Annotated in this window: 43 protein-coding genes and 1 tRNA gene (1 of these 44 only partly in view); 17 read left to right on the top strand and 27 right to left on the bottom strand. The window is 63.0% G+C overall.

Annotation, left to right across the window (positions count from 1 at the left end):
- Positions 1-226, top strand: a 226-nt coding sequence (locus DQ230_RS17250; protein ID WP_203228054.1) for a hypothetical protein, incomplete at its 5' end; no start/stop codon positions are given.
- 178 nt (positions 227-404) lie between these two features.
- Here DQ230_RS17250 and DQ230_RS11025 read toward each other — a convergent pair.
- A tRNA-Leu gene (locus DQ230_RS11025) sits at positions 405-488 on the bottom strand.
- 178 nt (positions 489-666) lie between these two features.
- On the opposite strand from DQ230_RS11025, the gene DQ230_RS11020 reads away from it, so the two are divergent.
- Both DQ230_RS11020 and DQ230_RS11015 read left to right on the top strand, forming a co-directional pair.
- A complete protein-coding gene (locus tag DQ230_RS11020) occupies positions 667-1,245 on the top strand; it encodes a YqaA family protein (protein WP_113912657.1) in 579 nt (192 codons plus the stop codon).
- 1 nt (position 1,246) lies between these two features.
- Positions 1,247-1,699: a disulfide bond formation protein B gene (locus DQ230_RS11015; protein ID WP_113912642.1), complete on the top strand. Its 453-nt coding sequence runs from the start codon at positions 1,247-1,249 to the stop codon at positions 1,697-1,699.
- A gap of 7 nt (positions 1,700-1,706) precedes the next feature.
- Here the strand turns inward: DQ230_RS11015 and DQ230_RS11010 are convergent, their stop codons facing one another.
- On the bottom strand, positions 1,707-2,135 hold the full coding sequence (locus DQ230_RS11010) for an Lrp/AsnC family transcriptional regulator (RefSeq protein ID WP_113912656.1): 429 nt from the start codon (positions 2,133-2,135) through the stop codon (positions 1,707-1,709).
- 113 nt (positions 2,136-2,248) lie between these two features.
- Here DQ230_RS11010 and rocF point away from each other — a divergent pair, with 113 nt between their 5' ends.
- The 3 genes from rocF to DQ230_RS10995 are packed head-to-tail and all read left to right on the top strand — an operon-like array spanning position 2,249 to position 5,168.
- Positions 2,249-3,178, top strand: a complete 930-nt coding sequence (rocF, locus tag DQ230_RS11005) for an arginase (protein WP_113912641.1) — start codon at positions 2,249-2,251, stop codon at positions 3,176-3,178.
- Positions 3,175-4,116 carry a citrulline utilization hydrolase CtlX gene (gene ctlX / locus DQ230_RS11000; RefSeq protein ID WP_113912640.1) on the top strand — a complete coding sequence of 314 codons (942 nt, stop codon included), beginning with the start codon at positions 3,175-3,177 and terminating at the stop codon, positions 4,114-4,116. The genes rocF and ctlX overlap by 4 nt, the downstream gene beginning before the upstream one ends.
- On the top strand, positions 4,113-5,168 hold the full coding sequence (locus DQ230_RS10995) for an ornithine cyclodeaminase (RefSeq protein ID WP_203228053.1): 1,056 nt from the start codon (positions 4,113-4,115) through the stop codon (positions 5,166-5,168). The genes ctlX and DQ230_RS10995 overlap by 4 nt, the downstream gene beginning before the upstream one ends.
- Before the next feature lie 239 nt (positions 5,169-5,407).
- On the opposite strand, the gene DQ230_RS10990 is transcribed toward DQ230_RS10995, so the two are convergent.
- Positions 5,408-5,656 carry an EF-hand domain-containing protein gene (locus DQ230_RS10990; protein ID WP_113912639.1) on the bottom strand — a complete coding sequence of 83 codons (249 nt, stop codon included), beginning with the start codon at positions 5,654-5,656 and terminating at the stop codon, positions 5,408-5,410.
- Positions 5,657-5,921: 265 nt separating this feature from the next.
- Between DQ230_RS10990 and DQ230_RS10985 the strand changes: the two genes are divergently transcribed.
- Entirely contained in the window at positions 5,922-6,446 is a 525-nt protein-coding gene (locus DQ230_RS10985) for an RNA polymerase sigma factor (protein WP_113912638.1), read from the top strand.
- Positions 6,447-6,449: 3 nt separating this feature from the next.
- Here the strand turns inward: DQ230_RS10985 and DQ230_RS10980 are convergent, their stop codons facing one another.
- The 3 genes from DQ230_RS10980 to DQ230_RS10970 all read right to left on the bottom strand — a co-directional run bounded on the left by DQ230_RS10980 (position 6,450) and on the right by DQ230_RS10970 (position 10,638).
- Positions 6,450-8,504 (bottom strand): ABC transporter permease, encoded by a 2,055-nt coding sequence (locus DQ230_RS10980; RefSeq protein WP_113912637.1) that lies wholly within the window; start codon positions 8,502-8,504, stop codon positions 6,450-6,452.
- Positions 8,504-9,568, bottom strand: a complete 1,065-nt coding sequence (locus DQ230_RS10975) for a quaternary amine ABC transporter ATP-binding protein (protein WP_113912654.1) — start codon at positions 9,566-9,568, stop codon at positions 8,504-8,506. The genes DQ230_RS10980 and DQ230_RS10975 overlap by 1 nt, the downstream gene beginning before the upstream one ends.
- Positions 9,569-9,672: 104 nt before the next feature.
- Positions 9,673-10,638 carry an ABC transporter substrate-binding protein gene (locus DQ230_RS10970; protein ID WP_113912636.1) on the bottom strand — a complete coding sequence of 322 codons (966 nt, stop codon included), beginning with the start codon at positions 10,636-10,638 and terminating at the stop codon, positions 9,673-9,675.
- Positions 10,639-10,888: 250 nt separating this feature from the next.
- On the opposite strand from DQ230_RS10970, the gene DQ230_RS10965 reads away from it, so the two are divergent.
- From DQ230_RS10965 to DQ230_RS10945, 5 genes are all read left to right on the top strand, one after another.
- Positions 10,889-11,287, top strand: a complete 399-nt coding sequence (locus tag DQ230_RS10965; RefSeq protein ID WP_113912635.1) for a c-type cytochrome — start codon at positions 10,889-10,891, stop codon at positions 11,285-11,287.
- A 314-nt stretch (positions 11,288-11,601) separates the two neighbouring features.
- A complete protein-coding gene (locus tag DQ230_RS10960; protein ID WP_113912634.1) occupies positions 11,602-12,582 on the top strand; it encodes a TAXI family TRAP transporter solute-binding subunit in 981 nt (326 codons plus the stop codon).
- Between the two features lie 82 nt (positions 12,583-12,664).
- A complete protein-coding gene (locus tag DQ230_RS10955; protein WP_113912633.1) occupies positions 12,665-14,905 on the top strand; it encodes a TRAP transporter permease in 2,241 nt (746 codons plus the stop codon).
- Between the two features lie 39 nt (positions 14,906-14,944).
- Positions 14,945-15,859 carry an AEC family transporter gene (locus tag DQ230_RS10950; protein ID WP_113912632.1) on the top strand — a complete coding sequence of 305 codons (915 nt, stop codon included), beginning with the start codon at positions 14,945-14,947 and terminating at the stop codon, positions 15,857-15,859.
- A gap of 76 nt (positions 15,860-15,935) precedes the next feature.
- Positions 15,936-16,238: an SH3 domain-containing protein gene (locus DQ230_RS10945; RefSeq protein WP_113912631.1), complete on the top strand. Its 303-nt coding sequence runs from the start codon at positions 15,936-15,938 to the stop codon at positions 16,236-16,238.
- A 31-nt stretch (positions 16,239-16,269) separates the two neighbouring features.
- On the opposite strand, the gene DQ230_RS17110 is transcribed toward DQ230_RS10945, so the two are convergent.
- From DQ230_RS17110 to DQ230_RS10910, 8 genes are all read right to left on the bottom strand, one after another.
- Positions 16,270-16,446, bottom strand: a complete 177-nt coding sequence (locus DQ230_RS17110; RefSeq protein ID WP_162497424.1) for a hypothetical protein — start codon at positions 16,444-16,446, stop codon at positions 16,270-16,272.
- A 1-nt stretch (position 16,447) separates the two neighbouring features.
- The gene (locus DQ230_RS10940; RefSeq protein WP_113912630.1) at positions 16,448-17,632 is read right to left on the bottom strand and encodes a formate dehydrogenase subunit gamma; all 1,185 of its coding nucleotides are present in this window, start codon (positions 17,630-17,632) and stop codon (positions 16,448-16,450) included.
- Positions 17,633-17,673: 41 nt separating this feature from the next.
- Positions 17,674-18,294 (bottom strand): formate dehydrogenase FDH3 subunit beta, encoded by a 621-nt coding sequence (gene fdh3B, locus DQ230_RS10935; protein WP_113912629.1) that lies wholly within the window; start codon positions 18,292-18,294, stop codon positions 17,674-17,676.
- A gap of 11 nt (positions 18,295-18,305) precedes the next feature.
- Positions 18,306-21,308: a formate dehydrogenase subunit alpha gene (locus tag DQ230_RS10930; protein ID WP_113912628.1), complete on the bottom strand. Its 3,003-nt coding sequence runs from the start codon at positions 21,306-21,308 to the stop codon at positions 18,306-18,308.
- Positions 21,309-21,409: 101 nt separating this feature from the next.
- Positions 21,410-21,601, bottom strand: a complete 192-nt coding sequence (locus DQ230_RS10925; protein WP_113912653.1) for a twin-arginine translocation pathway signal protein — start codon at positions 21,599-21,601, stop codon at positions 21,410-21,412.
- A 65-nt stretch (positions 21,602-21,666) separates the two neighbouring features.
- Entirely contained in the window at positions 21,667-22,275 is a 609-nt protein-coding gene (locus tag DQ230_RS10920) for a TorD/DmsD family molecular chaperone (RefSeq protein WP_113912627.1), read from the bottom strand.
- Positions 22,272-22,862 carry a DUF3306 domain-containing protein gene (locus DQ230_RS10915; protein WP_113912626.1) on the bottom strand — a complete coding sequence of 197 codons (591 nt, stop codon included), beginning with the start codon at positions 22,860-22,862 and terminating at the stop codon, positions 22,272-22,274. The genes DQ230_RS10920 and DQ230_RS10915 overlap by 4 nt, the downstream gene beginning before the upstream one ends.
- Positions 22,859-23,452 (bottom strand): DUF3305 domain-containing protein, encoded by a 594-nt coding sequence (locus DQ230_RS10910; RefSeq protein WP_113912652.1) that lies wholly within the window; start codon positions 23,450-23,452, stop codon positions 22,859-22,861. Before DQ230_RS10910 ends, DQ230_RS10915 begins: the two co-directional genes overlap by 4 nt.
- 173 nt (positions 23,453-23,625) lie before the next feature.
- On the opposite strand from DQ230_RS10910, the gene DQ230_RS10905 reads away from it, so the two are divergent.
- The 5 genes from DQ230_RS10905 to DQ230_RS10885 are packed head-to-tail and all read left to right on the top strand — an operon-like array spanning position 23,626 to position 28,049.
- Entirely contained in the window at positions 23,626-25,578 is a 1,953-nt protein-coding gene (locus DQ230_RS10905; RefSeq protein WP_113912625.1) for a 4Fe-4S binding protein, read from the top strand.
- A gap of 21 nt (positions 25,579-25,599) precedes the next feature.
- Positions 25,600-25,788: a DUF6494 family protein gene (locus tag DQ230_RS10900; RefSeq protein WP_113912624.1), complete on the top strand. Its 189-nt coding sequence runs from the start codon at positions 25,600-25,602 to the stop codon at positions 25,786-25,788.
- Between the two features lie 7 nt (positions 25,789-25,795).
- On the top strand, positions 25,796-26,863 hold the full coding sequence (locus tag DQ230_RS10895; protein WP_113912623.1) for an Mrp/NBP35 family ATP-binding protein: 1,068 nt from the start codon (positions 25,796-25,798) through the stop codon (positions 26,861-26,863).
- Positions 26,860-27,564 (top strand): biotin/lipoate--protein ligase family protein, encoded by a 705-nt coding sequence (locus DQ230_RS10890; protein WP_113912622.1) that lies wholly within the window; start codon positions 26,860-26,862, stop codon positions 27,562-27,564. The genes DQ230_RS10895 and DQ230_RS10890 overlap by 4 nt, the downstream gene beginning before the upstream one ends.
- On the top strand, positions 27,561-28,049 hold the full coding sequence (locus DQ230_RS10885) for a DUF6505 family protein (protein WP_113912621.1): 489 nt from the start codon (positions 27,561-27,563) through the stop codon (positions 28,047-28,049). The genes DQ230_RS10890 and DQ230_RS10885 overlap by 4 nt, the downstream gene beginning before the upstream one ends.
- 112 nt (positions 28,050-28,161) lie before the next feature.
- Here DQ230_RS10885 and DQ230_RS10880 read toward each other — a convergent pair whose 3' ends face one another.
- The 13 genes from DQ230_RS10880 to nuoH form a co-directional block, all read right to left on the bottom strand.
- Entirely contained in the window at positions 28,162-29,616 is a 1,455-nt protein-coding gene (locus DQ230_RS10880; protein WP_113912620.1) for a catalase, read from the bottom strand.
- 343 nt (positions 29,617-29,959) lie between these two features.
- Positions 29,960-31,627, bottom strand: a complete 1,668-nt coding sequence (locus DQ230_RS10875) for a ribonuclease J (RefSeq protein ID WP_113912619.1) — start codon at positions 31,625-31,627, stop codon at positions 29,960-29,962.
- Between the two features lie 6 nt (positions 31,628-31,633).
- Positions 31,634-32,404 carry a type III pantothenate kinase gene (locus DQ230_RS10870; protein ID WP_113912618.1) on the bottom strand — a complete coding sequence of 257 codons (771 nt, stop codon included), beginning with the start codon at positions 32,402-32,404 and terminating at the stop codon, positions 31,634-31,636.
- Positions 32,404-33,162: a biotin--[acetyl-CoA-carboxylase] ligase gene (locus DQ230_RS10865; RefSeq protein ID WP_113912617.1), complete on the bottom strand. Its 759-nt coding sequence runs from the start codon at positions 33,160-33,162 to the stop codon at positions 32,404-32,406. The genes DQ230_RS10870 and DQ230_RS10865 overlap by 1 nt, the downstream gene beginning before the upstream one ends.
- A gap of 109 nt (positions 33,163-33,271) precedes the next feature.
- Positions 33,272-34,717, bottom strand: a complete 1,446-nt coding sequence (gene nuoN, locus DQ230_RS10860; RefSeq protein WP_113912616.1) for an NADH-quinone oxidoreductase subunit NuoN — start codon at positions 34,715-34,717, stop codon at positions 33,272-33,274.
- Positions 34,718-34,727: 10 nt separating this feature from the next.
- A complete protein-coding gene (locus DQ230_RS10855; RefSeq protein ID WP_203228052.1) occupies positions 34,728-36,275 on the bottom strand; it encodes an NADH-quinone oxidoreductase subunit M in 1,548 nt (515 codons plus the stop codon).
- Complete coding sequence (gene nuoL / locus DQ230_RS10850; protein ID WP_113912614.1) at positions 36,275-38,434, bottom strand: NADH-quinone oxidoreductase subunit L; 2,160 nt, start codon at positions 38,432-38,434, stop codon at positions 36,275-36,277. The genes DQ230_RS10855 and nuoL overlap by 1 nt, the downstream gene beginning before the upstream one ends.
- A 4-nt stretch (positions 38,435-38,438) precedes the next feature.
- Positions 38,439-38,744 (bottom strand): NADH-quinone oxidoreductase subunit NuoK, encoded by a 306-nt coding sequence (nuoK, locus tag DQ230_RS10845; protein WP_113912613.1) that lies wholly within the window; start codon positions 38,742-38,744, stop codon positions 38,439-38,441.
- Positions 38,745-38,965: 221 nt separating this feature from the next.
- A complete protein-coding gene (locus tag DQ230_RS10840) occupies positions 38,966-39,574 on the bottom strand; it encodes an NADH-quinone oxidoreductase subunit J (RefSeq protein ID WP_113912612.1) in 609 nt (202 codons plus the stop codon).
- Positions 39,571-39,996: a carboxymuconolactone decarboxylase family protein gene (locus DQ230_RS10835; RefSeq protein WP_113912611.1), complete on the bottom strand. Its 426-nt coding sequence runs from the start codon at positions 39,994-39,996 to the stop codon at positions 39,571-39,573. Before DQ230_RS10835 ends, DQ230_RS10840 begins: the two co-directional genes overlap by 4 nt.
- Entirely contained in the window at positions 39,993-40,487 is a 495-nt protein-coding gene (gene nuoI / locus DQ230_RS10830; protein ID WP_113912610.1) for an NADH-quinone oxidoreductase subunit NuoI, read from the bottom strand. Before nuoI ends, DQ230_RS10835 begins: the two co-directional genes overlap by 4 nt.
- A gap of 4 nt (positions 40,488-40,491) precedes the next feature.
- Positions 40,492-41,358: a methyltransferase domain-containing protein gene (locus DQ230_RS10825; RefSeq protein ID WP_113912609.1), complete on the bottom strand. Its 867-nt coding sequence runs from the start codon at positions 41,356-41,358 to the stop codon at positions 40,492-40,494.
- 4 nt (positions 41,359-41,362) lie between these two features.
- Positions 41,363-42,176, bottom strand: partial view of an NADH-quinone oxidoreductase subunit NuoH gene (gene nuoH / locus DQ230_RS10820; RefSeq protein ID WP_113912651.1) — the 3' portion only. 224 nt of this gene lie beyond the right edge of the window; the window shows 814 of its 1,038 coding nt (coding positions 225-1,038); the start codon falls outside the window, past its right edge; its stop codon occupies positions 41,363-41,365.

Genomic DNA, 42,176 nt, shown 5'->3' with positions numbered 1-42,176 from the left:
TCAAAAATCCCATGTCTATCACTCCATGCGCCCCCAGCTGATTCAAGCCGCGGCAAGGTTGCACATGGGTCAATTCTCAATGACAATTTCTGCTGGTGCCGGGTCAGTTCTCAATGACAATCAACAGACGATGACGCAAAACGCTACAGTCTTCATGGGCTCAGAAAACGGGCGTGCGTTGAGCTTGCTGAAGCCGGTTGCTCCGATGCGGAAATCCAAGCAGTGACGGGTCAAAGCCCCGAAACGGTTGCCAAGTATCGCAAAGAAGCGAGTCGTAGAGCTCTTTCCCGCACCGCGCAGTTACGACGGGCCGAATCTTGATGTGGGAGTCTGGTGTGGGAGTCTGGGCACATTCCCCAGACGTCCCCAACATGAATATCGCGGAAAACCCTGCAAAAACAAGGTGGTACCCAAGGCCGGACTCGAACCGGCACGCCTTGCGGCGGGGGATTTTGAATCCCCTGCGTCTACCATTCCGCCACTTGGGCGCACTGCGCAAACATCTAGCGAAGGGCGCGGCGCGCGTCCAGCCCTGCCGCGCGGGTTTTTTAGCTGCGGATGTGGCGGCGCGCGCATTTGCGTGATGCGCGGCGCTGGGGCTTGACCGGCACCGCCGCACATGGTCTGAGCCGCTGCAACCCGCCAGATACGGAGCGCGCGCCGCCGATGATACGACGCCTATATGATCGCACCATCGCCATGGCCGAACACCCGCGCGCAATGTGGGTGCTGGCCGCTGTCGCCTTCATCGAAAGCTCGGTCTTTCCGATCCCGCCGGACGTTTTGATGATCCCGATGATCCTGGCCCGCCCGCACCGCGCCTGGGCCATCGCCGGACTGGCGATGCTGGCCTCCGTGCTGGGCGGGCTGGCCGGCTACGCGATCGGATCGCTCGCGTTCGAGCAGCTGGGCCGCCCGATACTGGAATCGCTGGGCAAGGCGGATGCGATGGCCGAATTCAGCACGCGCTTCAACGATATGGGGTTCTGGGCCGTGCTGGCCGCAGGCGTCACGCCGTTTCCCTATAAGGTGATTACGATCATGTCCGGCTGGACCGGCATGGCGCTGAGCACGTTCATCCTGACCTCGCTACTGGCGCGCGGCCTGCGGTTTTTCGTTGTTGCGGCGCTGCTGTGGAAATACGGCGCGCCGATCCGCGACTTTGTCGAGCGGCGTCTGGGACTTATGTTCGTCCTGTTCTTTGCCGCGCTTGTCGGAGGCTTCCTGTTGGTAAAGGTGTTGTAATATGACCCGTAACGCATGGATCGCCCTGGCCGCGCTTGGATCGCTGGGGCTTTTGCTGACGGCGCTGGGGTTTCAGCATCTGGGCGGGCTGGCGCCCTGCCAGATGTGCCTGTGGCAGCGCTGGCCGCATGCCACTGCCGCGCTGATCGGCCTGTTTGCGCTGGCGCTGGGGCGCTGGTCGCACGGGCGCGTCATGCCGTGGCTGGGGATGCTCGCCGTGCTGATTTCGGCCGGCATCGGCGCCTATCACACCGGGGTCGAGCGGGGCTGGTGGGCCGGTCCATCCTCCTGCTCGGGCGGGGGTGGCGGCGATCTGCTGCGCCTTGACGGCCCGCTGAACATGGTGAAATGCGACGCGGTTGTCTGGCAAATGCTGGGCCTGTCGATGGCCAGCTGGAACATGCTGGCATCGCTGGCGCTGGCGGTGATGTGGGGCATGGCGGCCCGACGCTGACCGGTCGCTAACCTGCCGATTTGCGCGTGCTCAGCAGCAGGCTGGTTTCGCTGCTGACGATCCCGTCCATGCGGCGGATCTGGCTCAGGACGCGGTCCAGCTCTTCCAGTGTCGGCGCGCCGATTTCGACGATGATATCCCAGCGCCCGTTGGTGGTATGGCTGGCCCGCACGGCGCTGAGGCCGTTCAGCTGGCGCAGGATACGGTCCGTGCCGCGCCCCTCGATCCCCAGCATCATCAGTCCGCGCACCGGATCGCGCGCCGCGTCCCCCTTCAGCACCACCGAAAACCCGACAATCTCGCCGCTGCGCTGCAAACGCTCGATGCGCGAGCGTATGGTTGTGCGCGACACGCCCAGCGCCCCGGCCAGATCGGACAGCGACGCACGCGCATCGTGCCTGAGGGCCGAGATCAACGCCTGATCGGTTTCGTCCATATCGCCACCCTTGCCTTCCGTTTCGCACAATCTTGTTCCCATTTGTGCAAATTGTCCACTTCCATCCGCCCCGTTTGCGCAACACATTGCCTCAAACGCAATAGGAGAGCGACATGACCGGCAAGACCTGCATTCTGATCGGCGCGCCCATGGACAGCGGCAAGCGGCGCCAGGGCTGCCTGATGGGCCCCGACGCCTACCGTGTGGCGGGCATTGGCCCGGCGCTGGCGGATCTGGGCCATGACGTGATCGACATCGGCAATGTCGTCCCCGACCCGGCCGAGGCGCACCCGGACCTGCCGGATCATCTTTACGCCCCCGCCGAGATGATCGGCTGGACCTCTGCCCTTGCCCGCGCTGCCGCCGAGGCGCTGCCGCGCGGCCTGCCCATCTTCCTTGGCGGCGATCATGGGCTTGCGCTTGGCTCGGTCTTGGGCGCGGCAAACCATGCCGCCGCAATGGGCCGGCCGCTGTTTGTGCTGTGGCTGGATGCGCATACCGATTACCACACACCGCAAAGCACGGCATCGGGCAATCTGCACGGCGCGCCGCTGGGCTATGTCACCGGGCGCGCGGGGTTTCACGGCTTCCCCGAGGTTGCCAACCCTGTGCCGCATGAAAATATCTGCCTGCTGGGCCTGCGATCGGTCGATCCGGACGAACGCGAGGCGATGCAGGCGACCGACGTGCGCTATCACGACATGCGCAGCATTGACGAAAACGGCATCGCGCGCCCCCTTGCCGCGTTCCTGAAGGATGTGGAGGCGGCGGGCGGCATGTTGCATGTGTCGCTGGATGTGGATTTCCTCGATCCCAGTTTCGCGCCTGCCGTCGGCACCACCGTTCCCGGCGGCGCCACCATGCGCGAGGCGCATCTGGCGATGGAGATGATCTGTGACGCGGGGCTGATGACATCGCTCGATCTGGTTGAGCTGAACCCGTTTCTGGATGATCGCGGCCGCACCGCGCAGGTGATGGTTGATCTGGCGGCATCGGCGCTGGGACGGCGGGTGTTCGACCGACCCACAAGGGCCTTCTCATGACGGTTCAGGCCCCCGCAAACGTGGTGATGATCCGGCCCAACCGGTTTCATCCAAACCCCGAAACCGCCGCAGACAACCGGTTTCAATCGCTGTTGTCCATGACCGATGACGAGGTTGCCGCGAACGCGTGGCGCGAATTCGACGGCGCCGTGCAGCGGTTGGGCGATGAGGGCGTCGGCGTGCACGTCTTTCAGGACGAACGCGACGACACGCCCGATGCGGTGTTTTCCAATAACTGGTTTTCCACGCATCCCGGCGGCCATGTCGCGATCTATCCGATGTTCGTCCCCTCCCGCCGCCGCGAGCGGCGCGAGGATGTGATCGAAATGCTGAAACGCGATTACCGCGTGCAGGTTGTCACCGATTACTCGGGGCTGGAGCAGGACGGCATGGCGCTGGAGGGGACCGGTGCGATGGTGATCGACCATATCGGGCGCATCGCCTATGTCGCCCGCTCGCACCGCGCCGATCCCATATTGCTGGAGCGGTTCTGCACCAATTTCGGCTACGAGCCGATGGTGTTCGACGCCGTGGACGAGGACGGCGCGCCTGTTTATCATACCAACGTTATCATGACGATCGGTACGCATTTCGCGATGGTCAGCCTCGACATGATCAAAAACACCGCCCGCCGCGCCGAAATCGCCGAACGTCTGGCCGAGCCGGGCCGCGATGTGATTGATCTGACCCATACGCAGATCGCGCAGTTCGCCGGCAACGCGATTGAGCTGAGCACCCCCACCGGGCTGATGACGGCGATGTCGTCGCGCGCGCTGGCCGCACTGGACAAGGGCCAGATCGCGATGATCGAACGGTCCACCCGCATCGTGCCGCTGGACATACCCACCATCGAATCCGCCGGCGGATCGGTCCGCTGCATGATCGCCGGACTGCATTTGGCAAAACGTAACACATCCTCAGAAAAGGCCGCAAAATGAGTATCCTTCCCCCCTCCGACAAGGCCTATGTGCCGTTTGTCAGCGTCGACAACATGATGAAGCTGGTCCACCATATCGGGGTCGAGCAGATGCTGATCGGCCTTGCCGATTACATCGAAGAGGATTTCAAACGCTGGGAGCTGTTCGACAAGACCCCCCGCGTTGCCAGCCACTCCGCCGAAGGCGTGATCGAATTGATGCCCACCTCGGATGGAGAGGTGTACGGCTTCAAATACGTGAACGGCCACCCCAGCAATACCAAGCAGGGGCTGCAAACCGTCACCGCCTTTGGCCTGCTGGCCGATGTCGGCAACGGATACCCGGTGCTGCTGAGCGAGATGACCATTCTGACCGCGCTGCGCACGGCCGCCACATCCGCGCTCGTGGCCAAATACCTTGCGCCCAAGGGCGCCGATACCATGGCAATGATCGGCAACGGCGCGCAGTCCGAATTCCAGAGCCTTGCGATGAAGGCCATCGTGGGCATCAAGAACGTGCGCCTCTACGATATTGACAAGGCAGCGACGAAAAAGGCCGCAAAGAACCTCGCCGGTCTGGGCCTGAACGTGGTCGAGTGCGACAGCGCCGAGGCCAGCATGGAAGGCGCGCAGATCATCACGACCTGCACCGCCGACAAGCAATATGCGACCATCCTGACCGATAACATGATCGGCGCGGGCGTGCATATCAACGCCATCGGCGGCGATTGCCCCGGCAAGACCGAGCTGGCCCCCGCCATTCTGGACCGGGCCGATATCTTCGTCGAATTCCCGCCCCAGACCCGCATCGAGGGCGAGATCCAGCAGATGGCCGAAGATCATCCCGTGACCGAGCTGTGGCAGGTGATGACCGGCGCCGCCAAGGGCCGCACCAGCGACGCGCAGATTACGCTGTTCGATTCCGTCGGCTTTGCGACCGAAGATTTCAGCGCCCTGCGCTACGTGCGCAAACATATCGAAGGCACAGAGTTCTTTTTGGATCTGGACATGCTGGCCGACCCGGACGATCCGCGCGACCTGTTCGGAATGGTGCGGCGCGCGGCACCAAAATAGCATACTTCGCGCGGGGTGAGCTTCACTCTGCGCGGGGTCTTCGGGATCGGGTGCAGCACCGTCCGTTGCCTGCCAACCCGTTGCGTGCTGAAACAAAGTGGCGCCGCAAGGCGCGCCCCTACGGGCAAGCCCTGCGACCACCTTTTCCGCGCGTCAATTATCTTTTGGAGAAGAAACCAGGACGCGGGGAAAACCAAGGCGTCCGGCGGCGCGGGACACGCGCCGCCGGGCTATCTGGTTCAGCCTTCGTTGGCGGGGATCAGGCCAGCGTCCTGCGCGGCTGTCAGCTCGGCGTCGTCAAGGGCGCCGTCGGCGTTTGCGTCTGCTTCGCTGAACTGCTCGGCGGTCATTTCGGGATATGCGGCCTGAACCTCTTCGACGGTCAGCAGGCCATCGCCATTGGTGTCCATGTCGGCCAGCGTGCCAGCTGCGAATGCTGTTGTTGCCAGTGCGCCTGCGGCCAGGATGGAAGCGATAAACTTGGTCATTGTGTCTCTCCTATAGTCGTGTGCTTTAGGAAGGGGCTGCATTGCCCGCTTCATATCACAAGACGCACCAGCCGTGATTTGCGTCCCATGTCAGACACTTATTTTGATTTTTGGCGATAGCCCGCCGATTTGGACGGGCCAGGCCGGCGCCGCTCCGCGCAAAAAGGCGCTGATCGGGGCATCGGCGGAAATTCTCTGGATTGCAGCGGCGCGCAAGACATCCAACATGCACGGCAGAGCAACGAACGCCTGAAAGGCCGAATCCATGCCCCTGCCCTGCATTGTGGCGAATTCCCACTCCCTCCCCCAGATTTTAGCGGGGCTGCACCCCGATTTGATGCGCCTTGCCCGGCGGCTGGCCGATAGCGAAACCGAAGCGCAGGATCTGGCGCAGGAAACGCTGCTGCGCCTTTGGCGCCGCCGCGCCGAAGTGGCCGCCGTCGAGGATCTGCGCGCCTATGCGCGCGCCGCGTTGCGCAACCTTTACCGTCAGGGCCTGCGCCGCACACCGCATCTGCCGCTGGACGAGGCCGAGGAAGGGCCCAGCGTCGACCCCGAGGTGTTCGGCACGCTGGCGCTGGCCGATCTGCGCGGCGCCATCCGCCGCCTGCCCGCCGATCAGGCCCGGCTGATCACGCTGGTGATGTCGGGGGAGACGAGCCCTGCCGCGCTGGCCCGGCAGATCGGCTGCGGCGTGAACACGGTGATGTCTCGGCTGGCCCGTGCGCGTGCGCAGCTGCGCCGCGACATGGATCTGGCCCCCGGCGCCCCGGTGGCCAGCCTGCTTTAGCGATCACAGGCCGAGCGCGCGTCGCCGCTCGGCCGCGAAGCCCTGCACCAGCCGATCCGCGACCAGCGCAAGAATCGCCATTGCCGCGCCGGATGTGATGCCCAGCCCCACATCCGCCTGCCCCAGCGCCACAAAGATGGACTGCCCCAGTCCCGTCGTGCCGATCAGCGCCGCGATCACAAGCATGGCAAAGGCATAAAGGATCGTCTGGTTCAGTCCCAGCAGGATCGTCGGCGCCGCATAGGGCGCGCGCACCTCGCGCATGGTCTGCCACGTGGTCGCGCCCGACGATACCGCCGCCTCGATCAGGTCGGGCGGCGTGCTGACCAGCCCGTGCCGCGTGTAGCGGATCATCGGCACGATGGCGTAAAGGATGATGGCAAGGAAGGCCGAGAATTCGCCGATCTGGAAAAACATCAGCACCGGGATCAGGAACACGAAGAGCGGGATGGTTTGCAGCATGTCGCAAACCGGCTGCACCACGCGCCACGCCAGCGGGCTAAGCGCGCAGATCAGCCCGATGGCCCCGCCAAGGATGGCACAGGTCAGCACGGCAGCGCCCGAGAGGTACAGCGACCAAAGCGCCTTTTCCCACAAGCCCGACAGCAGGACCGCCGCCAGCATCAGCACCGCAAACAGCGCCAGACGGCGCCCGCCCGCGACCCAGCCGACAGCGCCCGCGCCGATCAGCACGAAGGGCCATGGCAGCTCGGCAATGCCCGTCTCGACCATCCCCGCCAGAATGGGGACCAGCAGCCCCGCCGCCACCCGGCCCTGAAACGCGATCACGCCGCCAATGGCGGCAGAGGCGGCAAGGAGCGCGGCGCTCATCCAGCCGGTCCACTGGAATCCCCACGTGAAGGGCAGCACCGCGCCGTCAAGCCCGATGCGCAGCGGCAAAAGGCCGTAAAACATCGCCGTATTCTTGATCGAATCCAGCGCCGCGCCATTGGCGCGTACAAACACCGTCAGCCGCCCGTCCACCCAATCGGCCACCGGCACCAGCAGCTTCAGCTGGCCCGCAGCGGGCAGATAGAGCCACGCCAGCACGGCGACAAAGGCGCCCACCGCGATGATCGCCAGCGTAATCCGGCGCGAATGGCGCGCCTGCTGGCGTGCCATGCCGGCGCTGTTGCGGTCGATCACGATGGCGAAGGCCACGATGACCAGCCCGGCCAGCAGCGCATCGCCAAACTGCGCCTTGCGCATGGTCAGCAGCACCTCCCAACCGATATCGTTGAACCCGCCGATCACGGCGGCGATGATGACCATCGACAGCGCGGCCATCAGCGATTGATTGACGCCCACCATGATCTGCGTCGCAGCGGACGGGATTTCGATCAGGAACAGTTGCTGCATCCGGTTGCCGCCCGACATGATCGCGGCCTCCTTGATATCTGTCTCGATCCGCTCCAGCCCCAGCATGACGTTGCGCGCCATGGGCGGCGCGGCATAAATCGCCGAGGCGATCAGGCCCACCACCGGGCCAAAGCCGAACAGCAGCAAAAGCGGCGTCAGATAGGCGAATGTCGGCACTGTCTGCATCACGTCCATAACCGTCTGCACCGACGATTTCACGCGCGGCACCTCATTGGCCAGAATGCCCGTCGCGCCCCCCAGCAACAGCGCCAGCGGCACGGATACGGCGACCAGCGACAGCGTGTTCATGCTCTCGACCCAGTAGCCGGAGGCGACGACAAAGCTGAACCCGGCAAAGCCCAGCAGCGCCAGACGCATCCCCCCGACATACCAACCCAGCGCCGTGACCAGCGCCACCAGCAGCGGCCAGGGGGTGTGCAGCAACAGCGCCTTGGTCCAGCCCATCGGATAGGCCAGCGCCGCAGACAGCAGGCGCGCGCCGGGTTTGATCAGGTTCAAGAACCACGTCAGCCAGGTGTCGATCCACGCCGACATCGGCAGCGTCCAGGCGTCCGGAAACTGGCCCAGCCACGGCAGATGCGGCACCAGCGCCATGCACAGCGCGCCAGTGGCCAGCACCACCAGCGCGGCGATTGTGCCGGCGCCCGGCCGCCTGCCAGTGCTGCCACCCACGCGCATTACGGATCAACCTGCAAGGCGTTCGCCAGATCGGCCGGATCAATCATGCCGACGATCTGACCATCCCGGCCCCGCACCGGCACCGGCTGATAGAGCAGCATGCAGGCGTTCAGCGCCTCATCCAGCGTCATGTCCACGGTCAGGCCCGGATCGTCCGGCGCGGGCGGCGCATCGGGGTCCACCGGGCGCAGGACCGAAGACAGCCGCGCATGGCGCCCCTTGGCCACGTCGCGGGTGAAATCGCGCACATAGTCATCCGCCGGCTCCAGCACGATCTGGCTGGGCGTGCCGATCTGCACGATCTGGCCGTCGCGCATGATGGCAATGCGGTCGGCGATTTTCAGCGCCTCGGCGATGTCATGAGTGATGAACACAATAGATTTGCGCAGCCGCGCCTGGATGTCGATGAATTCGTCCTGCAACTGGCGCCGGATCAGCGGATCGAGCGCGCTGAACGGCTCGTCCAGAAACCACACGTCCGGGTTCACCGCCAGACTGCGGGCAATGCCGACGCGCTGGCGCTGGCCGCCGGACAGCTGGCGCGGATACGCGCCCTCGCGGCCCTTGAGGCCGACCAGATCAATCACTTCCTGCGCGCGCCGCAGGCGCTCTGCCCGGCCCTGCCGCTGCATTTTCAGCGGAAAAGCGACGTTTTGCAGAACGCTCATATGCGGGAACAGGCCGAAATGCTGGAAGACCATGCCCAGTTTGCGGCGGCGCAGCTGCGTCATGCGCGCCTTGGAGGCGGTCAGAATATCCTCGCCGTCGATTTCGATCTGGCCGGCCGTCACGTCGATCAGGCGCGAGATGCAGCGCAGGATCGTCGATTTGCCCGATCCCGACAGGCCCATGATCACAAACAGCTCGCCGCGCTTGACGTCAAAGCTGACATTCTGAACCGCCGGAACCAGACCGTCATCGCGCAGGATCTGCGCGGCCTGCCGCACGTCGCCGCCCGCGCGATCCAGCGCATCGGGCAGGCATTTGGCCGCCCCGGTGCCAAAGACCTGCCAGACATCGCGGCAGCGGATCGCAGGCTGATCCGGGGGGGCAGTATCGGTCATCAACGTCTCCGGATCGTTCGGGGGCCGGCGGCGCAGTGTGCGCATCCAATCACCAGCTTTCCTGTCTGCACCGCTCTGGCAGCCGCCGCAATGGCGCGCCGGGTTTACTCGGTCGCCGCATCGACAACGGGCTGCCACTTGTCCGGATTGGCCTGCATCCAGGCATCAACCGTTTCCTCCACCGATTGCCCGTCCACATCGACCTGCCCCATCAGCGGCTGCTGGTCTTCGACGCTGAGCTGCATATTGCTCAGGATCTCGCCCGCGGCGGGCCATTTGTCGGCCAGACCGGACCATGCCGCCTTGAACACGCGGGTCGGGGTGAAATCGCAGTCATAAGTCGCGTTAGGGTTCGGTCCCCAGCTGGGATCGTCAAAGCACGCCTGCTCGCCCTCGGGCAGTTCCACGAATTTGACGTCATAGGCCGACATCGCCCAATGTGGCTGCCAGAAGGTGATCAGCAGGGGTGATTTCTTCTCGGTCGCGGCGCGCAATTCGGTGATCAGCGCCCCTTCCGATCCGGCCGGAACCGCCTTGAACGGCAGATCAAACCCGCTGACGCGGTCCGCGCCGGGCGTGCCCCAATCCGCGGGATAATCCACCAGACGGCCCGCAGGCAGGGTTTCGGCGGTGGCAAACTGGCCCGCGCAATCCTTCAGCGCCTCCCAGGCCGGCAGGCCGGGGCAAATCTCGGCGACATGGGCGGGATAGGCGATGCCCTCCTTGGCGGTCAGGCCCAGATCGCCCAGGTCGACAACGCCGCCGGCCTCGACCTGCTTGGCATAGTCGTCCGAGACGTTGGACGACCAGATTTCGACCGCCGCGTCGATTTCACCGTCTGCCAGCGCGCGATACATGTTCATGTAACCGGCGGTGACATATTCAACCTTGTAACCGGCCGCCTCCAGCATCTCGCCCGCGATGCGGGTCGTGACATGCTGTCCGGTCCATTCATTCACCGCCAGTTTGATCGGCTCGTCAACGGCGCCCATTTCAGCGGCCATGCCGGCGCCCGCAGTGGCCGCCAGAATCGCGCCAACGCGCAGAGTGGTTCTTGTCACGGATTTCATTCACGCTCTCCCTGTTTTGTGTGCAGTATTGACCGACTTGGGCACAGTGTCACCTTCTAATCTGTCTGGATCGGACGCGGGCCAAGGCGTGTCCCGGCCGGCGGTTGCAGAGTCAGGCCATCGGATGCCGTCCAACAAATGACGCTCAGCGCACATCGATGCCACGGCAAAACGCAGCGCGGATTGATCCCGATCAACGCAAACAAAGCCGCCGTTGGTCAATATGCCATGACGCATCAGGGAGGGTTCCATGAAGGGTCTACAAACAGCAATCTTGGCCGCGATGATCATCGCCGCGCCCGCCACGTCTCAGGACATCGCAGAAGGGGAGCGTGTATTTCAACACAGATGCGCAAGCTGTCACGGGCTGGATGCCGACGGCAACGGGCCGATGGCGCCGGTGCTGCTGTTGCAGCCAACGGATTTGACGCAGTTGCAACGTGGGAATGGCGATGACTTTCCGCTCAAGAAAGTGGTCTGGCGCATCGACGGGCGTGATCCACTGGTCAGTCACGGATCGCCAATGCCGGTCTATGGCGATTTCTTTGAAGGCAGCGACGTCACGTTGCAAACGGCATCCGGCGAGGCCATCATGACCAGCCAGCCGATTGCCGATCTGATTGCCTGGATCCAGTCAATACAGAAATAGCCGGGCCGCAGCTGTGTCTGCCAGGGGCGGGCCCTGCCCCATTGGCCCGACCGGCCATTCCGCCCCACCACCTGCCAAGAGAAGGCGGCGCCGCATATTCTGAGCGGCGCGGCTGCCATTCGCGTGGCAAAGCTGCATGAACCGCCGCAGCCCATACTAAAATTCCCCCGGATTCGACCCACTTCGCCAGGATGCGGCCATTTTTACCTTGTCATGCGGCGGCATAGAACCTCTATTTGGATGTATGTGCATCGCAGCGGCCACAAGGGCATGTCCATGCCGTTCGCGCCATGCGACCAATAAGGGAGAAAAACATGAAATTCACAGCAATACTTGCGGCCAGCACCATTCTTGCGGGCGCCGCCGTGGCGCAGGACGTCGATAAATCGGACTGGCCCAGCAGCTTTACCGTTGGAACCGCCAGCCAGGGCGGCACGTATTTCGCCTATGGCTCGGGTTGGGCGAACCTTGTGGCCAAGGAGCTGGGCCTGACGGGCGGCGGCGAAGTCACCGGCGGGCCGATGCAGAACATGGCGCTGGTCCACACCGGCGAGGCCGCGTTCGGCATGACCACGATGGGCCCGGCAGCGGAATCGCTGGGCGGCACAAACCCCATCGCGCCGGGGCTGGAGATGACGCAGGCTTGCGCGATGTTCCCGATGTACCAGACACCGTTTTCCGTCACCGCGCTGGCGTCGTCCGGCATTGCGTCCGTCAGCGACATTCCCGCCGGTGCCAAGATCGGCTTTGGCCCTGCCGGGTCCACCTCGGACACCTATTTCCCGCGCATGATGGACACGCTGGGCGTCGATTACGAGCGCCGCAATGGTGGCTGGACCGATCTGGGCGGCCAGTTGCAGGACGGTCTGCTGGACGTGATCGCCTTCGCCGCCGGCATCCCGGTGCCCGCCGTCAGCCAGCTTGAGGTGCAGACAGACGTGAACATCATCGAGTTCACCGAAGAGGAGCAGGCCAAGCTGATCGAGGCATTCCCAGTCTCGGATTTCACGATCAAGGCCAGCACCTACAGCACGCTGACCGAAGACGCGCGCTCGGTTTCGATGTGGAACTTTGCGATTGCGAACTGCGATCTGCCCGAATCCTTCGTCAATGCCGCCGTCGACATCGTCATGTCCGATAACGAACGCATGACCGGCATCCACAAGGCCGCCGCATCGACCCTGCCGGAAAACTGGGACAAGAACAAAGTGCTGAAATGGCACCCCGGCGCGGCCGCATGGTTCAAGGAAAACGCGGGCGCCGATATCCCCGATGACATGATCTACGGCAACTGAACCGCTTTGGAATCCTGCATGTCGCCCCTTTCGGGGCGGCATGTCCATGCCGCGCATGCGGCACCTCGGGGGAGACGATTTGATGACCGACCAGCACAGCAGCGATCCGCAAGGGCCGATCATCGCAGAGGGCGTCGATGACGAACCCATCGGCGGCAACCAGCGCGTGTTCGCCGGGCGCACCTACATGATCATGGCGACGATGTCTGCGGTCTATGCGTTCTTCCACATCGCCGCGCTGAACGGCATGTCAATTCAGGAATGGACGGGCGTGCGCATCCCCCTGCTGCCGACCTTCCCGATGGAGACTTGGAATTTCCGCATCGTGCATATCGCCGGCGCGCTGATCCTCGGCTTTACCTTGTATTCCGCGCGCGCCTTTGTTGACGAGGGCGAAGGCCGTTCGCGTCATTGGCTGGATATTCTGGCATGGGCCGCAATGATCCCCGCGCTTTACGCCATCTGGACAGCGTGGAGCATCGCCAGCCAGATCGCGGGCGGCGTGCAATGGAATGGCATGAGCCCCGAGTATAAATCCCTGGAGGTCTATCACTACGGCCTGCCCCTGATCGCCGCGACCACCATCGGCATCGTCGTCGGCTGGCTGCGCGGGCGCGAGCGTGGTCAGGTGGCGGTGGCCGACATCCTGCTGTCGATCTGCGGGATTGCCGTGGCGATTTACCTGATCACCATCTACGGCACGCTCATGCGCAACTCGACCGGCACGCCCTTTGCGCCGATCGGAATCAGCCTCGCCGCCGTTGTCGGAACCGCCCTCATCATGGAACTGACGCGCCGCGTTGCCGGCCTTGCCTTGATCGTGATTTCCGGGATCTTCCTGATCTATGTCTTTACCGGCGACATGCTGCCCGGCTTCCTGAATGCGCCGAATATCCAGTGGACCCGTTTTTTCAGCCAGGTCTACACCGATGCGGGCATCCTCGGGCCGACGACCGCTGTTTCCTCCACCTACATCATCCTCTTCATCATCTTCGCCGCCTTCCTTCAGGCGTCCAAGGTCGGCGATTATTTCGTGAACTTCGCCTTTGCCGCCGCCGGGCGCGCGCGCGGCGGCCCCGCCAAGGTGGCGATCTTTGCCTCCGGCCTGATGGGCATGATCAACGGCACCTCGGCAGGCAACGTCGTCGCCACAGGCTCGCTCACCATCCCATTGATGAAGAAGGTCGGCTACCCGGCGCGCACCGCCGGCGCGGTCGAGGCTGCGGCATCGACCGGCGGGCAGATCATGCCCCCCATCATGGGCGCGGGCGCCTTCATCATGGCCGAAATTACCGGCATTCCCTATACCGACATCGCCATCGCCGCGATCATTCCTGCGGTGCTCTATTTCGTGTCGATCTACTTCATGGTCGATTTCGAGGCGGCCAAGCTGGGCATGCGCGGCATGAACTCGGACGAGCTGCCCAAGTTGCGCGACATGGTCCGCCGGGTGTTCCTGTTCATTCCCATCATCATCCTGATCTATGCGCTGTTCATGGGCTATTCCGTAATCCGCGCCGGCACGCTGGCCACTGCCGCCGCCGCCGTGGTGTCGTGGCTGACCCCCTACCGCATGGGCCCGCGCAGCATCATCAAGGCGTTCGAGCTGGCGGGCATCATGTCGATCCAGATCATCGCCGTCTGCGCCTGCGCGGGCATCATCGTCGGCGTGATCAGCCTGACGGGCGTCGGCGCGCGGTTCTCGTCCGTGCTGCTGGGCCTTGCCGAGGCCAGCCAGTTCCTTGCCCTCTTTTTCGCGATGTGCATCGCGATCCTTCTGGGGATGGGGATGCCGACAACGGCGGCCTATGCGGTGGCCGCATCGGTGGTGGCGCCGGGCCTTGTGCAGCTGGGCATCCCGCTGCTGACGGCGCATTTCTTCGTATTCTACTTCGCGGTTGTGTCCGCCATCACCCCGCCCGTGGCGCTGGCCAGTTACGCGGCGGCGGGCATATCCGGCGCCAACCCGATGGAGACGTCGGTGGCGTCGTTCAAGATCGGCATTTCCGCCTTCATCGTGCCGTTCATGTTCTTCTATAACGGCGCAATCCTGATGGACGGCACGTGGTTCGAGGTGATCCGCGCGGGCGTGACTGCGGTCTTTGGCGTCTATCTGCTGTCGTCCGGCATGCAAGGCTGGTTCGCCGGCAGCGGGGCAGCATGGTTCATGCGGCTGGGTCTGGTCATCGGGGCGCTGTGCATGATCGCGGGCGGGCTGGTCACGGACCTGATCGGCGTGGCGATTGCGGCGGCCCTGTTTGCGGTGCAGCTGAAAATCCGCCCCGCGCCCGATGCCCAGATCACGGTGCGCGGCAGCGACTAAACGGGCGCCGCCCCGGCACAACGTCGAAAGGCGCCGCCGATGTTCACGATCTTTCTGGCCATCGCCCCGGTCTTTGCCCTGATCCTGATGGGTTACGGGCTGCGGCGCGGCGGCATCCCCTCGACCGAGTTCTGGAACCTCAACGACCGGCTGGTGTACTGGGTTCTGATGCCGGCGCTGTTTTTTGCCAAGATTTCGGCGGCGGATCTCAGCGGGGGGCTGGGCGATTACGCAACCCTGCTTTATGCCGGATTTTTCACCGCCGTCCTGTGCGGATGGCTGTTCGGACGCCGGATGGACGGGGCCAAGGCCAGTTCGCTATTGCAGGGCAGCGCACGGTTCAACACTTTCATCGGCCTCGCCATTGCCGAAGCGGTTTTCGGCGCACCCGGATTGCAGATCGCGGTGCTGGGCTCTGCCCTGCTGGTGCCGGTGGTGAATGTCACTGTCGTGACCCTCATGACGCAGCAGCTGGGTGGCGGCGGCAAATCCATTCTGCGCGGGCTGGTGAAAAACCCGCTGATCCTGAGCATCGGGGTTGGCGTGATCTTCAACCTTGCCGGGTTGAATGACGTGCCGGTGCTGCATGAAATCGCCCGCATTCTGGGCGATGCGGCGCTGCCGATCATGCTGCTTTGTGTCGGGGCAAATCTGAAAATTCGCGGTCTGACCGGGTCCATCCGGATCATCGGCCTGTCGCTGATTGGCAAGTTTCTGATCAATCCTGTCGCGGTTATCCTGGCCGCATTGGTCATCGGTCCCGATCCACTAACGCTCCAGATCGCGCTGATCTTTGCGGCGCTGCCGACCGGCGTGGCCAGCTACACGCTGGCGCGAGAAATGCGCGGTGATGCGCCCCTGATGGCGGCGATCATCACCACGCAAACCTTGCTCAGCTTCTTTACCTTGCCGCTGACGCTGATGATCGGGCAGGCGATTTTATCTGCGATGTGACCTGCGCCATCTGGTTGCCTGCCCGCAGCGCCGCGGCGTAAACTGCGCCCGAGGCAGATAAAAACAGGAGAACACCATGCGCAAGATCATCACCGGCGCGCTTGCCGCTGTCGCACTGGGCGCGGTTTCCGCATGCGGGGCAACAATGGGCGGCACCAGCGGATTATACAAGGTCGCGGGCGTCGAGGAGGGTGACATGCTGAAACTGCGCGCCGGACCGGGCACCGGATTCAGTGTCATCGCCGGACTGCCCAACGACAGCGTTGTGCGCGTTTATAGCTGCGAGCGGACGGGCAGCACGCGATGGTGCAAGGCATCCATGCAACAGCCCGGCGGGCTGGACGGATATGTGTCATGGGCCTATCTGCAACGGCTTTGACAGGTGGCGTATGGGGGCGCGGCGGCGCCTCCTACTCGGCCCGGTTGCCTTTGCCCAGCTTCTTGCGCCAGCCGATCCGGTCGTCAAGCCGGACGTTTTCGGATGAATAGGTCATGGCGCGCGCCGAGAAATTGCTGCTGACCAGGATCCGGTTCGCGGCGACGGTGATCAGCACCAGCGCGACCAGCGATATGAGAAACGCTTTCATTCTACGCCTCCTTGCCTTGGCTGATCTCGGACGCGCGCAGATCATCCACCCACAGGCTGTGATGTTCGCGCGCCCACTGCTCTTCGACATCGCCGCTGCCCATGGCATCGAACGCGCCCTCCATCCCGATGCTGCCGATATAGATATGCGCAAAGATGATGGCGGTCAGGATCAGGCTGAGGATGGCATGCCATAGCTGCGCATATTGCATTTCCTCCTGCGGGGTCAGCGGATAGGCCAGCGGGTCCAGCCCGACCCAGCCGGGCGCGCCGATTGCGTTCAGCTTGGCAAAGGTGGCGCCGAACATGTTGAATTCGAACGGAAACAACAGCGACAGCCCGGAGGCGGAAATCGACCCGCCGAGGATGATCACCGACCAGAAAATCAGCTTTTGCCCGGCGTTGAATTTCTTGGCCGGGGGATGGCCCTTGCCGAAGATGCCGCCGCCCTTGGCCAGCCAGTTCAAATCGGTGCGGTCGGGCAGGTTATGCACCACCCAGAACACAAAGATGATCACCAGCGCGATCATGAACGCCCATGAGATGTTGTTATGAATCCACTTCGTCCCTGTCGCGAGGGTGGCAAAGGCCTCATGCCCGAAGGCCGGGATCAGAACCTTGCGCCCGAAAAGGGAGATCAGCCCGGTCAGACCCAGGATCAGGAAGGAGCTGGCCAGCAGCCAGTGACCGAACCGCTCGACCCCGCTGAAACGGGTGATCGTGCGCCCCGTTTTTTCGCCCTTGATGCGAATGCGCCCACGGATGAGGTAGAACAGCGCCAGCAGCAGCAGCGTACCACCCAAAAGCGCGGCGCCGTAGATCAGCAGCGGGCCTTCGCGGAATTTCAGCCACCACATGCCGCCGTCCTGTATCAGCACCCGCGCAGCCGGTCCGCGCGTCTGCGTCGTCACATCTGCGGTATCATAACGCAATGCGCGCCACAGATCGGAATCTGACTGTCCGCCGCGTGTGCCCAGCGGCGCCGTGATAGGCGCCGCAGCCGCCGGATCGCCGGTGTTGGAGCGGCGGAATTCATCATCCACCTTTTGCTGGGCCTGCCTGCGCAGGATATCGTCCAGCGTTTGCGCCCCGCCGGTTTCGGCGCGCGGGGCTGCCGCGCCCTCCTGCGCGATGGCAGGAACAGACAGGCCCAGAGCCAAGACCAAAGCGGCAAAAAAGCGAAGCATATGGGCGATCCTTACCTTGTGCGGTTCAACGCAGCGCGCGGTTATTCGCCGGTTCCCATGCGGGTTCCCGACCGGCCCTTTTGGCCATAAGCGGTGCCCCAGCCCCAGGCGCCAGCGCCAAAGCCGCGTGCGACGATCCGCTCGCGGTAGATGGTCGACACGTCATCGCCATCCCCCGCCAGCAGCGCCTTGGTCGAGCACATTTCGGCGCAGAGCGGCAGCTTGCCTTCGGCGATCCGGTTGCGACCGTATTTGGCGAATTCGGCGGCAGAATGATTTTCCTCGGGGCCGCCGGCGCAGAAGGTGCATTTGTCCATCTTGCCGCGTGATCCGAAATTGCCTGCCTGCGGGTATTGCGGCGCGCCGAACGGGCACGCGTAGAAGCAATAGCCGCAGCCAATGCACAGATCCTTGGAGTGCAGCACGATCCCGTCGGCGGTCTGATAGAAGCAATCGACAGGGCAGACCGCCATGCAGGGCGCGTCCGAGCAATGCATGCAGGCGACCGAAATTGACCGCTCGCCCGGTTTGCCGTCGTTGATCGTGACCACCTTGCGGCGGTTGATGCCCCACGGCACCTCGTGTTCGTTCTTGCAGGCGGTGACGCAGGCGTTGCATTCGATGCAGCGTTCAGCGTCGCAGAGAAACTTTGCTCGTGCCATTCTTCGGCTCCTTATGCTGTCCAGATCTTGCAGAGGGTCGCTTTGGTCTCCTGCATCTGGGTCACGCTGTCATATCCATAGGTCTGTGCGATGTTCGACGACTCGCCCAGCACATAGGGGTCGGCCCCTTCGGGGTATTTATCGCGCAGATCCTTGCCCTCGAAATGCCCGCCGAAGTGGAAGGGCATGAACGCCACGCCCTCGCCCACGCGCTCGGTCACCATGGCCATCACCTTGACCTTGCCGCCCTCGGGCCCTTCGACCCAGACTTGCGCGCCGTCGCGCACGCCCAGGTTGTTGGCGTCGCGCGTGTTGATCTCGACAAACATATCCTGCTGCAACTCGGCCAGCCAGGGGTTCGAGCGGGTTTCCTCGCCCCCGCCCTCGTACTCGACCAGACGGCCGGAGGTCAGGATGATCGGATAATCCTTGGAAAAGTCGTTCTTCTGGATCGAGGCGTACATCGTCGGCACGCGCCAGAACTTCTTGTCCTCGTAGGTCGGATAGTCGGCCACCAGATCGCGGCGATTGGAATAGAGCGGCTCGCGGTGGACCGGCACCGGATCGGGGAAGGTCCAGACCACGGCCCGCGCCTTGGCGTTGCCGAAGGGGGCGCAGCCATGCGCGATGGCAACCCGTTGAATGCCGCCCGACAGATCGGTTTTCCAGTTCACGCCGCCGGATTTTTCCTGATAATCGGATGGAATTTCGCCCTGCTGCGATGTCTCGCCCACTTCCGCATCCTCGCCCGAGCCGCCATCGTCGGCGGGCGCGGTCGTCAGCGGCGCGCCTTCGGGATAACCGGCAACGGCGTTGATGCTGGCCATCTCGTCCTCGGTCAGATCGCCGTCCCATCCCAGATCGCGCAGCATCTGCACGGTGAATTCGGGATAGCCATCCTTGATCTCGGACCCCTTGGAATAGACGCCCTCGGCCAGCAGGTTTTCGCCGTCACGCTCCACCCCGAAACGGGCGCGGAAGGTCAGGCCGCCTTCGGCCACGGGGATCGACATATCATACAGCAGCGCCGTGCCGGGATGCTTCATCTCGGGCGTGCCCCAGCAGGGCCATGGCAGGCCGTAGAAATCACCGTCTGCCGGTCCGCCATTGGCGCGCAGCGTCGTGCGGTCAAAGGTGTGCTGGTTTTCCATGTGCATCTTCAGCCGCTCCGGGCTTTGCCCGGTGTAGCCGATGGTCCACATGCCGCGATTGTATTCGCGGGTGATATCCTCGACATTCGGCTCGCCGCCCTCGTCGATGGCGATGTTGCGGAACAGCTTGTCATGAAAGCCGAATTTCTCGGCAAACTTTGCCATGATCGTGTGATCGGGCAGCGATTCAAACAGCGGCTCAAACACCCGCTCGCGCCATTGCAGCGACCGGTTGGAGGCCGTGGCCGAGCCGCGCGTCTCAAATTGCGTGCAAGCCGGCAGCAGATAGACGCCATCGGTGCGGTCCTGCATTACGGCGGATACGGTCGGATAGGGGTCGACGACGACCAGCATATCCAGCCGCTCCATCGCGGTTTTCATTTCCTTCATGCGGGTTTGCGAGTTTGGCGCATGACCCCACAGAACCATGCAGCGGGTGTTGTCGGGCTGGTCCAGATTGGCCTTGTCCTCCAGCACGCCGTCGATCCAGCGGCTGACCGGGATGCCGGTCAGGTTCATCATCTTGGTATCGCCGACCGAGGCATCGGAAAAACGGCCCTTGAGCCAGTCCAGATCCTCCTCCCAGACGCGCGCCCAATGCGCCCACGACCCTTCGGCCAGGCCGTAATAACCCGGCAGCGAGTCGGCCACGACGCCGAAATCGGTCGCGCCCTGCACGTTGTCATGGCCGCGGAAAATGTTGGTGCCGCCGCCCGCGCGGCCCATGTTGCCAAGGGCCAGTTGCAGGATGCAATAGGCGCGCGTGTTGTTGTTGCCGTTGCTGTGCTGCGTGCCGCCCATGCACCAGACGACGGTGCCGGGACGGTTGTTGGCCAGCGTGCGCGCGACACGCTCCAGCTGTTCGCCGGGGGCGCCGGTGACGCGCTCCACCTCTTCGGGGGTCCAGGCCTTCACCTCGTCGCGGATCTGGTCCATGCCCCAGACACGGGTGCGGATGAATTCCTTGTCCTCCCAGCCGTTTTCGAAAATGTGCCACAGGATGCCCCAGACCAGTGCCACGTCGCTGCCGGGGCGGAAGCGGACATATTCATCGGCATGCGCCGCCGTGCGGGTGAAACGCGGATCGCAGACGATCAGCGGCGCGTTGTTCTCCTCCTTGGCCTTGAGGATATGCAGCAGGGACACCGGGTGGGCCTCGGCAGGGTTGGAGCCGATCAGGAACATCGCCTTGGAATTGTGGATGTCGTTATAGCTGTTGGTCATGGCGCCGTAGCCCCATGTATTGGCCACGCCCGCCACGGTGGTCGAGTGGCAGATCCGCGCCTGATGGTCGACGTTGTTGGTGCCCCAATAAGCGGCAAACTTGCGGAAAAGATAGGCCTGTTCGTTGTTATGCTTGGCCGATCCCAGCCAATAGACGGAATCCGGGCCGCTTTCGTCGCGGATCTTCATCATGCCATCACCGATCTCGTTGATCGCCTGTTCCCAGCTGATGCGAACCCATTCACCGCCTTCTTTTTTCATCGGGTATTTCAGGCGACGCTCGCCATGGGCATGCTCGCGCACCGATGCGCCCTTGGCGCAATGGGCGCCCATGTTGAACGGGCTGTCAAAGCCGGGCTCCTGCCCGATCCAGACGCCGTTATCGACCTCGGCAATCACCGTGCAGCCGACCGAGCAGTGCGTGCAAACCGATTTCTTGATATCAATCACACGCTCCACGGCGGATTGCGCCGTTGCCTGCGATACCGTGCCGCCGGTCGCGGCAACAGCGGCCAGACCGCCGATGGCAAGGCCCGAGCCGCGCAGGAATGTGCGGCGATCTACGTTCGAGTTCGCGGCAGGCGCCGGGGACGGCCTGCCGGGGCGGCGCGTGGTGCCATTGGTCTTTTTCCTGAGCATGGTCTGTCTCCCTACTTCTGCGCTGCCGCAGTCTTGGTCACTGTCATGTGGTCCCTGCCGCGATGGTGCCGGGCGGGACGCACCGTATTAAAAGCGCAGCGTTAGAAACGCGCGCTGGCCAGATAGGCGCGGGTATGTTCCGTGTCCTGCATCACCTGCGATGACAGGTCCACCTCGGCGGGCGCGTCCTGCGCGGCGCTGGCGCCGGTTGCCACGGCCAGCGCGCCCGGCACGGCGGTGCCTGCGATCTTCAGAAAATTGCGGCGGGTTGTGCCCTGTTTCGTGTCCGTCATCTCGAAGCTCCCTTCGTGCGTCGTGTCATCATCGTGGCCGCGGCCACGTATTGCCCGGCAGGCCATCAGCCCGCCGCCATTCGAAACGCTTCCTGCTCGATGCCCAGAAACGCGGCGCCCACGGCCCCGACCGAGGCATAGAGAACCGATGCCCTGGCCCCTTGCAGGTCGGTGTAGAAATGCGTCGCCCATGGGCCGATATGCTTGTTATAGAACTCTTTTTGCTGCGGCAAAGTTGCCGCCGCGCCAAAGCGCCCGACAATCATCCCGCCCATCATCTCCATCAGGGAGGCGATGTTGTCCTCCGGCTCGAACGTGTTCTCGGCGCGGCTGATCCTGAGGCGCGCCATGTCGGCGCGCAGGTTTGCCAGCGGCTTTTCGTTCAGGAATCCGGTCATGTAGTAGCTGGCATATGGCAGCAGCTCACCCCGGCCCAGACCGATGAACAGCGCGTTGTATTCCGTCCGCGCCGCTTTGGGCCGGGTCACTTTGGCGACCCGCGCCAGACCGTCAATCGCGCGGCCAAGCGCCGTATCGCCGCCCGTCAGGGCCGCGGTTTGCGCCAGCAGCATCTCGTCCGGCGGACCGGCCAGCATGGCGCCCAGATAGTTATACAGATCCGCGCGCAGGCGGTCCTCTTCGTCGATCTGGAAATGGGGCTGTGCAACTGTCATGCGCTGTTCCCGTCGAAGTAAAAGACCATCCGGCGCGGCCTGCCGATATCCACCTCGGGCGGCGCAGGCGGTGCTACGGTGCCGGAGGCATCATTGGCATCCTCCGCCGCATCCCGTGGGGTCTCAGCATCGGCGAAAGCCGCTTCCGTGTCGAGGGTCGCAGGCGCGTCTTCCGCTACGTCACCCGACTGCGCGACCTCCAGCACATGCGCCAGCAGGCCGCGGCCCACCTGATAGCTGGTCTGCACCGGCGCGTTGCCAACACTGCCGGACAGATAGTCGTCGTCATAGTCGTTCAGCCCGTCGACGCAGGCCAGCACCGGGTTGCTGCGCCACAATTTGCGCAGCGCGCGCTTGCGAATATGCTCGGGCACCGCCTTGGCCATGAAGGCGGCGAAATCATCGCCCTTGGCCAGTGTGTCGGGGTCCGGCAGGCCCAGCTCGGTCAGGATTTCATCATCTGTCTTTTCCGCCTGCGCCTGCTGCTGCGCGGCCTCGGCGGCGGCCTCTCGGGCGGCGGCCTCGGCCTCGGCTTCGGCGCGCAGGGCGGCGCGGCGGCGGTCCCAGAATGGGGCGGTATGGCTCATTTTGACGCTGCCTTGCGCAGACGGGGCGACCGGTAGACATCGCTTTGCTGCGCGATGCGTGGATCGCCTCTGCCGTCCTCCACATCATCAACGCGCGTTTTCTTCTGTTTGCGCTTGATAAACGTCTCTTCCTCGTGGTGGCGGGCCAGATAATCGCCGATCCAGGCCTGCATCCCTGCGGGCATGGGAACCTTTTCAACCATGACCTCGGCCGAGTCGCAGTAATCCTGCCCCTCATACGGCGACGCCGTGACCAGCGTCACTTTCCACGGTGTTTCCTTCACCGACGCATCGGGGGACAGCACGACATAAACCGACGGCGCACGCGTCTGAAGCTCGTGCGCGTAGGCCTCGGTATCGGATACATACAGCTCCAGCGGCAGGGTCGCCGCGTGATACTCCACCGCGTCCCCCTCGCGGCGCAGAATCTTCCAGTCTGCGGGGCCGGCGCCCGGCAATATGCCAACAACCCGCCATGCCCATTTCGCCCACCGCGTCACGCCCGGCGATTTCCGGATCACAACCCCGACAGGGATGGTCTGCGAATTTGGAAAGACGAAAGACACGCTGGCACCCGCTGGCAAAGTCATGTTTGATTTCATAGGTCAGGCCAGTAGCCTACACGGAATATAAAGATATTCAATCCAGCTATTGGCAAATCCGATGATTGTGATCGATGTCACGGATTTGATCGCGCCACAGGCTCCGACCGCCTTTCATCCCCCGCCGTTTCAGCCTAGTTATGCACCACCAAGGAGGCGACATGACGAAAACCCTGCTGATCTGTGATTGCCTCGGAAGCCAGAGCATCGACGCCGCCGCACTGAGCGCGGCGACTGGTGTGGCCTGTTCGCGAATGCACAGCGCATTGTGCCAATCCCAGAGTGATCTGGCCGCCACAGCCATGCAGGCCGGCGACGTGATGATCGCCTGCCAGCAGGAGGCGGCGCGCTTTGCCGATCTGGCCGAGGATATCGGCGCGCCCATGCCCGATTTCGTCGATATTCGCGATCGCGCGGGCTGGACGGCCGATAGCGCCGCGACCGCCCCGAAAATGGCCGCGCTTGTCGCGGAGGCGGCATTGCCGCAGCCGCTGCCCAAGACTGTCGATGTCACCTCGCACGGCACCTGCCTGATCCTTGGCGCGCCCGAGGACGCCTTTGCCGCCGCCGAAAAGCTGGCCGATATCCTGGCCGTGACGGTGCTGGTCCCCGCCGACGCCGATATTCCCGTGACGACGCGCTATGACATATGCGCCGGGCGGCTGGAGCAGATCGCGGGAACGCTGGGCCGGTTCAACCTGACGATAGACGCGTTTCAGCAGGTGATCCCCGGCGGGCGCGGGGCGCCGACGCTGACCGCGCCGCGCGATGGCGCACAGTCCGAATGCGATCTGATCCTGGATCTGACCGGCGTCACCCCCCTGTTTCCCGCGCCGGACAAGCGCGACGGATATCTGCGCGCCGATCCCGGCAGCCTTCCCGCCGTCGCCGATGCCATACTGGCCGCCAGTCAGATGATCGGCACGTTCGAGAAGCCGCTGCATATCCGGCTGGAGACCTCGCTCTGCGCCCATTCGCGCGCCGAGCAGCCGGCCTGCTCGAACTGCCTGAACGTCTGCCCCACCGGCGCGATCCTGCCCGCGGGCGAACATGTGGCGATTGATCCGCTGATCTGCGCCGGCTGCGGCGCCTGTTCGGCGGTCTGCCCCTCGGGCGCGATCAGCTATGACGCGCCGCCGGTCGATCATGTGTTTCGCCGCATTGGCACGCTGGCCGACGCCTATCGCAAAGCGGGCGGTGAGGCGGGCACCCTGCTGGTGCATGACGCGCACGGCGCCGAGATGATCCGCCTTGCCGCGCGGTTCGGGCGCGGCCTGCCCGCCCATGTCATCCCGCTGGAGATCGAAGCCTTGGCAATGTTTGGCCATGCCGAAATGCTGGGCGCGCTGGCCAGTGGCTTTGCCGGGGTGGATATCCTGCTGGCGCCGAAAACCGACCGCGACGTGGTGCAGGCGCAGGCCGAACTGGCCGCCGCGATGGGGGCCGAGGGTGCCGTGGATTTGCTGGACATCGCCGACCCTGACGCGCTGTCCGATCACCTGTTTGACCGTGACATGGCCAGTCCGGTCGCGACCCCCATCCTGCCGATGGGCTCGCGCCGCCAGATCACGCGGCTGGCGGCCAAGGCACTGTCACCCGATGCCAATATCCTGCCCTTGCCCGCAGGCGCCCCATATGGCGCCGTTCTGGTCGATACCGATGCATGCACGCTCTGCCTTGCGTGCGTGTCGCTCTGCCCGTCCGGCGCGCTGGTGGACAACTCCGACATGCCGCAGCTACGCTTTCAGGAGGAGGCGTGCCTGCAATGCGGCCTGTGCGCCAATGTCTGCCCCGAGGATGCCATCACCTTGCAGCCGCAGCTGAACCTGACCGATAGCGCGCTTGGCCAGACCGTCCTGCACGAGGAAGAGCCGTTTGCCTGCGTCGAATGCGGCAGCCTCTTTGGCGTCAAATCAATGGTCGAGCGGATCATGGAGAAACTGGCCGGAAAACACGCGATGTTCGCCAATCCGGCTGCTGCGCGGATGATCCAGATGTGCGATAATTGCCGCGTGCAGGCGCAGTTCCATTCGCAAAACAACCCCTTCACCGGGGGCGAGCGTCCCGCGGTGCGCACCACCGAGGACTATCTGTCCAAACGTAAAGATCACTGAACCCCAGGATTGGAGACTAAAATGAGCGAAGATTTCAACATGTCGATGCGCAAATTCCTCAAGCAGGTCGGCGTGACCTCGCAGCAGGCCATCGAAGAGGCGTTCCGCGATGCCGAAGGCACCGAAGGCAAACAGTTCGAGGCCAGGATGGTGCTGACCGTCGATGGTGTCGATCTGGAGCATGTCGTGACCGGCACGATCAAGGGCTGAGCCGGACATGACGCTTGCGCGCGAACAGGTGCTGGCGGCGCTGCAAACCCTGACCGATCCGGTCAGTGGCGCGCCGCTGGTCGATGCCGGTCTGGTCAAGGCACTGACGGTTCAGGACGGCGCCGTGCGCTTCGTGCTGGAGGTCAGCGGTAGCCATGCCGCCGCCTATGGCAAACTGAAGGACGAGGTCGAGGCCAAGGTCGGCGCCCTACCCGGCGTTGAAAAGCTGTCGGTCGTGATGACCGCCCACAGCAGCCCTACCCCGCCGCCCGACCTGAAGCTGAACCGCCCCGCCGAGCCGAAAGGCCCGCAGAAAATACCCGGCGTGGACCGCATCATCGCCATTGCATCGGGCAAGGGCGGCGTGGGCAAATCCACCGTTTCGGCCAATCTGGCCTGCGCGCTGGCCGCCGAAGGGCGGCGCGTCGGCCTGCTGGACGCCGATGTTTACGGCCCCTCGCAGCCGCGCATGCTGGGCGTGACGGGCCGACCCTCCTCCCCCGATGGCAAGACGATCCTGCCGATGCGCAATTACGGCGTCACGATGATGTCGCTTGGCCTGATGGCGAACGAGGATCAGGCCGTTGTCTGGCGCGGCCCGATGCTGATGGGCGCCTTGCAGCAGATGCTGAACCAGGTCCAATGGGGCGCGCTGGACGTGCTGATCGTGGATCTGCCGCCCGGCACCGGCGACGTGCAGATGACGCTGGCGCAGAAGGCGCAGCTTGAGGGCGCGATCATCGTCTCCACCCCGCAGGACGTGGCGCTGCTGGACGCGCGCAAGGGGATCGACATGTTCAACCAGCTGGGCACGCCGATCATCGGCATGATCGAGAATATGTCGACGCATATCTGCTCGCAATGCGGGCATGAGGAACACACGTTCGGCCATGGCGGTGTCGCCGCCGAGGCTGCGAAGCTGGGCGTGCCACTCTTGGCGGAAATCCCGCTGCATCTGGATATCCGGCTGGCCGCCGATGGCGGCGCGCCCATCGTGGTGTCGGCGCCGGACAGCGCGCAGGCCGCAGGCTTCCGCTCGGTCGCGCAGCAGCTGATCGCGCTTGGCCACGCATGACGCCGCCTGCCTTCCCACCGCTGTTCACCGGGCTTGATGCGAAGGGGGCGGACCCCTTCGCGCTGGCCTGCGCGCAGGCGCGGGATGTGTGCGACGCGGGGCTGGTGACCTATGATCTGGGCCATGACCGGCTGCGCGCGGCCATCGTCTTTGCCCCCGAAATCCCGTTGCGCGATGCCGCCGCGATGCTGCCGCTCTGCGGCGCCTCGTTCCAGCATGCGCTTGGCGCGCTGGCACCGCCCGAAGTGGCGGTGCATCTGGGCTGGGGCGGCGAAATCTACGTCAATGGCGGCCATTGCGGCGATCTGAAAATTGCTGCCGCGGATAGGGATCCGGACGCCGTGCCTGCGTGGCTGGTCATCGGTCTGTCGCTGGACCTTTGGCCCCCATCGCAGGACACCGGCCTGACACCGGGCATCACCGCGCTATATGCCGAAGGCTGCGGCGAGGTGGACCCGGCCACCCTGCTGGAGGCGTGGGTGCGTCACACGCTGGTCCAGCTCAACGATTGGACGGACGATGGCACCGCCCGGCTGCACCGCGTCTGGCTGGAGCTGGCCCATAACCGCGACGCTGAAATCGACGTGGCCGGGCATCGCGGCATCTTCACCGGCCTGGATGAACATCTGGGCCTGCTGCTGAAATCCGGGGAGGCAACGCAGCTGATCCCCCTCACCGCCCTGCTGACGGAGCCTGCATGAAACTTGCCCGCGCCATACATTTCGACGAAAGCGACACCCGCGTGTTCCACAACCCCGCCCGCACTGGCGAGTGGTGCATTTCCGGCGGGTTCGAGTTCTCCAACTGGTCCGAGGCCGACCTGACCGGCAAGGCGCGGCAGGCATTCACCAATGGCTGGCTGGGTTGCGAGACATTTGGCCGAACCACCTTCGTCGCCGTCACACAAATAGAGCCGTCCGAGATAGAGGCGCTGGCCGACCGGCTGGCCCGGCATTTCGTCGATATCTACGGCGCGCCATCGGTGGACCTGGCCCGCAACGTCGCGCTGGAGGAGTTGTCGCAAATGACGGACCTGTGCGACGAACACGACGCCAACACCCTGCTGACCGTGACGCGCGAGCTGACCGCATCAGGCGTCAGGGAAAGCTACCGCATGATCGAGGCGCAGGCCGCCGGGCTTGAGCAATTCGCGATTCACGGCGATCTGGACGAGCCAGGCCACTAAGGCGCCCATAGCGGAACACATCTGTCGCAGCGCATCTTGGGCAGCCTTGCCAAAAAAATGCCCTTGCGATCGCCAGATCACAAGGGCAGATGTCAAACGCCATAGACAGATATCAGCTGCCCCTGACGCCCTTTTCAACGCGGTCGCCCAACGTCTTGTCAACGTTGCGCCAGTAGTCGAACGCGCGTTCCAGCACGGCATCGGACACGCCGCCCTTGAGGTGGCCAACGATGTTGTCAACCAGCCGGTCACGGGCGGCATCGTCCATCACATCGCGGACCAGCATACCCGCCTGCCCCCAGTCGTCATCGTCCTCGCGCAATGTGTAGGCCTGGCGCACCATGTCACCGTCGGCATACCACATATCCGCCTCATCCGTGAGCGACGGATCGGCCGCAGGGCCGCCATAAGAGTTGGGCGCATAAACCGGGTCGGACACGTTATCGACACGCATCGCACCATCCTTGCTATAGCTGTGGACGGGCGATTGCGGGCGGTTGACCGGGATCTGCTTGTAGTTCGCACCCAGCCGCGCGCGATGCGCATCCGCATAGGCAAAAACGCGGCCCAGCAGCATCTTGTCCGGGCTGAGGCCAATGCCGCGCACCAGATTGTTCGGCTCGAACGCGGCCTGCTCGATCTCGGTGTGGAAATCGGTCGGGTTGCGGTCCAGCGTCAGCTTGCCCACCTCGATCAGCGGGTAGTCGGAATGCGGCCACACCTTGGTCAGATCGAAGGGGTTGTAATGGTAGGTCTTTGCCTCTTCAAACGGCATGATCTGCATATGCAGCGTCCAGCTGGGGAAATTCCCCTCCTTGATCGCGTTGAACAGATCGCGGCGGTGATAATCGCCGTCCTCGCCAGCCATCTTGTCGGCCTCGGCCTGCGTCAGGAAATCATTGCCCTGATCGGTCTTGAAGTGGTATTTGACCCAGAACTTCTCGCCCTCGGAATTGACCCACATATAGGTGTGGCTGGAAAAACCATCCATGTTGCGCCACGTTTTCGGAATGCCGCGATCACCCATCAACCACGTCACCTGATGCGCGGTTTCCGGTGACAGCGTCCAGAAATCCCACTGCATGTCATGATCGCGCAGCCCGTTATCCGCGCGCCGCTTCTGTGAGCGGATAAAGTGCTGGAACTTCAGCGGATCGCGCACGAAAAAGACCGGAGTGTTGTTTCCGACCATGTCGTAATTGCCTTCGCTGGTATAAAACTTCAACGAAAAGCCGCGCGGGTCGCGCCATGTGTCGGGGCTGCCGCTTTCGCCGGCAACGGTTGAAAACCGGATCAGCGTGTCCGTCTTGACACCGGGCTGAAACACCGCCGCGCTGGTATATTTGCTGACGTCCTGCGTCACCTGAAAATGACCGAATGCGCCGCCACCCTTGGCGTGCGGCTGGCGCTCCACGATACGCTCGCGGTTGAACTGCGCCATCTGTTCGATCAAATAGTGATCGTGCAGCACGATCGGGCCGTCGCGGCCAACCGTCAGCGAATGCTCATCGCTTGCGACCGGAATTCCCGCATCGGTCGTGGTGGGCTTGCCCGTCTTGTTTGTCATGATCGTACTCCTTCAAATCGGATGCGCCATTGGCGCGCAAAGCCTGGCCAAGGTAGCAGAGATACTCCCTGCCCGGCAAATGCCATAAAAAGAAATCCGCCGCGCGCGAGGCGATGCAGACCCCAAGGTAGGTCAACCCATGAGGCACCGAAGCGTTCCCTGCCCGTGACAAGATGACAAACGGTGTTGATCTGGCGGCATTTTCCCTATTCTGAAAGAGCCGGAGAACATGCTGTTCCCCGGCTCTACTACTTCGATATCAGGGCCGAATCGCAATCGCATGGATGACAATTTCATGATCCACGCCATCGGGCCGCCATTCGGGCGTGTCCGTGACCGCGCCTCAGGTCATGCGGCTGATAATCACCGTCACCTCGGGCTTCTTGCCGATTTCGCCGTTGGCGGACTGGCGCGCAATGCGGCGCAGCTCTTCTTCCAGCTTGTCGTCATCGGCGCGCAGTTTGCGCGCGGACCGGCCCAGAAACTGGCTCAGATCCTCTTCCAGAATATCCTGAAGCGGTGCATCGGACGTCCCGGTTTCCGGCAAGCCCTTGATTTCGCACCACGGATCGCCCAGGCTTTCGTGATCCTCGTCCAGAATGATGTTAACCGTCACATGACCGTTCAGGGCCATGCGGATCCGGTCACGCACCACACCGTCCAGCGCGCCGACCTGCACGGATCCGTCCAGATAGGTGCGCCCGGTTTCGACATGCTCGGCCACTTTTGGCGGCGTTGCCGTCAGGTCGATCATCATGCCATTCACCGCAAGAACGCCGTGTATCCCCTTGGCATTGCATATCTTTACATGCTCGCGCAGATGCCGGTGCTCGCCATGCATCGGCACGACGATCTGCGGTTTGATCAGCTCGTGCATCCTTTCGATATCGGGCCGATTCGCATGGCCCGACACGTGATAGCGCCCGCTGCTGTCGTCCACGACATCAACGCCCAGCTCGGAAAACTGGTTAATGATGCGGATGACGCCGCGTTCGTTTCCGGGGATCGTCTTGGACGAGAAGAGGAATGTATCGCCTTCCTTCAGCTTGAGCCCCTGATATTTGCCATTGGCCAGTTGCGCGCTGGCCGCGCGCCGCTCGCCCTGGCTGCCCGTCACGATCAGCATCAGGTTTTCACGCGGCAGGTTCTTGGCATCCTCGGGGCTGATCGTCGCCGGGAAATCCGTCAGAACGCCCGTCTCCACCGCCGCTTCGATCATCCGGCGCATGGCGCGGCCCATCATGCAAACGCTGCGCCCGGCCCTCTCCCCGGCCTCGGCCAGCGTTTTGACGCGGGCGACGTTGCTGGCAAAGGTGGTGGCCGCAACCATCCCCTTGGCCGATGCGATCAGCTTCTCGATCTCGGGGCCAACGGTGGCCTCGGATCGGCCCTCATGGGCGGAAAAGACGTTGGTTGAATCGCACATCAGCGCCAGAACGCCATCCTTGCCCAGATCCTCCCACATTGCGTGGTCGAACGGCTCTCCGACGCCGGGATCGGTATCGATCTTGAAATCGCCGGTGTGAACAATCCGTCCCTTCGGCGTGTCGATCACCAGACCCGAGCTTTCGGGGATCGAGTGCGAGATCGGCACGAACCCAACCTTGAAAGGCCCGGCTTCGGTCACCTTGGGCCATGGCCGCACGATCTGCACGGCCTTTTCGGGATGCCCGTGTTCCGACATTTTGCGCCGCGCGATGTTGCCGGTAAAGGCCCGCGCATAGACCGGTGCATCCAGCCGCTCGTAGAAATGCGCGATCGCGCCAACATGATCCTCATGCGCGTGGGTGATGAAAATCGCCTCCAGGTCGCGCTTGCGGTTCTCCAGCCACGAAATATCGGGCAGGATCAGGTCCACGCCGGGGCTGGTCTCCATATCGGGAAAGGTCAGCCCCAGATCGACAAGGATCAGCTTTTCCTTGCCGGGTTTGCCATAGCCATAAACATATGTGTTCATGCCAATTTCACCCGCCCCCCCAAGGGGCAGATAGATCACTCGTTCATTGCTCATGCGGCGTTAGCCTTTCTTGTTATAGTCGTGAATCACGGTCAAGCCGTGCATCGTCAGATCATCTTCTATCTCATCAAAAAGGGTGGCTCCCTGGGCGAACAGCGGCGCCAGCCCGCCGGTGCCGATCACCTTCATCGGGCGCCCGTATTCGGCCTTGATCTGGGCGCAGAGCCCCTGAACCATCCCGATATAGCCCCAGTATACCCCCGACTGCATGCAATCGACCGTATTGGTCCCAATCACGCGCGGCGGCGTTGTCACATCAATATGCGGCAGCGCGGCGGCGGCCATGTGCAGTGCCTCAAGGCTGAGGTTCACGCCGGGCGCGATCACGCCGCCGACATAGGCGCCGTCGGTTGCCACCACGTCGCAGGTGGTGGCCGTGCCGAAATCGACCACGATCAGATCGCCGCCATGCCGCGCCCAGGCGCCCGCCGTATTCACCAGCCGGTCCGGCCCCACCAGCGTACCGGCATCCACGCGCGGCAGGACCGGCAGCGCACATTCAGGTTTGCCCACAACCAGGGGCCGACAGCCGAAAAAGCGGTCGGCGAATACGCGCAGGTTGAACACCACGCGCGGCACGGTCGAGGATATGATGACATCGGTGATATCCACGTCGATGCCGTAATGTTTGACCAGCGTCGCGTACCAGGTGAAATAGGCGTCCGCCGTCCGCGCGTGATGGGTGGATGTGCGCAACGTGCACAGAAACTCCGTCCCGTTCCAGATCGAAAAGACGGTGTTTGTATTTCCGCAGTCAATCGCCAGCAGCATCATGCGCCCCGCTCAAAAAACACGTCAGCGGCCGGAATGGCCTGCCTGCCGCCCGCCGTAAATAGGACAAGGTTGCCATCCTCGTCCACAGTCTCGAACCGGCCGACGATCTCGGCCTGCATGGTGCGCGCTGTCACCTGCTCGCCCAGCCGCGCCGCCCGTGCCAGCCAGTCGGCCCGAATGGGCGCAAAGCCGTCGCGCACAAACTGTGCCTCGCGGCTTGCATACGCCGCGGCCAGATGCGCCAGAAAACGCTCGGGGGTCACGCTGACCCCGGCCCCGTCGCGCAGCGACCTGGGCGGCACGGCGACCCCGGCTGCCGGCGCTGGTGCGTTCATCAGGTTCACACCGATCCCAATCACCAGATACGCCATTCGCCCGGCCAGACTGCTCCCTTCCAGCAAGATCCCCGCCAGCTTGCCGTCATTCAACAGCACGTCGTTGGGCCATTTCAAACCAAGCGCCGCCTCGGGCGCCAGCGCGCTCAGCGCATCGTGCAGCGCCAGTGACGCCACAAAAGACCGCAGCGCCGCCTGCTGCGGTGCCTCCTTCGGGTACAGCAAAAGCGACGCGGAAAAATTGCCCGCCGGATCGCTCCACGCGCGGCCGCGCCTCCCGCGACCGGCCAGTTGCCGGGTGGCAAATATCCAGGTCGGCGCGCCCAGATCCGGTGCAAGGCGCATCGCTTCTGCGTTGGTGCTATCGACCTCAGCGAGACTGCGCCGGTCGTACAATTCTGGCCAATCCGGATCTTTCATCTTCCTGCAAATACTCCCGCGCGGCGCGCATAAGGGCCACAGGCCCGCCCAAAAACAAAAGCGACGCGCCGTGTGGCGCGTCACCTTATTCTATACCTGTCAGGCGAACTCAGTTGACCAGCGTTGCCGCTGCCGCCTGCGCCGCCCCTTCAATTCCGAAGAGGTTCACACCCGGCAGCCACGCCAATCCGATAATTGCCGCCGACACCATCAGGAACCCCCACAACACAAGCGATCCCGGCGGGTCCAGCGCCTCGCCCTCTTCGCCGAAATACATGTAGTAAACGATGCGCAGATAGTAAAACGCGCCGATGACCGACCCCACGACCCCCAGCACGGCCAGCCAGACAAGGCCGCCATCATAGGCCGCGCGCAGCACGTAGAACTTGCCGAAGAAGCCGACCAGCGGCGGCACCCCGGCGAGGCTGAACAGCAGCACCAGCATCGCCAGCGCCCGGCCGGGATGGGCGCGGGAATAGAGGTTCAGACTGCGGATATCCGTGATCGGCACACCATCGCGCTGCATCGACAGAACAAAAGCGAAGGTGCCGATATTCATCGTCACGTAAATCGCCAGATAGATCAGCATGGCCTGCACGCCAAACGCCGTGCCGGATGCCAGCCCCATCAGGGCAAAGCCCATATGCGCGATCGAAGAAAAGGCCATCAGCCGCTTGATATCGGTCTGCCCGATGGCTGCAAAGCTGCCCCAGAAAATGGACAGAACGCTCATCACGGCCAGAATCTGCTGCCAGTCGGTGATGATGCCGCCGAAGGCGTCGAACAGCGTCCGCGCGAACAGCGCCATCGCCGCGACCTTGGGCGCCGTGGCAAAGAACGCCGTGATCGGTGTCGGCGCGCCCTCGTAGACGTCAGGCGTCCACATGTGAAACGGCACCGCCGATACCTTGAACGCCAGTCCCGACATCACAAAGACCAGACCGAACAGCAGCCCGACCGGCGCGCGCCCGTCCGCCGCCTCGATGATTCCGGCGAAATTCGTGGTGCCGACATAGCCGTACACCAGCGACGCGCCGTACAGCAGCAGGCCAGAGCTGAGCGCACCCAGCACGAAATATTTCAGGCCCGCCTCGGTCGAGCGCACGCTGTCACGGCGCATCGACGCAACGACATAAAGCGACAGCGATTGCAGCTCCAGCCCCATATAGAGCGACATCAGATCGCCCGCGCTGACCATCATCATCATGCCGACCACGCCAAGCGCGATCAGGATAGGATACTCAAACCGCAGCATTCCGCGCCGCGCCATGTAGTCCTGCCCCATGACCATGACCGCAGCGGCGCTGAGCAGGATCATCACCTTGGCAAAGCGGGAAAAGCCATCGTCGATGAACATGCCGGAAAATGCGGTCTGCGTTCCGGATCCGGTGGTCCCGATCCAGAAGGCAAGCGCGACGAACAGACCGGCCGTCAGCCAGATCAGCATGACCGCCGCCTTGTCCTTGATGGTATAGACCGCGGCCAGAAGGGCCAGCATCGCGTAGATCGCGATGACGATCTCGGGCAGGATAATATTCAGATCAGCCTGGATCATCTGGGCCTCCTTAATTCGCGGCTGCGGCGGTGGTGGCAGTCGTGCCCCCCTGCGCCAGCGCGGTGTCGTATTGCGAAATCAGCGCCTCGGTCGAGGGGCCAATGATATCCAGCACCAGCGACGGGTAGACGCCCAGCAGCAAAGTCATTGCCACCAGCGGGGCAAAGATCGCCCGCTCGCGTCCGCTCATGTCGCCGATGGACTTCAGGCTTTCCTTGATCAGATCGCCCATCACCACCCGGCGATACAGCCACAGCGCATAGGCCGCCGACAGGATCACACCGGTGGCCGCGACGGCCGCAACCCATGTGTTCACCTTGAAAATGCCGACCAGTGTCAAAAATTCGCCAATGAACCCGGACGTGCCCGGCAGGCCCACATTGGCCATGGTGAAGAACAGGAAGATCAGCGCATAGCTGGGCATCCGGTTCACCAGCCCGCCATAGGCATCAATCTCGCGGGTGTGCATCCGGTCATAGATGACCCCAACGCAGAGGAACAGCGCGCCCGAGATGAAGCCGTGGCTGATCATCTGGAAAATCGCCCCGTCAACGCCCTGCTGGTTCGCCGCAAAGATGCCCATGGTGACATAGCCCATATGCGCAACCGACGAATAGGCAATCAGCTTTTTCATGTCCGCCTGCGCCAGTGCCACCAGCGACGTATAGACGATGGCGATTGCCGACATCCACAGCACCAGCGGCGTCAACACCTCTGCCCCCACCGGGAACATCGGCAAGCTGAACCGCAGGAAGCCATATCCGCCCATCTTCAGCAGGATCGCCGCCAGAACCACCGACCCGGCAGTCGGCGCCTGAACGTGCGCGTCGGGCAGCCATGTATGCACCGGCCACATCGGCATCTTGACCGCAAAGCTGGCAAAGAACGCCAGGAACAGCAGGGTCTGCATACCGCCGACAATGGTGAAGCCCAGAACGCTGAATGTCTCGCTGTCAAATCCGTGACGCATCAGCGTCGGGATATCGGTGGTGCCAGCATCCGAGAACATGGCGACCATCGCAACCAGCATCAGCACCGACCCGAGGAACGTATAAAGGAAGAACTTGAACGATGCGTAAATCCGTTCTTTCCCGCCCCAGATGCCGATGATCAGGAACATCGGTATCAGCCCGGCCTCGAAAAAGACGTAGAACAGCACCAGATCCAGCGCCATGAAGACGCCCAGCATCAGGGTTTCCAGGATCAGGAATGCAATCATGTATTCCTTGACGCGGCTCTTGATGCCCCAGGATGCCGCGATGGCCAGCGGCATGATGAAGGTGGTCAGCAGCACGAACAGAACGCTGATCCCGTCAACGCCCATCTTATAGGTCATGCCCAGCAGCCATTCGCGCTCTTCCACGAACTGAAAGCCGGTGTTGGACGGGTCAAAGTCAAACAGGATGAACAGCGAGACAAGAAACGTCACAACAGTTGCCGCCAGCGCCACCCATTTGGCGTTCCGCTGCGCTGCCTCATCCTCGCCCCGCAGGAAAATCGCAAGGATCGCCGCCGCGATGAGGGGGATGAACGTGGTGATCGACAGAACGTTTTCCATCAGTTTGCCCCTCCGATGATCGTCATCCATGTGACAAGGATCACGATCCCGATCACCATGGCGAAGGCATAAGTAAAGATATAGCCGGACTGCGCGCGGCCGGCGAGGCGGGTGAAGAAGGGCACGATGCCCATGGCCAGCCCGTTGATGCCACCGTCGATGACGCTGCCGTCACCACGTTTCCACAGGAAGCCGCCCAGCGACTTGAGCGGGCGCACGATCAGCACGTCATAGATTTCGTCAAAGTACCACTTGTTCAGCAGGAAGGCATATAGCGGGCGCTGCGCCTCCATGAACTTGCGCGGTGTCGACGGGCTCCAGATATAGAACCACAGCGCGGTCAGAAGGCCCAGGATCATGGCCACGAACGGGCTGACCTTGACCCAGACGGGTGCATGATGCGCGTCGTCGATCACGGTGTTTTCCGCACCCATGTAGATCGCCCCAACCGGCGCGATACCGGGCGCCATCGCCTCTGCATGCGCCTCGCCTGCGTCTGTCGCGTCATCGCCGGACACGATATCGGCGGTCACCGCATCTGCGGCAGCGTCGACATCGCCCTCGGCCAGCGCATCGCCAGCGGCAACAACGCCTTCGCCATGGCCGTCTTCGCTGGCCTCGGCATGATGCGCCGGAATGCCGAAGAACCGGTTGATCTGCGCATGATCGCCAAAGAAGCTGCCATACCACACCATCCCCGCCAGGACCGAACCGACGGCCAGCACACCCAGCGGCACCAGCATCACCATGGGCGACTCGTGCGCGTTCTGATGCACCTTCTTGTCGCCGCGAGCGGTGCCGAAGAAGGTCAGGAACATCAGGCGCCAGCTGTAGAAGCTGGTCAGCGCCGCGGCCACGACCAGCATCCAGAAGGCATAGCCGCCTGCGGTGCCTGCCCACGCGCTTTCGATCACGGCATCCTTGGACAGGAAGCCCGCGAACCCGATATGCGTCAGCGGGATGCCGACACCCGTGATGGCCAGCGTGCCGATCATCATCGCCCAGAATGTATAGGGCAGCTTTTTACGCAGGCCGCCGTAATTGCGCATGTCCTGCTCGTGATGCATGCCGTGAATGACCGAGCCGGCGCCAAGGAACAGCATCGCCTTGAAAAACGCGTGCGTCAGCAGGTGGAACATCGCCACCGAATAGGCGCCGACACCGGCGGCGACGAACATATAGCCCAGCTGCGACATGGTCGAATAGGCGATGACACGCTTGATGTCGTTCTGCACAAGGCCGATCGTGGCGGCGACAAAGGCGGTCGTTGCACCGATGAAGGTGACGAACATCAACGCCTCGGGCGCGTATTCCATCAGCGGCGACATGCGGCAGACAAGGAACACACCGGCGGTCACCATTGTCGCCGCGTGGATCAGCGCCGACACCGGGGTCGGGCCTTCCATCGCGTCGGGCAGCCATGTGTGCAGGCCCAGCTGCGCCGATTTACCCATGGCGCCAATGAACAGCAGGATCGCGATCAGGTTGGCCGCGTTCCAGTCCGTCCACAGGAACCGGACGCTGGTTTCCGCCAGCATCGGACCCGCGCCAAGAATATCGTCGAACCGGATGCTGTCGGTCAGCAGGAAGATCGCAAGGATGCCCAGCAGGAAGCCGAAATCGCCCACCCGGTTGACCACAAATGCCTTGATCGCTGCCGCGTTCGCCGATGGCTTGCGGTAGTAAAAGCCGATCAGCAGGTAAGAGGCCAGTCCCACCCCTTCCCAGCCGAAGAACATTTGCAGCAGGTTGTCAGCTGTGACCAGCATCAGCATCGCGAAGGTGAACAGCGACAGATACGCGAAAAAGCGGGGGCGATAGCTGACCCCCTCGTCGAAGTTATGGTCATGGGCCATGTAGCCCATCGAATAAAGGTGAACCAGCGCCGACACGGACGTCACCACAATCAGCATGATCGCCGTCAGCCGGTCCAGCCGGATCGACCAGCTGGTGTCCAGCAGGCCGGATTGTACCCAGTCCAGGATGTGGATCTGCTGCAACGTACCATCATGGCCGATGAACACGATCCAGGACAGCAGGCAGGACAGGAACAACAGCGCCGTCGCCGTGATCTGCGCGCCCTTGTCGCCAATGATGCGCCAGCCAAAGCCCGCGATGATGGCGCCCACCAAGGGGGCAAAGAGGATAATCTTTTCCATGGCGTCAGCCCTTCATCACGTTGACGTCTTCGACCGCGATCGTCCCGCGGTTACGGAAGAAGCAGACAAGGATCGCAAGGCCGATGGCGGCCTCGGCAGCGGCGACAGTGAGAACCAGAAGCGTAAAGATCTGACCTGCCAGATCCCCGGCAAAGCTGGAGAATGCAACAAGGTTGATGTTGACGGCCAGCAGCATCAGCTCGATCGACATGAGCAGGATGATGATGTTCTTGCGGTTCAGGAAAAGCCCGAAGATGCCGATGACAAACAGCGTTGCCGCCACCGTCAGGTAATGTTCAATTCCGATCATGTCTGTCCCTTAGTCTTTCTTATCTGGCTCAGGCCGCCCGCTGTCACGCGCGCCTTCGGCTTGCGTGCTGGCTGCGGCTCAGCCGATCAGTGTGTAGCCACCCAGCACGACGACCAGCACGACCACCAAAACCACGATTGTATTTCTCGACATGTCATCCATTCCTTGGCAATGACAGCGCCGGGCGGCGCTGCTTTGGTGTTTGTCACTGGCAGCGGCGCCTACAGCCCCTGCCCCGGTTTCACGTCTTTCAGCTCCATCGCCTTGGCCGGATCGCGCCACATCTGATGCAGCACGTTCTGGCGTTTGACATCGGTACGATGACGCAAGGTCAGCACGATCGCGCCGATCATGGCAACCAGCAGGATCAGGCCCGCCAGCTGGAACAGAAGGAAGTATTTGTCATAAAGCAGCAGACCCAGCGCAGCGGTGTTTTGCACGTCCACAGGAGCTGGTGCAACGCGCGCGGCCTCGGCGCCCGCCGACGCCTCCCATGCGCCGAAGGCGATGCCGAACTGCATCAGCAGGATCAGACCGATCAAGAGTGCCAGCGGCATGTAGCGCGCCATCTCGGCTTTCAATTCGGCGAAATCGACGTCCAGCATCATCACGACGAACAGGAACAAAACCGCGACCGCGCCGACATACACGATGATCAGCAGCATCGCCACGAATTCGGCGCCCAGCAGAACGAACAGCCCCGCCGCGCTGATGAATGCAAGGATCAGCCACAAGACAGAGTGTACCGGATTCCGGCTGATCACGGTGAACAGGCCGCCGACCAGTGCCGAAATGGCGAACAGGTAAAACGCGAATGCCAAAGCGGTCATGTGTCTTTTCCTTCCTCGGTTTCCGCGTCCATCACCTCGCGGGCCAATTCCATCGCACGGTTCATCGCCGGAATGCCCGCGAACATCGCCATGCTGGCAATCGTCTCGGCGATTTCGGCCTTGGTTGCGCCTGCGGCCAGCAAATGACGCACTGTCATGCGCACGGCCGTATCCGCCTGGGCGCCCTGCATCGTCAAACCTGCCAGCGTCAGCAGAAGCCGCGTCTTGGCATCAAGCCCATCGGGGTTCAAGCCCTTGCCGAACGTCATTTCCATGATGTCCTTGGGCATCGTGCCCCAAAGCGCCTCAAACCCCTTGGGGGAAAAGGATTCAAGCGCAGGATTCATGGTTTTCGCCATCTCCTGCGCCATGTCCTGCGCGCGGGCCATCATCTGCTCGAATGGGTTTTTTGCATCGGTCATCGGTAGGGTGCATCCAGTTCGAGGTTGCGGGCAATCTCGGCCTCCCAGCGGTCGCCGTTTTCCAGCAACTTGGCCTTGTCATAGAACAATTCTTCGCGCGTTTCTGTGGAGAATTCGAAATTCGGCCCTTCGACGATGGCATCTACCGGGCACGCCTCCTGGCAGAAACCGCAATAGATGCATTTGGTCATGTCGATGTCATAGCGCGTGGTGCGGCGGCTGCCGTCATCGCGCGGCTCGGCGTCGATGGTGATGGCCTGCGCGGGACAAATCGCCTCGCACAGTTTGCAGGCAATGCAGCGCTCTTCGCCGTTGGGGTAGCGGCGCAAGGCATGCTCGCCCCGGAAACGCGGCGAAAGGTGACCCTTTTCATGGGGATAGTTGATCGTGGCCTTCGGCGCGAAGAAGTATTTGAACCCAAGCCGGAAGCCCTTCCAAACGTCGCTCAGCAGGAAATATCCAACCGCACGTCCATAATCTATATTCGCCATTTTATCAGCTCCTCGCCATCAGTGTGGCCTGAGATGTGTTCGTCTGTGGGCCCAAGGCCCCGGCCCCGCCGCCGGACACCGTATCGCCAGCTTGCGTATGGCCTGCCTGAGTCTCGCCGTCCAGCCGGGTCATACCCGCATTGGTCGCGCCATTCCAGCGTGTCTCGTAATCGCTTTGCAGCGCAAAGTCCGGCAGATGCGACTGGTCGGTCTTTTCAATCTCGTAATACAGATAGGTCCGGCCCGGTCCAATCTGGTTTTTCAGCCGCAAGCGCACGCCGCTTGTCGCCGGATCCTCGAACGGGACATGACCGAAACTGCCTGACGGGTCCGCCGGAATCGCCCGGCAATCCAGCACGTTGCAGTTGCAGGCGCGTTTCCAGAAGGTCCAGACCAGCTCGGGATTGAATTGATACATCCCGTGTCCGTACCAGCCATTCAGCCCATTCGCCGAAATCAGTCGGCCACCGGGCTTGAGCATCCTGAACAACCCCTCCAGCGCCATCGGCACGTTAAACACATGCTCGACCGTGCCTCCGTCGAAAATCAGATCGAACTGGTTTTCAAGGCTTGGATCGGGCTGCTTGTTCAGGTCGTGCAGGATCGTGGCGCCCTCGTAATCGGAGAAATCCATCACCTCCATCGGTCCCAAACCCAGCTTGTCCATCAGGGTTTCGGCATAGCCGTCCTCGGACAGGAAATCAAACCGGCGCGCCGCGATCCCGTGTTCGGCAAGCGATGCCTCGTACCGCTTGCGATACTGTGTCTGGATGGGAAACTTCTGACGTCCCAGCATCAGCGCGCGCCCCTCCGGCCGAAACCGGGTGCTAAGCTCGACAAGCCGATCAAACAGGACGTAGTCGATTCCCAATGGTTCAGCCCCCCATCGCGAACCGGGCCCAGAATGCGCCCAGAACTTCGAATTTGGCGAGGAAGGCAATGATCACGACCCAGGCCAGAGACATGGGCAGGAACACCTTCCAGCCGATCCGCATCAGCTGATCGTAGCGGTAGCGCGGGGTGATCGCCTTGACCATGGCGAAGAGGAAGAAGAAGAACGCCATCTTGGCAATCATCCACAGCACACCGTCGGGCAGGCCCGGAATGGGCGACAGCCAGCCGCCGAAGAACAGCAGCGACGTCAGCGCGCACATCAGGAAGATCGCGATGTATTCGCCCGCCATGAACAGCAAGAACGCGGTTGCCGAATATTCGACCTGGTAACCGGCCACCAGCTCGGATTCCGCCTCGGGCAAATCGAACGGCGGACGGTTGGTTTCAGCAAGGCAGGAGATGAAGAACAGGAACACCATCGGGAAGTGCGGCAGCCAGTACCAGCCAAAGAACCCGTATTTGGTATCCTGCGCACCGACGATATGGCCAAAGTTCAGGCTACCGGTAGAGATGATCACGCCGATGATGATCAGGCCAAGGCTGACCTCGTAGGAAATCATCTGCGCGGCGGAGCGCAGCGAGCCCAGGAATGGATATTTGGAGTTGGACGCCCAGCCCCCCATGATCACGCCGTACACTTCCAGCGACGACACGGCAAAGATATAGAGCACCGCCACGTTGATGTCCGAAATCGCCCAGCCTTCGGACATCGGAATCACGGCCCACGCGATTACGGCCAGAACAAAGCTGACGATCGGCGCCATGACAAAGACAACCTTGTCAGAGCCTGCGGGA

Source organism: Roseovarius dicentrarchi, assembly GCF_003316635.1.
In the GTDB taxonomy this organism is placed as follows: Bacteria; Pseudomonadota; Alphaproteobacteria; order Rhodobacterales; family Rhodobacteraceae; genus Roseovarius; species Roseovarius dicentrarchi.
Note: the sequence above shows the minus strand (reverse complement) of the source record. Positions and strands in the feature narration are given on the sequence as shown.

Coding starts and splice junctions, on each gene's coding strand:
- DQ230_RS11020 (WP_113912657.1), top strand. CDS start 667: ATGATACGACGCCTATATGATCGCACCATCGCCATGGCCGAACACCCG.
- DQ230_RS11015 (WP_113912642.1), top strand. CDS start 1,247: ATGACCCGTAACGCATGGATCGCCCTGGCCGCGCTTGGATCGCTGGGG.
- DQ230_RS11010 (WP_113912656.1), bottom strand. CDS start 2,135: ATGGACGAAACCGATCAGGCGTTGATCTCGGCCCTCAGGCACGATGCG.
- rocF (WP_113912641.1), top strand. CDS start 2,249: ATGACCGGCAAGACCTGCATTCTGATCGGCGCGCCCATGGACAGCGGC.
- ctlX (WP_113912640.1), top strand. CDS start 3,175: ATGACGGTTCAGGCCCCCGCAAACGTGGTGATGATCCGGCCCAACCGG.
- DQ230_RS10995 (WP_203228053.1), top strand. CDS start 4,113: ATGAGTATCCTTCCCCCCTCCGACAAGGCCTATGTGCCGTTTGTCAGC.
- DQ230_RS10990 (WP_113912639.1), bottom strand. CDS start 5,656: ATGACCAAGTTTATCGCTTCCATCCTGGCCGCAGGCGCACTGGCAACA.
- DQ230_RS10985 (WP_113912638.1), top strand. CDS start 5,922: ATGCCCCTGCCCTGCATTGTGGCGAATTCCCACTCCCTCCCCCAGATT.
- DQ230_RS10980 (WP_113912637.1), bottom strand. CDS start 8,504: ATGCGCGTGGGTGGCAGCACTGGCAGGCGGCCGGGCGCCGGCACAATC.
- DQ230_RS10975 (WP_113912654.1), bottom strand. CDS start 9,568: ATGACCGATACTGCCCCCCCGGATCAGCCTGCGATCCGCTGCCGCGAT.
- DQ230_RS10970 (WP_113912636.1), bottom strand. CDS start 10,638: ATGAAATCCGTGACAAGAACCACTCTGCGCGTTGGCGCGATTCTGGCG.
- DQ230_RS10965 (WP_113912635.1), top strand. CDS start 10,889: ATGAAGGGTCTACAAACAGCAATCTTGGCCGCGATGATCATCGCCGCG.
- DQ230_RS10960 (WP_113912634.1), top strand. CDS start 11,602: ATGAAATTCACAGCAATACTTGCGGCCAGCACCATTCTTGCGGGCGCC.
- DQ230_RS10955 (WP_113912633.1), top strand. CDS start 12,665: ATGACCGACCAGCACAGCAGCGATCCGCAAGGGCCGATCATCGCAGAG.
- DQ230_RS10950 (WP_113912632.1), top strand. CDS start 14,945: ATGTTCACGATCTTTCTGGCCATCGCCCCGGTCTTTGCCCTGATCCTG.
- DQ230_RS10945 (WP_113912631.1), top strand. CDS start 15,936: ATGCGCAAGATCATCACCGGCGCGCTTGCCGCTGTCGCACTGGGCGCG.
- DQ230_RS17110 (WP_162497424.1), bottom strand. CDS start 16,446: ATGAAAGCGTTTCTCATATCGCTGGTCGCGCTGGTGCTGATCACCGTC.
- DQ230_RS10940 (WP_113912630.1), bottom strand. CDS start 17,632: ATGCTTCGCTTTTTTGCCGCTTTGGTCTTGGCTCTGGGCCTGTCTGTT.
- fdh3B (WP_113912629.1), bottom strand. CDS start 18,294: ATGGCACGAGCAAAGTTTCTCTGCGACGCTGAACGCTGCATCGAATGC.
- DQ230_RS10930 (WP_113912628.1), bottom strand. CDS start 21,308: ATGCTCAGGAAAAAGACCAATGGCACCACGCGCCGCCCCGGCAGGCCG.
- DQ230_RS10925 (WP_113912653.1), bottom strand. CDS start 21,601: ATGACGGACACGAAACAGGGCACAACCCGCCGCAATTTTCTGAAGATC.
- DQ230_RS10920 (WP_113912627.1), bottom strand. CDS start 22,275: ATGACAGTTGCACAGCCCCATTTCCAGATCGACGAAGAGGACCGCCTG.
- DQ230_RS10915 (WP_113912626.1), bottom strand. CDS start 22,862: ATGAGCCATACCGCCCCATTCTGGGACCGCCGCCGCGCCGCCCTGCGC.
- DQ230_RS10910 (WP_113912652.1), bottom strand. CDS start 23,452: ATGACTTTGCCAGCGGGTGCCAGCGTGTCTTTCGTCTTTCCAAATTCG.
- DQ230_RS10905 (WP_113912625.1), top strand. CDS start 23,626: ATGACGAAAACCCTGCTGATCTGTGATTGCCTCGGAAGCCAGAGCATC.
- DQ230_RS10900 (WP_113912624.1), top strand. CDS start 25,600: ATGAGCGAAGATTTCAACATGTCGATGCGCAAATTCCTCAAGCAGGTC.
- DQ230_RS10895 (WP_113912623.1), top strand. CDS start 25,796: ATGACGCTTGCGCGCGAACAGGTGCTGGCGGCGCTGCAAACCCTGACC.
- DQ230_RS10890 (WP_113912622.1), top strand. CDS start 26,860: ATGACGCCGCCTGCCTTCCCACCGCTGTTCACCGGGCTTGATGCGAAG.
- DQ230_RS10885 (WP_113912621.1), top strand. CDS start 27,561: ATGAAACTTGCCCGCGCCATACATTTCGACGAAAGCGACACCCGCGTG.
- DQ230_RS10880 (WP_113912620.1), bottom strand. CDS start 29,616: ATGACAAACAAGACGGGCAAGCCCACCACGACCGATGCGGGAATTCCG.
- DQ230_RS10875 (WP_113912619.1), bottom strand. CDS start 31,627: ATGAGCAATGAACGAGTGATCTATCTGCCCCTTGGGGGGGCGGGTGAA.
- DQ230_RS10870 (WP_113912618.1), bottom strand. CDS start 32,404: ATGCTGCTGGCGATTGACTGCGGAAATACAAACACCGTCTTTTCGATC.
- DQ230_RS10865 (WP_113912617.1), bottom strand. CDS start 33,162: ATGAAAGATCCGGATTGGCCAGAATTGTACGACCGGCGCAGTCTCGCT.
- nuoN (WP_113912616.1), bottom strand. CDS start 34,717: ATGATCCAGGCTGATCTGAATATTATCCTGCCCGAGATCGTCATCGCG.
- DQ230_RS10855 (WP_203228052.1), bottom strand. CDS start 36,275: ATGGAAAACGTTCTGTCGATCACCACGTTCATCCCCCTCATCGCGGCG.
- nuoL (WP_113912614.1), bottom strand. CDS start 38,434: ATGGAAAAGATTATCCTCTTTGCCCCCTTGGTGGGCGCCATCATCGCG.
- nuoK (WP_113912613.1), bottom strand. CDS start 38,744: ATGATCGGAATTGAACATTACCTGACGGTGGCGGCAACGCTGTTTGTC.
- DQ230_RS10840 (WP_113912612.1), bottom strand. CDS start 39,574: ATGACCGCTTTGGCATTCGCGTTTTACCTGTTCGCCATTTCGGCACTG.
- DQ230_RS10835 (WP_113912611.1), bottom strand. CDS start 39,996: ATGACCGATGCAAAAAACCCATTCGAGCAGATGATGGCCCGCGCGCAG.
- nuoI (WP_113912610.1), bottom strand. CDS start 40,487: ATGGCGAATATAGATTATGGACGTGCGGTTGGATATTTCCTGCTGAGC.